This window comes from Chitinophaga ginsengisoli (assembly GCF_003014595.1).
Classification (GTDB): Bacteria; Bacteroidota; Bacteroidia; order Chitinophagales; family Chitinophagaceae; genus Chitinophaga; species Chitinophaga ginsengisoli.
Genome location: NZ_PYGK01000024.1, coordinates 1 through 57,671 on the forward strand (window position 1 = coordinate 1; position 57,671 = coordinate 57,671).

The 57,671-nt window shown below is 46.7% G+C and carries 44 protein-coding genes and 1 riboswitch (1 of these 45 running past the window's edge); of the genes, 18 read left to right on the forward strand and 26 right to left on the reverse strand.

What is annotated here, in order from left to right:
* Positions 1 to 557: 557 nt before the first annotated feature.
* The 4 genes from CLV42_RS32080 to CLV42_RS32095 all read right to left on the reverse strand — a co-directional run bounded on the left by CLV42_RS32080 (position 558) and on the right by CLV42_RS32095 (position 7,959).
* Positions 558 to 1,037, reverse strand: coding sequence for a nucleoside deaminase (locus CLV42_RS32080; protein WP_106606040.1), 480 nt, complete (start codon positions 1,035 to 1,037; stop codon positions 558 to 560).
* Positions 1,038 to 1,226: 189 nt separating this feature from the next.
* Entirely contained in the window at positions 1,227 to 3,851 is a 2,625-nt protein-coding gene (clpB, locus tag CLV42_RS32085) for an ATP-dependent chaperone ClpB (RefSeq protein ID WP_106606041.1), read from the reverse strand.
* A 155-nt stretch (positions 3,852 to 4,006) separates the two neighbouring features.
* Complete coding sequence (locus CLV42_RS32090; protein WP_106606042.1) at positions 4,007 to 5,935, reverse strand: DUF3857 domain-containing protein; 1,929 nt, start codon at positions 5,933 to 5,935, stop codon at positions 4,007 to 4,009.
* Positions 5,936 to 5,937: 2 nt separating this feature from the next.
* Positions 5,938 to 7,959: a DUF3858 domain-containing protein gene (locus CLV42_RS32095; protein ID WP_106606043.1), complete on the reverse strand. Its 2,022-nt coding sequence runs from the start codon at positions 7,957 to 7,959 to the stop codon at positions 5,938 to 5,940.
* Positions 7,960 to 8,059: 100 nt separating this feature from the next.
* On the opposite strand from CLV42_RS32095, the gene queG reads away from it, so the two are divergent.
* Both queG and CLV42_RS32105 read left to right on the forward strand, forming a co-directional pair.
* The gene (gene queG / locus CLV42_RS32100; protein ID WP_106606044.1) at positions 8,060 to 8,986 is read left to right on the forward strand and encodes a tRNA epoxyqueuosine(34) reductase QueG; all 927 of its coding nucleotides are present in this window, start codon (positions 8,060 to 8,062) and stop codon (positions 8,984 to 8,986) included.
* 105 nt (positions 8,987 to 9,091) lie between these two features.
* Positions 9,092 to 9,634, forward strand: a complete 543-nt coding sequence (locus CLV42_RS32105; RefSeq protein WP_106606045.1) for an RBBP9/YdeN family alpha/beta hydrolase — start codon at positions 9,092 to 9,094, stop codon at positions 9,632 to 9,634.
* An 80-nt stretch (positions 9,635 to 9,714) separates the two neighbouring features.
* Here the strand turns inward: CLV42_RS32105 and araA are convergent, their stop codons facing one another.
* The 6 genes from araA to ygiD all read right to left on the reverse strand — a co-directional run bounded on the left by araA (position 9,715) and on the right by ygiD (position 16,793).
* Entirely contained in the window at positions 9,715 to 11,220 is a 1,506-nt protein-coding gene (gene araA, locus CLV42_RS32110; RefSeq protein WP_106606046.1) for an L-arabinose isomerase, read from the reverse strand.
* A 31-nt stretch (positions 11,221 to 11,251) separates the two neighbouring features.
* A complete protein-coding gene (locus CLV42_RS32115) occupies positions 11,252 to 11,956 on the reverse strand; it encodes an L-ribulose-5-phosphate 4-epimerase (RefSeq protein WP_106606047.1) in 705 nt (234 codons plus the stop codon).
* Complete coding sequence (locus CLV42_RS32120; RefSeq protein WP_106606048.1) at positions 11,953 to 13,596, reverse strand: ribulokinase; 1,644 nt, start codon at positions 13,594 to 13,596, stop codon at positions 11,953 to 11,955. Before CLV42_RS32120 ends, CLV42_RS32115 begins: the two co-directional genes overlap by 4 nt.
* Before the next feature lie 170 nt (positions 13,597 to 13,766).
* Positions 13,767 to 14,471 carry an NUDIX hydrolase gene (locus tag CLV42_RS32125; protein WP_106606049.1) on the reverse strand — a complete coding sequence of 235 codons (705 nt, stop codon included), beginning with the start codon at positions 14,469 to 14,471 and terminating at the stop codon, positions 13,767 to 13,769.
* A 125-nt stretch (positions 14,472 to 14,596) separates the two neighbouring features.
* Positions 14,597 to 15,247: an HAD family hydrolase gene (locus tag CLV42_RS32130; RefSeq protein ID WP_106606050.1), complete on the reverse strand. Its 651-nt coding sequence runs from the start codon at positions 15,245 to 15,247 to the stop codon at positions 14,597 to 14,599.
* 664 nt (positions 15,248 to 15,911) lie between these two features.
* Positions 15,912 to 16,793: a 4,5-DOPA-extradiol-dioxygenase gene (gene ygiD, locus CLV42_RS32135; RefSeq protein ID WP_106606051.1), complete on the reverse strand. Its 882-nt coding sequence runs from the start codon at positions 16,791 to 16,793 to the stop codon at positions 15,912 to 15,914.
* 81 nt (positions 16,794 to 16,874) lie between these two features.
* Between ygiD and CLV42_RS32140 the strand changes: the two genes are divergently transcribed.
* A complete protein-coding gene (locus tag CLV42_RS32140; protein ID WP_106606052.1) occupies positions 16,875 to 18,137 on the forward strand; it encodes a dicarboxylate/amino acid:cation symporter in 1,263 nt (420 codons plus the stop codon).
* Here CLV42_RS32140 and CLV42_RS32145 read toward each other — a convergent pair.
* The 4 genes from CLV42_RS32145 to CLV42_RS32160 all read right to left on the reverse strand — a co-directional run bounded on the left by CLV42_RS32145 (position 18,079) and on the right by CLV42_RS32160 (position 23,242).
* A complete protein-coding gene (locus tag CLV42_RS32145; RefSeq protein ID WP_106606053.1) occupies positions 18,079 to 19,374 on the reverse strand; it encodes a YdcF family protein in 1,296 nt (431 codons plus the stop codon). The genes CLV42_RS32140 and CLV42_RS32145 overlap by 59 nt on opposite strands.
* Positions 19,375 to 19,412: 38 nt before the next feature.
* A complete protein-coding gene (locus tag CLV42_RS32150) occupies positions 19,413 to 20,723 on the reverse strand; it encodes an amidohydrolase family protein (protein ID WP_106606054.1) in 1,311 nt (436 codons plus the stop codon).
* 49 nt (positions 20,724 to 20,772) lie between these two features.
* A complete protein-coding gene (locus CLV42_RS32155; RefSeq protein WP_106606055.1) occupies positions 20,773 to 21,945 on the reverse strand; it encodes a trans-sulfuration enzyme family protein in 1,173 nt (390 codons plus the stop codon).
* A 165-nt stretch (positions 21,946 to 22,110) separates the two neighbouring features.
* Positions 22,111 to 22,223, reverse strand: a riboswitch (SAM riboswitch).
* 50 nt (positions 22,224 to 22,273) lie between these two features.
* Entirely contained in the window at positions 22,274 to 23,242 is a 969-nt protein-coding gene (locus CLV42_RS32160) for an NAD-dependent epimerase/dehydratase family protein (RefSeq protein ID WP_106606056.1), read from the reverse strand.
* A 98-nt stretch (positions 23,243 to 23,340) separates the two neighbouring features.
* On the opposite strand from CLV42_RS32160, the gene CLV42_RS32165 reads away from it, so the two are divergent.
* The 4 genes from CLV42_RS32165 to CLV42_RS32180 all read left to right on the forward strand — a co-directional run bounded on the left by CLV42_RS32165 (position 23,341) and on the right by CLV42_RS32180 (position 29,664).
* Positions 23,341 to 23,949 (forward strand): TetR/AcrR family transcriptional regulator, encoded by a 609-nt coding sequence (locus CLV42_RS32165; protein WP_106606057.1) that lies wholly within the window; start codon positions 23,341 to 23,343, stop codon positions 23,947 to 23,949.
* Positions 23,950 to 24,132: 183 nt separating this feature from the next.
* Complete coding sequence (locus CLV42_RS32170) at positions 24,133 to 25,485, forward strand: TolC family protein (RefSeq protein ID WP_106606058.1); 1,353 nt, start codon at positions 24,133 to 24,135, stop codon at positions 25,483 to 25,485.
* Between the two features lie 24 nt (positions 25,486 to 25,509).
* Entirely contained in the window at positions 25,510 to 26,577 is a 1,068-nt protein-coding gene (locus CLV42_RS32175) for an efflux RND transporter periplasmic adaptor subunit (RefSeq protein WP_106606059.1), read from the forward strand.
* A gap of 42 nt (positions 26,578 to 26,619) precedes the next feature.
* Positions 26,620 to 29,664, forward strand: coding sequence for an efflux RND transporter permease subunit (locus CLV42_RS32180; protein ID WP_106606060.1), 3,045 nt, complete (start codon positions 26,620 to 26,622; stop codon positions 29,662 to 29,664).
* A gap of 63 nt (positions 29,665 to 29,727) precedes the next feature.
* On the opposite strand, the gene CLV42_RS32185 is transcribed toward CLV42_RS32180, so the two are convergent.
* On the reverse strand, positions 29,728 to 30,498 hold the full coding sequence (locus CLV42_RS32185; RefSeq protein ID WP_106606061.1) for an SGNH/GDSL hydrolase family protein: 771 nt from the start codon (positions 30,496 to 30,498) through the stop codon (positions 29,728 to 29,730).
* 819 nt (positions 30,499 to 31,317) lie between these two features.
* Here CLV42_RS32185 and CLV42_RS32190 point away from each other — a divergent pair.
* Positions 31,318 to 31,983, forward strand: coding sequence for a response regulator transcription factor (locus CLV42_RS32190; RefSeq protein WP_106606062.1), 666 nt, complete (start codon positions 31,318 to 31,320; stop codon positions 31,981 to 31,983).
* Positions 31,984 to 31,987: 4 nt separating this feature from the next.
* On the opposite strand, the gene CLV42_RS32195 is transcribed toward CLV42_RS32190, so the two are convergent.
* Together CLV42_RS32195 and CLV42_RS32200 are read right to left on the reverse strand one after the other, a co-directional pair.
* A complete protein-coding gene (locus tag CLV42_RS32195; RefSeq protein ID WP_106606063.1) occupies positions 31,988 to 33,145 on the reverse strand; it encodes a FecR family protein in 1,158 nt (385 codons plus the stop codon).
* Positions 33,146 to 33,431: 286 nt separating this feature from the next.
* Complete coding sequence (locus CLV42_RS32200; RefSeq protein WP_106606064.1) at positions 33,432 to 35,714, reverse strand: GH92 family glycosyl hydrolase; 2,283 nt, start codon at positions 35,712 to 35,714, stop codon at positions 33,432 to 33,434.
* A gap of 472 nt (positions 35,715 to 36,186) precedes the next feature.
* Here CLV42_RS32200 and CLV42_RS32205 point away from each other — a divergent pair, with 472 nt between their 5' ends.
* The 3 genes from CLV42_RS32205 to CLV42_RS32215 are packed head-to-tail and all read left to right on the forward strand — an operon-like array spanning position 36,187 to position 40,259.
* Complete coding sequence (locus CLV42_RS32205) at positions 36,187 to 39,222, forward strand: OmpA family protein (RefSeq protein ID WP_106606065.1); 3,036 nt, start codon at positions 36,187 to 36,189, stop codon at positions 39,220 to 39,222.
* Positions 39,223 to 39,224: 2 nt separating this feature from the next.
* A complete protein-coding gene (locus tag CLV42_RS32210) occupies positions 39,225 to 39,785 on the forward strand; it encodes a T9SS type A sorting domain-containing protein (protein ID WP_106606066.1) in 561 nt (186 codons plus the stop codon).
* Between the two features lie 12 nt (positions 39,786 to 39,797).
* On the forward strand, positions 39,798 to 40,259 hold the full coding sequence (locus tag CLV42_RS32215; protein WP_245901794.1) for a VOC family protein: 462 nt from the start codon (positions 39,798 to 39,800) through the stop codon (positions 40,257 to 40,259).
* Here the strand turns inward: CLV42_RS32215 and CLV42_RS32220 are convergent.
* Complete coding sequence (locus CLV42_RS32220; protein WP_106606067.1) at positions 40,250 to 41,344, reverse strand: mechanosensitive ion channel family protein; 1,095 nt, start codon at positions 41,342 to 41,344, stop codon at positions 40,250 to 40,252. The genes CLV42_RS32215 and CLV42_RS32220 overlap by 10 nt on opposite strands.
* A 114-nt stretch (positions 41,345 to 41,458) precedes the next feature.
* Here CLV42_RS32220 and CLV42_RS32225 point away from each other — a divergent pair, with 114 nt between their 5' ends.
* From CLV42_RS32225 to CLV42_RS32250, 6 genes are all read left to right on the forward strand, one after another.
* Positions 41,459 to 42,793: a DEAD/DEAH box helicase gene (locus tag CLV42_RS32225; protein WP_106606068.1), complete on the forward strand. Its 1,335-nt coding sequence runs from the start codon at positions 41,459 to 41,461 to the stop codon at positions 42,791 to 42,793.
* A 239-nt stretch (positions 42,794 to 43,032) separates the two neighbouring features.
* Positions 43,033 to 43,521, forward strand: a complete 489-nt coding sequence (locus CLV42_RS32230; protein ID WP_170117727.1) for a response regulator — start codon at positions 43,033 to 43,035, stop codon at positions 43,519 to 43,521.
* Between the two features lie 90 nt (positions 43,522 to 43,611).
* Complete coding sequence (locus CLV42_RS32235; RefSeq protein ID WP_106606070.1) at positions 43,612 to 44,787, forward strand: glycosyltransferase family 4 protein; 1,176 nt, start codon at positions 43,612 to 43,614, stop codon at positions 44,785 to 44,787.
* Positions 44,788 to 44,864: 77 nt separating this feature from the next.
* Positions 44,865 to 45,068, forward strand: coding sequence for a hypothetical protein (locus CLV42_RS32240; protein ID WP_106606071.1), 204 nt, complete (start codon positions 44,865 to 44,867; stop codon positions 45,066 to 45,068).
* Between the two features lie 328 nt (positions 45,069 to 45,396).
* Positions 45,397 to 46,755 (forward strand): sigma-54-dependent transcriptional regulator, encoded by a 1,359-nt coding sequence (locus CLV42_RS32245; RefSeq protein WP_106606072.1) that lies wholly within the window; start codon positions 45,397 to 45,399, stop codon positions 46,753 to 46,755.
* Between the two features lie 102 nt (positions 46,756 to 46,857).
* Positions 46,858 to 47,136 carry a hypothetical protein gene (locus tag CLV42_RS32250; protein WP_146154543.1) on the forward strand — a complete coding sequence of 93 codons (279 nt, stop codon included), beginning with the start codon at positions 46,858 to 46,860 and terminating at the stop codon, positions 47,134 to 47,136.
* 71 nt (positions 47,137 to 47,207) lie between these two features.
* Here CLV42_RS32250 and CLV42_RS32255 read toward each other — a convergent pair whose 3' ends face one another.
* The 5 genes from CLV42_RS32255 to CLV42_RS32275 all read right to left on the reverse strand — a co-directional run bounded on the left by CLV42_RS32255 (position 47,208) and on the right by CLV42_RS32275 (position 50,157).
* On the reverse strand, positions 47,208 to 47,669 hold the full coding sequence (locus CLV42_RS32255) for a PA2169 family four-helix-bundle protein (protein ID WP_106606074.1): 462 nt from the start codon (positions 47,667 to 47,669) through the stop codon (positions 47,208 to 47,210).
* Between the two features lie 161 nt (positions 47,670 to 47,830).
* On the reverse strand, positions 47,831 to 48,262 hold the full coding sequence (locus tag CLV42_RS32260; RefSeq protein ID WP_170117728.1) for a nuclear transport factor 2 family protein: 432 nt from the start codon (positions 48,260 to 48,262) through the stop codon (positions 47,831 to 47,833).
* Positions 48,263 to 48,317: 55 nt separating this feature from the next.
* Positions 48,318 to 49,190: a class I SAM-dependent methyltransferase gene (locus tag CLV42_RS32265; RefSeq protein WP_106606075.1), complete on the reverse strand. Its 873-nt coding sequence runs from the start codon at positions 49,188 to 49,190 to the stop codon at positions 48,318 to 48,320.
* A gap of 114 nt (positions 49,191 to 49,304) precedes the next feature.
* Entirely contained in the window at positions 49,305 to 49,571 is a 267-nt protein-coding gene (locus CLV42_RS32270) for a hypothetical protein (RefSeq protein ID WP_106606076.1), read from the reverse strand.
* A gap of 82 nt (positions 49,572 to 49,653) precedes the next feature.
* The gene (locus tag CLV42_RS32275) at positions 49,654 to 50,157 is read right to left on the reverse strand and encodes a DUF4251 domain-containing protein (RefSeq protein ID WP_106606077.1); all 504 of its coding nucleotides are present in this window, start codon (positions 50,155 to 50,157) and stop codon (positions 49,654 to 49,656) included.
* A gap of 152 nt (positions 50,158 to 50,309) precedes the next feature.
* Here CLV42_RS32275 and CLV42_RS32280 point away from each other — a divergent pair, with 152 nt between their 5' ends.
* Positions 50,310 to 51,644, forward strand: a complete 1,335-nt coding sequence (locus CLV42_RS32280; protein ID WP_106606078.1) for a sensor histidine kinase — start codon at positions 50,310 to 50,312, stop codon at positions 51,642 to 51,644.
* 245 nt (positions 51,645 to 51,889) lie between these two features.
* Here the strand turns inward: CLV42_RS32280 and CLV42_RS32285 are convergent, their stop codons facing one another.
* The 3 genes from CLV42_RS32285 to CLV42_RS32295 all read right to left on the reverse strand — a co-directional run.
* The gene (locus CLV42_RS32285) at positions 51,890 to 53,314 is read right to left on the reverse strand and encodes a SusD/RagB family nutrient-binding outer membrane lipoprotein (protein ID WP_106606079.1); all 1,425 of its coding nucleotides are present in this window, start codon (positions 53,312 to 53,314) and stop codon (positions 51,890 to 51,892) included.
* A gap of 12 nt (positions 53,315 to 53,326) precedes the next feature.
* Positions 53,327 to 56,455 (reverse strand): SusC/RagA family TonB-linked outer membrane protein, encoded by a 3,129-nt coding sequence (locus CLV42_RS32290; protein ID WP_106606080.1) that lies wholly within the window; start codon positions 56,453 to 56,455, stop codon positions 53,327 to 53,329.
* 323 nt (positions 56,456 to 56,778) lie between these two features.
* Positions 56,779 to 57,671 carry the 3' portion of an OmpA family protein gene (locus CLV42_RS32295; RefSeq protein ID WP_170117729.1) on the reverse strand. The gene runs 568 nt beyond the window's last position, so the window shows 893 of its 1,461 coding nt (coding positions 569-1,461); its start codon lies off the right edge, out of view — the gene reads right to left on this strand; its stop codon occupies positions 56,779 to 56,781.

Consider the following 57,671-nt stretch of genomic DNA (forward strand, 5'->3'; position numbering starts at 1 on the left):
CAGTGATTGCCTTATATGCGGTTTCTGTTCGTCAGACCGGGATTTTGCCGCCGACTTCCTTCAGATTCCACCTCACGGTGGACACCCTTGTCTTGAGCTAGCGATTCCTACTATCAAGGCTCGCGGAGGACTTACACCTCCTAGTTTATGAACATGCCAGGCGCACAACAAAACGGCTCCTAATGGAGCCGATTGATGTTTTGTTAAATGTATTTATCGTGATTCATTCGCGTCAATAGGACTCCGGTAGGAGCACCCCGCGCTACAAACGAAACGGCTCCTAACGGAGCCGATTGATGTTTTGTTAAATATATTTATCGTGATTCATTCGCGTCAATAGGACTCCGGTAGGAGCACCCCGCGCTACAAACGAAACGGCTCCTAACGGAGCCGATTGATGTTTTGTTAAATATATTTATCGTGATTCATTCGCGTCAATAGGACTCCGGTAGGAGTCCCGTTGTTTGTAGCGCGGGTTTCAACCCCAAACCATTATTTGTAGCGCGGGTTTCAACCCCGAACCATTATTTGTAATACGGGTTCGCCCCGGCCCTATATCAATACAAGGTCCTATCCCCTTTTATCTGCCAATCCTTAAACACCGCCAACGCCGCATCAGACGGGAACGCAATAAACGGGATCTTTTTATCTTCGTGGGGTACACTTATCTCCTGGTAAATGAAGGAGTCATCAAAATCAATAGCGGCAGCATCCTCTTTGGTATTGGCAAAATAAACGCGCTGAGGCCTTGCCCAGTAAATAGCACCCAGGCACATCGGACAGGGTTCACAGGATGTATAGATCTCACAGTCATGCAGCTGGAAAGTACCTAATCGGGTGCAGGCATCCCGGATGGCCATCACTTCAGCATGGGCAGTAGGGTCATTGTGGGATAATACCTGATTCCAGCCCCTGCCAACAATCTCTTCCCCTCTCACGACGATAGCCCCGAAAGGTCCACCTTCGCCGTTCTCCATTCCCTGCCGGGAGAGGTCTACCGCTATCTGCATAAACCGCTTTTCTCGTTCTCCGATCATAAGATGCTTTTCATTGTTATTTTAAACAGTCCGCCAGCGTAATGGCATCTGGCGGAAAGATTTCGTGCCTCTCAAAAGTACGCAAAATTGACGCGCCTCCCTTACAGCATAAAAAAACCCGGATAAAGAATTATCCGGGTATTCGTAACTGTATATCGTCGTATTTGAATATAAAGTATTTCTATGCACTTATGCGTTCACAGCATGATGATTGTTATTGTTCCTTATCACCACCACTCCATCGAATACATCTATCAATACTGGTTTGCTTTTATCAATATCCCCTGCCAGGATCTTTTTACTCAGCAGGTTAATGATCTCTTTCTGTATTAACCGTTTCAGCGGTCTTGCCCCAAACTGTGGGTCGTAACCCTGGGTGGCAAGATACTCCATCGCATAGTCAGAGAATTCCAATATCATGCCATTTTGTGCAACCAGGTCCTTCAACTGCTGTAACTGGATGTTAATTATTCCCTTAATTTCATTGCGCAGCAATGGCTGGAACATAATCACTTCGTCTATGCGGTTCAGGAACTCCGGCCGGATGGTCTGCTTCAGAAGAGACATCACTTCGGCTTTGGTAGCGTCTACCACGTCCTCACGGTTCTTTTCATCTATCCTTTCAAAATTCTCCTGGATGATCTGGCTACCCATGTTGCTGGTCATGATGATAATGGTGTTCTTAAAGTTCACCACACGGCCCTTATTATCTGTCAGCCGTCCATCGTCCAGTACCTGTAATAAAATGTTAAAAGTATCCGGATGCGCTTTTTCTATCTCGTCCAGGAGCACTACGGAATAAGGTTTACGCCTTACTGCTTCTGTCAGCTGTCCACCCTCATCATAACCTACATATCCCGGAGGTGCACCTATGAGGCGACTCACTGCATGTTTCTCCTGGTATTCACTCATGTCGATACGCGTCATCATGGAATCGTCGTCAAACAGGTACTCTGCCAATGCTTTGGCCAGTTCTGTCTTACCAACACCGGTAGTACCCAGGAATATAAAGGAACCGATAGGACGTTTAGGGTCCTGTAATCCGGCCCTGCTTCTGCGGATGGCATCAGATACTGCGATAATCGCTTCTTCCTGTCCTACCACTCTTCTATGCAGTTCGTCTTCCAGGTGCAGCAGTTTATCCCTTTCGCTCTGCATCATTCTTGATACCGGAATACCGGTCGCCTTGGCCACGTTTTCCGCAATATCTTCCGCGTCTACTTCTTCTTTCAACAGTCGCTTATGGTCTGAGGATATATCATTCAGTTCTTTTGTATAGCGGGCGATCAGTTCTTCCTGTTCTTTTACCTTTCCGTAGCGGATCTCTGCTACCCTGCCATACTCCCCGTTACGTTCCGCCTGTTCAGCTTCCAGTTTCAGGTTTTCTATGGATGCTTTGGCATTCTGCAGTTTATCCACAATTTCCTTTTCTGCCTGCCATTTGGCTTTGAATGTGCTGCGTTGCTCACCCAGTCTGGCTATCTCTTCATTCAGTTCACGCAGTTTATCTTCGTCATTCTCACGTTTGATGGCCTCTCTTTCTATCTCAAGTTGTCTGATGCGGCGTTCCAGTTCATCCAGTTCTTCCGGCATGGAGTTCATTTCCAGGCGAAGTTTAGCTGCGCTTTCATCTATCAGGTCAATGGCCTTATCGGGCAGGAAACGGTCGGTAATGTATCGGTTAGACAGTTCTACCGCTGCAATGATCGCTTCATCTTTTATCAGCACATGGTGATGGCTTTCGTAACGTTCCTTCAGACCACGGAGGATGGATATAGCATCTTCCACAGTAGGCTCGTCTACCATTACCTTCTGGAAACGGCGTTCCAGTGCTTTATCTTTCTCAAAATATTTCTGGTATTCGTTCAGGGTGGTAGCACCGATAGCACGAAGCTCACCACGCGCCAGTGCAGGCTTCAGGATGTTCGCAGCGTCCATTGCTCCTTCCATAGCGCCCGCACCCACCAGGGTATGGATCTCGTCTATGAAGAGGATCAGTTGTCCTTCACTCTCGGTCACTTCCTTGATCACCGCTTTCAATCTTTCTTCGAATTCGCCCCTATACTTCGCACCTGCCATTAATGCACCCATATCGAGGGCATAGATGGTTTTGCTCCGCAGATTCTCAGGAACGTCACCATTGATAATACGGTGTGCCAGCCCTTCCACTATAGCTGTCTTACCTACACCCGGTTCACCCACGAGGATCGGGTTGTTTTTAGAACGGCGGGAAAGAATGTGCAGTGTTCTGCGGATCTCTTCATCACGGCCGATCACCGGGTCCAGTTTACCCGCTCTTGCCAGCTCATTTAGGTTCTTTGCGTACTTCTGCAGGGAATTATACTGGGTATCAGCTGTCTGTGAATTTACTGTGCTACCCTTGCGTAATTCCAGGATCGCGGCCTTTAAGCCTTTTTCTGTTACACCTGCATCTTTCAGCAGTTTGGCAGTATCATCACTACCACCGAGTAATCCCAGTAGCAGGTGTTCTACACTGACAAATTCATCTTTAAACTCTTTGATGCTGGCGCCAGCTCTCAGCATGGCATTGTTGGCATCCCGGCTTAACACCTGTCCGCCTTCCCCACCAGCAACACGGGGATATTTCTTTATTTGTTCTTCCAGTCTCGACGACAGGAAGTTGGTATTTACATTATTTTTCTTCAACAGATAGTCTATTGCACTTTCCTGATCGTCCAGCAACGCCTTCAGCAAATGCCCCGTTTCAATGGCCTGTTGCTGTCCATTGAAGGCTAATTGCTGCGCCTGTTGCAGTATCTCCTGTGATTTAATAGTGAAATTATTCAGATTCATATTCAGTTAGTTTTCTCCTTTTAACGCTATCTACTAAAACGTCTTTAAGAGAACAACAAAACATGCTCCAAGGTTAACAAAGGAGGCAATTTGGCAGAAATAACAGTACCGGACTGCTCTTTTTACAGCTTTTCCGGTACCGGACTGCAATTATTTCATTTTTTGACCAATACGATCCTGGCTCTGTCGGCTTTATACATGCCATTATAGAACTTCTCCAGTTCCGGAAAAGCGGAAGCCGGGTAAGATCCTCCTTTATGATCTATCGAACGGATATAGGTAATCACGTTGCCGTCTACTGCCACTTTCGAAGCGTAGCTGCCGAACATGCTTTGCAAGGTGACTGGCTGAGGCATGGCCTCCGGCGTATATCCTTCAGGGATCGTGATCTTTACTGTATCTACATCCCGGTAAGCATCGTTTAGGTATATCTCCGATTTACGGGCAGTATCCGCTGTCAGGCGCCTGCCTGTTTTAGTCAGCAGATTGGGTTCCAGGAACATACGTCTACCCGTAACAGTGGCATAGCTATGGGCAGCGATCTCCAGGTGTTCATCAACGGCGGGCAGCGACGCTTTCAGCTGCTTACATTCATAACCGCTCACGTCATAACTGGGGAAATAGCCGGCCTGTTTCAGGAGTTCCAGCATCCGCTCCCTGGTAAGTGTATTCAGCATGCCATGCAGATCGTCCTGCTGCAGACCTGTATAACGTGTATCGGCCTTCAGGGTCATATCGCCTGTTTCTACAATCGTGGCATTCACGTGGCGTATCTGTTGATTCTGTTCCATAGTGTACACCGGCGTGTGGACCAGCTTACTCCCGGTTTCATCCACAAACAGTACAGGCCTGTCGGCAGTAAAGCCACTTAGGTATCCGGCTGGCAGAGAGCTACTGGTACATTCCAGCCAGGTGCTGTCTTTTGTGCCAGGTACACAAACAATGACGTGGTTGAAACGGGGGGATGGAAAACTTGCCTCCGTCACATCTTTAGCATTGTCGCCGGCATACACAAGTACACAAGAGGCCTTTATGCCGGCTTCCTTCAGCAGGGCGCACATATAATTGGAGAGCGCTTTACAGTCCCCATATCCCTTCGTGGCCACATAATTGGCATCAAAGGTCTGCCACCCACCAATACCCAGCTGGACGCTGATATACCTGGTATGTTCCTGCAGATACTTATAAAGCTTTGTGATCTTCTCCTCCCGGCTCAGGCCATCTGTTAGCTGATGGACAATTTGCTTCACACTCTCTGGCAACTGATCCCTTCCCTGATTCAAGATGTAAGAAAAATTACCAAACTCCTCCCAGGTATTCATTGACCCTTTGTACTGCTGCATTTCGAAAATAGCAGGCGCCAGCAGTACGGTGGTAGTACGTTTGTACCATCTTGGAGCATAGGGCTCGTCCGCCATAGCGTGCATATTTTTTACCTCCCAGGTGTAAGTTTTGTTATCACCATCATTGGTCAGTACCGGCTCTCCCTTATAGTTGAAATTGCGGTAACGTACCACATAATCCTTCGGGGCAGTCACCACCAGCTTACTCTCCTGCACCGCATAAGATGCGGCTTCCTGCGGCACCCAGTAAGGCAGGTAATAGGAGTGGTTGTATCGTACCTCTGTTTCATACTCCACTGTATGCGGGTAGACCTTGTAGTAGAACGAATGCTGTTTATACCTGTCATCCGTCATCAGATCACTACCCACGCCGCTCATATCCTGTATCTCACTTTGTTTCAGCTTTTTTAGCGGCATTCCCGCTTCATCATACAGGGTTCCCTTAATATAGCGGAGATCTGTCAGTTTATCATACCCCTCCGTCACATGTGCATACTTCTCCCCCTCTGCATCCAAAACGGTAATGACTATATGCGTGGTCACCCTTACGTCCCGCGGATCATTGATCTTAACGCTCACCTCTTCCGCCCGCACCACAATATGTGCGTTCTTCTTCAGTGAATCAGGGATCATAGATGCCGGATAAACCGGGTCACCTGCAAATACGGGTGTCAGGAAGAACAGGAAACATACGCAGCAACAGATAGCGGCTGCATACTTCTTTATGATGTAGGTTAGCATGTTTAGCTTTTTCTTTTGAGGACGATTTGTTCTGATTGCTTCTTTACAATCATATCAAAGAATTCACGCAATGAATTGTATTCATCCGGCGCGAATACAGCCCTGTTCAGTTTTATTCTTGAACGGAACTGTATGGAACTCTCATTCTGTTGTATGAGATACTGGAATACACCTTCGTTTTCATTGAATTTCACCATGGCTGATTTAGGAATTTCTTCCACTACATATCCATCAGGGATCGTCAGGTTCAGCGTATAAGTCTCATCCATTACACATGGCATCTCAACCGGGTATCTGCGTTCCTGTGAACGGAAGGGATTTTTATGCATTGCCTCTGTAAATAAAGGATTGAGGTAGATCATGCCGGCATCATCTGCCTTCATTTCAAAATCATACTTCAATTTCAATACTTCTTCATTATCATCCAGGTTCTCCAGCTCTACACCGCTGATAACAGTTTCCGTGGCGAAGTCTTTTTCTTTTCCTTTAAAATAGGCGTCTTTACCCTTATCCTTTATAGAAGAACGCATCGCGCAGGATTCAAAATAGGTAGGATATTGCTGTATGCTTCCTTTCAGACTGCCGCCTTCTCCCCCCATCAGCATTACAAAAGTATTCTTCTGTTCCAGCAGATCATCGGGATTGAAATATACAGGCACTGATTCTGCCGTCAACATCCTTGCGTGACCGTTATAGCAGGAAATGTCTACTCTGCCAAAACCCAGATAAGGGCGGGAAGCATCCAGGAAATAAGTCAGTGTATCCACTGTAATGGCCGCCATCGTATAGTTAAAACGGGATCTGAGCGGGTATAGCTCATGCGTAAAGCCATGATTACGGGTACTGAGTACTACAGGATCGGCATTCAACTTTGCACGACGTAACATCGCTATCAGCAGCAGATTAATGTCTGCTACACTACCGTTATGAGAAGAAAAAACCGTTTTTAATGGTTTACTGAGATATAAGCCGTAATGATCTGTGCAGGTAAAGTTATTTCTCACATAGTTATAAATACGGCGCGCCTTGGCGGTATCATCTTTCAGGCCATCCGTCAGCTCGTCTACTATATCTCCCAGGTAACCGTTATTCTTACTCAGATCTGCACCGAAGTCCTCATCTTTGTTCAGCTCTTCTGAGAATTTCTGCCAGTTACCCATGATCGGTTTTACAGGCGACTCCGGATACTTGATGGCAGACAACTGGAATTCTATCCTCGTAATATGGTTCCTCAGGGAGGTGGTATAACTCTCTTCCCTCAGGGCTGGTATATCTTTGGCCGTCCATACGTTCTTTACCGTATTGGCAGAAAAACTGCCATGCTGGGAAGCGCTCGTCGGACCATTAGATTCATATGTTATATTATAGGTCTGTCTGTCAACAGTTGTTTTTACAGTCAGCATGCTGTTGATATCCTGTTTCAGGAAAACGTAGTCGTATATCTCCGGAATAGTAACGCTGTACTCACTGAGCAGACAGGGATACTCATCCTGGAAATTCCAGGGTTGCAGGTTAAAGTTAAACGGAGAAGTGACCGAATAGGTATACTCGATGATCGTTCCCTCTTTTACCCCAGGAACGGTAAACTTCTTCAAAATGTGGTTCTTGTCATACTTATCGGTAAAGACACTTTTACTCTCCATTTTTGTTTCTACCACCTGGCCGTTTTCCAGGTTGTAGGCCACTGCCTTGAGGTTCACCAGTTTCTCCTCCATCTGACCAGAGATATAAAGAGGAATTTCATCGGAAGCAGCGTCGTAACCGTTCTTATCCACGACCTTTATTCTCTTAAATCGCTTATAAGACAGCTCAAAATGATCTCTTTCCACCTGGAATTCTGAAGAGCCGATGTCAGCGAGAATCACCGCATGTGCAGAAGTATCTTTTTCAAATGATGTCGGAGCGAAATCCTCCGGACTGATTTTCCCGAATTTGACCTTGTCCCTGGTCTGAGAAAATGTTGTAAGTGCAAACAAGCATGCAGCCGCCAGCTGCAGGGGGAATACAATAGATCTGCTACGCATACAGGATATAAGGATTATTTTGGGGATGAAGGTAAGGGAAAAACCGTATTCCAACTCTTGCTATAGCAAACTTTTATTTTTGTGTAACTTGCACTCTCTCATGGAACTTGCAGCAAAATATACGGCATTTATCAAGCAGCACGCGGCTGATCTGGGCTTTGACCATTGTGGCATAGCGAAGGCGGTGCAGCTCGATGATGACGCCCGCCGGCTCGAACAGTGGCTGCATAAAGGGATGCATGGCTCTATGCATTACATGGAGAATCATTTTGATAAACGTATTGATCCCAGGAAGCTGGTGGATAATGCCCAATCGGTCATCACGCTGTTATTGAACTACTACCCCGACCAGCAGCAGCAGCCGGAAGCGCCGAAGATCTCCAAATATGCCTACGGACAGGACTATCACGAGGTCATCAAAGGTAAACTCAACACCCTGCTGGCCCGTATGCAGGAAGCATTCGGAGCCGTCAGCGGACGAGGCTTTGTAGACTCCGCCCCGGTACTGGAAAGAAGCTGGGCGCAGCGTAGTGGTCTGGGTTGGTTGGGTAAGAACGGTAACCTCATTCATAAACAGGCGGGTTCCTTCTTTTTTATCGCCACCCTCATTACCGATCTGGCCCTGGAATACGACAGCCCGGTGGGTGACTATTGCGGCTCCTGCACCCGTTGCCTGGATGCCTGCCCTACGGGTGCACTGGTGGCCCCCGGCGTCGTTGACGGTAGTCGCTGTATCTCCTATTTCACCATCGAACTAAAAGAATTGCTGATCCCTGAAAACATGCAGGGTCAGTTTGATAACTGGATGTTCGGCTGTGATGTGTGCCAGGATGTTTGTCCCTGGAACCGCTTTTCCAAACCTAATCAGACCGTTGAATTTACCCCGATCCCTGAGATCCTCAACTTCAGCACGAAGGATTGGGAAGAACTGACAGAAGAGGAATTTAAGAAGATCTTCCGCCGTTCTCCCATGAAACGATCAAAATATGCCGGCATCCGCAGAAATTTGCGTTTTATTAACGGATGAGGTTATTGGCTTTTTATTCTTTTTACGTACATTGTTACAACTCGAATTGCCAACTACTATTCCATCACCTATCTGCAAAAGGGAGTGCTATAAAGTTTCTGTTTTATGGAAGTTAAGGTATTAACCGCACCAGGTTTACACGGATCAGGTCCACTACACTGGCAAAGCATCTGGGAAAAAACATCCGGATACAAACGTATCGATCAGCAAAACTGGGATACCCCGGTCATGGCTGAATGGGTAAAAACAATAGAAGACGCTGTTGCTGAAGCAGGTCCCGACGTGGTCATTGCCGCACACAGCCTCGGCTGCATCGCGCTGGCCTACTGGGCACAGCAAACGAAGCTGAGTATTAAGGCGGCCCTGCTGGTGGCGCCTGCCGACACAGAACGTCCCGGTTTCCCATCGGAAGCAAGGGGATTTGCACCTATCCCACTGGCGCCCCTGCCTTTTAAAAGCATCGTGGTATCCAGTACGAACGACGAATATGCCAGCCTGGAACGGGCCAGATCTTTTGCTGATGCCTGGGGCAGCCGTTTCGTGAACGCCGGACCAAAAGGACATATCAATGCGGATTCCAACCTGGGCGAATGGCCCACAGGACAGGTATTGCTGGGGGAACTGGTCAGGAACTGGGAGACGCTGTAATAAAAAAAGCCATCCGCCAGAAGGCGGACGGCGATTTGATATTCCACGTCATGGCTTATTCAGCCGTATTTGATCTAGTCTTATTTGAATCCTTTCATCAGGTAGAATGCATCGTTCCAGCGTAATTCATTCCGGAACTGATACAGGTCTGTATTCTTGCCAATCTTCACATACTCAATACCCGCCATGTCTGCAAAGTCCTGCATATGCGCAGCACCCAGGTTCTGACTGTAACAGGTGTGGTGAGCGCCTCCCGCCTGTATCCAGGCAGCACAACCCGTACGCATGTCAGGCAGTGGCTTCCACAATACCCTCGCTACCGGCAGTTTAGGCAGGTCGTGTAACGGTTCTACCGCATCTACTTCATTCACCAGCAATCTGAAGCGATTACCCATGTCGATCACAGATGCATTGATAGCCGGACCGCCACCTACGTTGAACACCAGTCTTACCGGGTCAGCTTTGCCGCCGATACCCAGCGGATGGATCTCACAGGATGGTTTGCCGTTCGCAATAGACGAACAGATCTCCAGCATATGTGCCCCCAGTACCAGGCGATTAGCCGGATCAAAATGATAGGTATAATCTTCCATGAAGGAGTTACCACCCGGCAGTCCGCTACCCATTACTTTCATCGCTCTCACCAGGGCAGCTGTTTTCCAGTCGCCTTCACCACCAAAGCCATAACCGTCAGCCATCAGACGCTGTACCGCGATACCAGGCAGCTGTTCCATGCCATGCAGGTCTTCAAAGGTATCTGTGAAGCCTTTGAATTTACCTTCTTCCAGGAAGGCACGCAGACCTAATTCTATACGTGCCGCTTCCCGCAGGGAGGCGTGTTGTGCACCGCCTTTCAGCAAAGGAGCTGCAATCACATAACTCTGCTCATATTCCTGTACCAGCGTGCCGATAGCCGCATCACTGATGCCTTTGATATATTTTACGAGGTCTCCTACACCATAACCATTCACGGAATAACCGAACTGCAGCTCTGCTTCCACCTTATCACCCTCGGTCACAGCTACCTGGCGCATGTTATCGCCGATACGGGCAAAACGGGCGCCCTGCCAGTCAAACCAGCCAGCAGCTGCACGCAGCCAGGTACCTATTTCTGCAGTTACTTCAGGATCCTGCCAGTGGCCAGCTACAACTTTGCGGTCCATTCTCATTCTCGACATCATGAAACCAAACTCGCGGTCGCCGTGAGCAGACTGATTCAGGTTCATAAAGTCCATATCTATCTCACCCCAGGGGATGTCTCTGTTAAACTGTGTATGCAAATGCAATAATGGGCGTTGCAGGATCTTCAGTCCACCGATCCACATTTTGGCCGGAGAGAACGTATGCATCCAGGCGATCACGCCGATACAATCCGGCGCTGTATTGGCTTCCTGGCAAATGCGGTATATTTCGTCCGGCGTTTTTACCACCGGTTTAAATACGATGCGTACCGGTATGTTGGCGTCTGCACTGAGCGACTGTGCGATCTTTTCTGCGTGCGCCGCTACCTGCTTTAAAGTTTCTTCTCCGTAAAGATGTTGGCTGCCGGTGATGAACCAGGCTTCAAATTGCTTCAACTGTATCATGCTGTTGGAATTTTAGATATGACCTTCTCTATCACTGTTGACCATAATAGGAATCGGGCCCGTGTTTGCGTTCAAAATGTTTTTTGATCAGGGAATCTTTCAGTTTCGGACACTCCGGACGGATCGTTTCTGTGAGGTAAGCCATCCGCGCTACCTCTTCCAGTACTGCTGCATTGTACACAGCTTTGTCAGCCGTCTTCCCCCAGGTAAAAGGCGCATGGTTACCCACGAGCATCATCTCCACATCCTTATAAGACAATTGTCTTTCCTGCAGGCACTGCATAATCTGGAAGCCCGTTTCATGCTCATAGTTGCCCTTGATCATCTCATCGCTCATCGGCGCCGCACAGGGTACATCTGCTGTCAGATGATCAGCATGTGTAGTGCCATAGATGGGAATATCCCGCTGTGCCTGTGCCCAGGCAGTAGCATAGGTGGAGTGTGTATGTACAATACCTCCGATTTCTTCCCAGTGCTTATATAATACTGCATGGGTTTTGGTATCTGAGGATGGACGTCCGGTTCCTTCGACTGTCTGTGCATCAAAATCCACGATGACCATTTTATCCGGCGACAATAACGCATAAGGCACGCCGCTGGGTTTAATGGCAAAGACGCCCAGGCCGCGGTCTACCACACTCACATTGCCAAAAGTGAACAGCACCAGTCCTAATGCAGGCAATTGCATATTGGCTTCGTAAGCCTGTTCCTGGATGCTTTTATATCGGTTGCTCATACATACAATTTTTCGGTGAATGCACCCAGTTCCTGGAATTGACGGTAACGGGCCGCATAGTATGGAACATTCTCCTGGCGGGGCTGCCAGACAGTTTCAAATCCGGAGGTCATTGCTTTCTGCGCACTCTTAATATCAGTATAAACACCTGCAGCTACGGCTGCAAACATTGCTGCGCCCAGTGCACATGCATTCTCACTGTTCACGATCCTGATAGGTCTGTTCATCACATCTGCCAGTACCTGCATCGCGTAAGAAGATTTCTTAGCTACACCGCCCAGTGCTATCACTTCTTTAATAGGCACACCTTCTTTCGCGAAACGTTCTGCGATGCTCTGTGCACCGAAAGCGGTTGCTTCTACCAGTGCTTTGAACATTTGCACTGCATCTATCCCCAGGTGTAAGCCGGTAATAGTGCTTTTCACCGTATGATTGGCATCTGGCGTACGACGGCCATTGAACCAGTCCAGTGCCAGTGGATCGTTATCCTTTAAGGGCAGCTGCTGCGCCTGTTGCGACAGATAGCCTAATAATTTATCTTCTACAGCGGTAAGCTTCTCTTTATCTTCCGGTAGCAGAGCATATAATGGCCCCATGATCAGGCGGCGCAACCAGGCAAATACATCGCCATAGGCGGATTGTCCGGCTTCCAGTCCCAGCATGCCAGGTATTACAGAGCCATCTACCTGTCCGCAGATACCTTTTACAAACAGATGTCCGGCTTCTTCCATTGGCGCCACGAGGATGTCGCAGGTGCTGGTGCCGATCACCTTACAGAGTGAGTATGACTGAATACCGCCGCCCACAGCGCCCATGTGGGCATCGAAAGCACCGGTACCTATTACCACGTCTTTTGAAAGACCGAGGCGGGTCGCCCATTCTTCACTGATGGTGCCAGCCGGAACGGTCGCTTCTACAGTATCTGTATATGTCTGATCATATTTGCCCAGCAAGGGGTTTAATTTCTCCAGGAAATCCTTCGGTGGTAAACCACCCCATGAAGCATGCCACATGGCTTTATGGCCCGCCGCACAACGGCTACGCAGTAAGGTGCTCAGGCGCTTGTTGCCTGTCAGCAGCGCCGGGATCCAGTCGCAATGCTCCACCCAGGAGGCTGCTTTCTCTCTCACAGCTGCGTCTTCTGTGATGACATGCAGGATCTTTGCCCAGTACCATTCACTGCTGTAAATGCCACCACAATATTTTGTATAGTCTGTTTCATTGCTATGTGCGGTCTCATTGATCAATGCGGCTTCTTTATTGCCTGTATGATCTTTCCATAGCACGAACATCGCGTTAGGATTGTTCTCAAAACCAGGTAAGAGGGCCAGTGGAGTGCCCGTTTCATCTACCGGACCGGGGGTAGAACCCGTTGTATCCACCGCAATACCTTTCACCAGCGCAGCGGTACCTGCCGGGCATTGTTTCAATGCGCCGAGGATGCTTTGTTCCAGCCCTTCCAGATAATCCAGGGGATGCTGACGGTATTGCTGCACAGCAGGATCGCAATACAATCCTTTCTGCCAGCGGGGATAATAGTGCACGGCACTGCCAACTTCTTCTCCTGTCCGGGTATTCACTACGAGAGACCGTACTGAATCGGTGCCAAAGTCGACACCTATTACAAATGAATTTTCCATAACGTACCTACTTGAACTGTTTCCGGGCCTGTCGGCAGCGGAAGACAGCAGCTATTTTAAAATGAGTAAATGTTCCAGTCTACTTTATTGTCAAACCGACAATTATAAAACAAGGCAAAAAAATGCTGATATGACTATCACCATGACGGTGATTACCATATCAGTCTGCCTTATTTCAGATTTCCGGGATCGGAAACAAAATTGAGGAAGGCGTGGAATTTGGCGCTGTATTTTCTTTTATCCAGCTTGTAATAGAATGCTCCCCTTTTGGAAGTAGCCCTCTCTTTTTCTTTCTGTTTGACAAGTAAGCCGGTAGATAATACTTTCCTGCTGAAATTACGCTTGTCAAAGCCGGCATCGTATACTGCTTCAAACAGTATCTGCAATTGGGGGATGGTAAACCTGGTCGGTAACAGTTCAAATAACAGCGGGTGAATAGCTGCCTTGTAACGTAACCGGGCCTGGGCTTCTTCTACCATTTTAGCATGGTCAAAGATCAGTTTGGGTGCATCCTTGAGTGGGAACCACTCAGCTTTGTACTCATCCGTGATCTGTTGCTTGTACTGGTTGATGTCAATCAATGCAAAATAGGCTACAGAAAGCGTACGTTCCATCGGGTCCCTATTCGGGCTGCCGAAAGCCGTCAGCTGCTCCATATAGACCCCTTCCAGCCCCGTGAGCTTGGTTAAGGTGCGGGCTGCCGCCTGCTCCAGATCTTCATCAGTCTGCACGAAGCCTCCCATCAGGCTCCATTTTCCCTTTTCCGGCTCAAAACCACGCTTGATCAGCAAAAGCTTTAGATCCTGTCCGTCAAAACCGAAAATAATACAGTCTACTGCTACAAGCATCCGGGTTTGCCGGGAATAACGTGTCATACTATCCAGGAGTTTAATTCCGCTAATATAAAACTCCCTGTTGACATTGCCAGCTTTTTGACTCACAGACTGTTTATTTCTACACAAGATAGAACTTTAAATGTCAAATTTACAATTATTTTTTCTCAGAATAATTGACCGGGAATTAAGGTGTTATAATCAGATACGAAAGTGATGATATTATCGTAGTCGCTGAACTCTTCACGGGTGTGCATAGTAGTTAGCACCACCGCCTTCATACCTGCATTGGCAGCAGCTTCCACGCCTTTAGGTGCATCTTCGAAAACAATGCAGGAAGCAGGATCTGCGCCTAGTTCAGCGGCTGCTTTCAGAAATACTTCAGGATGCGGCTTGCTGGTACTTACATCATTGGCAGTAATGATACTTTTAAAGTAGTGGCGTATATGCAGATTGTCCAATGCAAAGTCAACGTTAAAAGGAATAGCCGCAGTACCTATACCCATAGGGATGCCCTCTTTTTCAGCTGCTTCCAGGAATGCCTGCAGGCCCGGTATCAGTCGCAGATGAGGCAGATAAGCCGCCTGATAACGTTTCTCCTTTTCCAGGGATAATGCGTCCATCTCTGCCGCTGTAAAACGGTCCTTCCCAAAAACACGCACCAGCAGCTCCTGGTTCTTGCCATACATTTCCTTTTTCACTGCCTCCCGGCTCAAACCTGCACCCAGCTCTAATAATGTGTTATACCAACCCTCCAGATGATACGCCATATCGTCGATCATAGTGCCGTTCATGTCAAATATAAATGCCTTTTTCATATGCCAGTTTTACAATTTTAGCGGGGCAAAGCTAATAAATTAAATAGCTGCAACGTAGTCCCAATTCCCGCCTTATTTGCTTAAGTTGGCTTGAAATTTAAACAGTCGGAGCTTTCTCCAGGAATTATTTGCTGAGATCGGACTCCGTGGGAGTCCTCTTGTTTGTAGCCCGGGGTTTCACCCCAGGGAATCGTGTTTATGGCGCCGGGTGCCCCCCGGGACTTTTTTTTCCGGGAACCGAAAAAAAAGAAGGTCGAATGAGTTCGACCTTCGCGATCTAGTTCACGTTATTGAATCGACCGCATGCGGCAAAAATTACTGGAATTTGCATGCAGTTCGCAGAAACATTTTCATGATTGAACCGGTGTACCACACTATCAACACACCACACCCCCGCAGACAGGAAACAGATCCCGCAGTTATAAAAGCAGCGCTATAAATGATCTGTCAGAGGACTCTTTGCCTGCCGGATAAATAGCATAACAGTGGAACATCCGGACGGGCAATTTTCGGTAAACGTAATTGCTACCTCGTGCAATTTAGTGATAAATGTCAAAACTACAATTATATTTTTTCCTTCTTTGGAGCATAAAAAAAGTCCAGGGATAACAGCCGTATGTACGACCCTTATCCCTGGACCTCTATATGTTTAAAATGGTACTATCTACTCCCCTACCTGGAAACACCGCATACTGATGCTGCCATTCTGGATCTCTTCATAGGTGAACCTGATCTCCTCATCCGCCCCAGCCAGGCCAAGACCGTAAATAAAAGGAAAATAGTGATCCGGCGTTGGGATGGACAGTTTTGCCGCCTCTCCCAGCCTTTCATAGTGCAGCAGATCGTCAAATGCACGCTGCTCTATCTTGGCTTTTGCGATAGCATCAAACTCTAACGCCCAGTCAAAAGGAGCGGCATTCTCTGAAAAACTGATTTGTCGCAGGTTATGGACAAGATTGCCACTGCCGATAATCAGCACTCCCCTCTTACGAAGCTCTCTCAGCTCCTGCGCCAGCTGGAAATGATATGCAGGCGGCTTGTAATAGTCAATGCTCAGTTGGTATACCGGTATATTGGCTTCAGGATACATGTGCTTTAACACCGTCCATGTGCCATGGTCCAGTCCCCACTGATCATCTTCCACCACCTCCGTGCTTTTGATCAGCTTTGCTGTTTCACGGGCCAGTTCCGGTGCTCCCGGAGCTGGATACTGCACTTCATGCAGTGCCTGCGGAAAGCCTCCGAAATCATGTATTGTAGCCGGCCTGCTGGCAGTCAGCACATGTGTGCCCCTTGTCAGCCAGTGCGCCGATACTACCAGTATAGCGTTAGGTAATTGTTTTACTGATTCTCCCATCTCTTTCAGCCGGCGGGTGAAAGCATTGTCGTAAAGAGCATTCATCGGGCTACCATGTCCGATAAACATTGCCGGCATCAACGTAGTACGCTGATATTCACGGGTGATCTTACCCAGTTCTTGTAATTGCATATATAATCCTCCTACAGGCAAAACGGCCATAGCGGCCAGAAAATCCTTCCTGTTCATAATATGTAAAGATAAACAACACCTATGCGCTATAAATGGACAAAACATCTGATAAAGTGGACTTTTCAATATATTTGAGGCATGCGGACCATACTCAAAAATTATAGCAGCCTGCTATTGCTGTTAGGCGGAATTATCGCCGGCAGCATCCTCGGACTGATCTTCGGCAAACAGGTAGAAGTGATTAAACCGATAGGCGATATATTCCTGAACCTTCTTTTTACGGCTGTTATACCGCTGGTGTTCTTTGCCATTGCTTCAGCCATCGCCAATGTTGATCCCAGTCAGAAGCTGGGCAAGGTGATCTCTGTTATGGGCCTGGTGTTCGTGGGTACTGTCCTGGTATCTGCCTTTCTTACGATCGTGGCTATCTGGTTCTTTCCTTTACAGGCAGTTACTACCGGCCCCACAGCGATGGAGGAAATGCATACTGCCGGACCCGGAGAACAGCTCACCCGACTGTTGACAGTAGGAGAATTTTATGAACTGCTGTCGCGAAAGAACATGTTACCCTTCATCATCTTCTCTGCCCTGGTAGGATTTGCAGCACTGAAGGCAGGCGAATCAGGTAAGGCTTTTCGTCGTTTCCTGGATTCGGGTAATGAGGTGATGAAACAACTGCTGAACATCATCATGGTACTGGGTCCTATTGGTCTTGGCGCCTATTTCGCATACCAGGTCGGTACACTGGGACCTGAGCTCTTTGGCACCTATGCCAGTTCCATGGCGCTGTACTATGGCTTCGGATTGTTTTATTTCATCGTAATGTTCAGCGTATATGCTTTCCTAGCCGGCGGAATGGCGGGTGTGAAGATCTACTGGAAAAACAACCTGGTGCCCACGTTTACTGCGCTTGGGTCCTGCAGCAGTATCGCTACTATACCGGCTAATCTGACTGCTGCGCAGCGTATGGGCATTCCGGAGCATATCGGCAATGTGGTTGTACCATTGGGTGGCACACTGCATAAAGACGGTTCCAGCATCTCTTCTATTGTGAAAATAGGCGTTGTATTTGCCATGTTCCACCGTCCGCTGACAGGTGTGGACACGGTATTGCTGGCATTAGGGGTAACGGTGATCGTCAGTATTGTAGAAGGAGGAATTCCGAATGGTGGTTATATCGGGGAACTGTTAGTGATGTCTGTATACGGCTTCCCTATAGAAGCGCTGCCGGCGGTAATGGTAATCGGGACCCTTGTGGATCCACTGGCCACCATCCTGAATGCTACCGGCGATACAGTAGCCGCCATGATGGTGACCAGGGTCATGAAAGGGCGCCGTTGGCTTAAGGATCGAGAGGATCTTCAGGGTCCTGCTGCCAGGCTTTCAGATCCGGTAGTATAATATTCTCCGTAGGTGCTTTTCTTTCCAGCCCTGTATAAGGCAGGTAGCCTATTTCATTGATAAAGCGTGGCGCCATCTTTTCAATAGCGAGCGACTGGAATGAATCTGATACGATCAGCATCGGTTTGGAGGCAGGCATATTGAAGAGGTATACCAGCCTTACCGCATTACGAATGTTGGTGGTCGTATGCCTTGCATGTGGCTCTATGATCACTGCACTATCCGGGATCCCTAACTTGCTCACCATATATTTTTTCATCTCGATCGCTTCGCAGAAAGGTGTTTTGTATGGATGCACATGCCCTCCGGACACAATAATAAAAGGCGCTACATTATCACGATACTGTTCTGCCGCCAGTTTACAACGGAACATACCCATACTGTCCATGGTTTGTCCTGCCTTTCCGGGACCGCTTCCCGGCACCAGAATAGTGCTGAAGTGATATGCATTCCAGTTGGTCCTTCTGGACTTTGCAAAGGCAGCTGCATTCTGACCTTTATATAAAGGCTCATAACGGGTAGCCTCATCCCTGCCATTGATTTCCAATACCTCCAGGGATCCCAGCAAAGGCTGTCTGTAGAAGGCATTACCTGTCCCCACTGACATGATCTGCTGTACCGCTGTTTTCACCTGTTTTACGAAGGCAGGATCTGAAGGCCGGAAAGAGATAGAATCGATCCTGGGATAGCGGGGCGGAATACCCTGCAAATATACCTGGCAGATATGATTGATACCTGCGGCTACATCCTGCCATGCCAGACGAATAAAGGTGGTATCGGCATGCTGTGTATATAACGGATAACGATCAACGAGCTTGAGACGCTGCACCATTTCTGCTACATCGGGATTGCTGACTGCCAGCTTTTTGAATTCATCACTTACTTCCTGTATTTCATCTGCCGTCCATTCCAGCGCTTTGCCAATACAGGCGGCATCTGCACACTGACTGTAAGCAGTAGTTAATCGTGCTTGTCTGTCTTTCGCTATCTGGTTAAATACAGCATCTTTTACAATAACGTTGTGTGCAGGACCACTCCTTTCCAGCAGGTATAACAGGTAGAATGATTTTCTCATCTGTAACTGCTGTGTTGCGGTGTAAGAAGGAGCAGCTACCTTCGCTGTTTTTGTGGTCCTTGCTTTGGATTTGCCCCTTGTTGTTTTTCTACGTTGTGATTGCGCGGTCAATGTTACCAGGCACAATAACAAACATAGGCTCATGTTTACTACTGATCTCATATTTTTTCTCCGGCGCGTTGGCTGCGCCAAGGCTTTGATTATTGTATCTGTTTTCCGTTCTTATAAATAGCTTTAATGCTGCGTGTAGCCCTGATATCCAGTAATGGATTGGCGTCCAATATCATAAAGTCAGCCTTCTTACCAGGCAGCAGGCTGCCTGTCTGGCCTTCTATCCCCAGCATGGCAGCGCCGTTATAAGTGGCATACTGGATCACCCTTAAAGGAGGAATGCCCGCTTCTGTCATCAGTTGCAGTTCCATGTGTTCAGAAAAACCTATAGCCCTCACTGGCTGCGCACCGGAGTCGGTACCCATGACGATCTTTACGCCTGCACTATCCATTTTGTGCAGGTTCCTGGAAGCGATCTGTAGTGATTGCATCTTGCGTTCCCGTTCTTCACTATTTTGTTTGCGATATTCTTCGCTTTTCAGCAGATCCGATACACCAGGTTCCAACGAACGGACAAAGAAAGGATCCGGAAACCATTCCGGCAGGGAGGCATAAGCAAAAGCGAATTCTTCGATGCAAAGGGTGGGAATATAACAGATATTCTTCTGTTTCATCATAATGATCAGGGAATCGTCGACCTCCTGATCCCTGATACTGTGTGCCAATACATCGATACCTGCATCTACCAGCTTGTGGGCATCTTCGAGGTAATATACATGTGCGGCTACTTTGATATTATGCGCATGTGCTTCTGTAATGATAGCATGATAAATTTCAGGAAGCATGCGGGGTGTTCCATCCACCCAGATCTTGATAAAATCAGGTTTCAATACTACCAGGCGGCGCATATCCTGCAAGGCCTGATCCGCGTTCACCGGACGCAGTATGCTAGGGCCGAATGCCACCGGCGGAACTCCTTTGGGTGTTCCAAAACCATAACCGGCAGTATAAAAGGAAGCACCGGGAAGCATACCCATTCGTGATGCATCTTTAAAAATGAAGGCCGCCGGCTGGTCAGTTCCCAGGCTCAATACTGTTCCCACGCCATATTCCAGATATTGCATCAGATGGCGGTTTACATTTTCCGGGGTATAATTGGCGGCGGCAATCGTTGTGCCCTGCAATAATCCTACGTGACCATGGCCGTTCACCAACAACGGCATCACCGTCATTCCCTGACCATCTATTTGTTCAGCGTCTTTAACAGGATAGTTTGTACCTGCCGGTAGTATAGCGGCAATGGTGTCGTCGGTAACGACCAGACTGACATGGGAACGGGCTTCAGCCCCGCTCCCATCAATCAGGGTAATGTCTTTGAGTATAAAAGAAGTGTTGTCCTGGGCATAAGTGTAGTAACATATAGCGGAAAGGCAAACACTGAGAAACACACGTCTTAGCATAGTTACGCAATTTGCAGTTTATCAATTCCAGAAACTGCAAACTACGAAACTATAGACTTAAAACGGACCGGGTCGCCTGTTGAATTTTATGAAAGGCAAGATCGAGGTCTGAAAGGAGGTCGGCCGGCTCCTCCAGTCCAACCGATAAACGGACCAGACTATCCGCCACCCCGGCGGCTCTCCGCTTTTCGTCAGGGATAGATTTGTGGGTCATACTGGCCGGATGACATAACAAACTTTTAACACCTCCCAGACTTTCCGCCAGCTTAAAATATTGGGTGCCAGTCACAAAAGCTTGTGCTGTCGCTTCGGTATCGTCCTTGAAAGTAAAGGAAACAATACCACCGAACCCTTTCGACTGTTTTTTCGCAATATCATGCCCCGGGTGACTGGCAAGACCGGGATAATATACTTTATCTACCAATGGATGTTGCGCCAGGTATTCCGCAATGGCCGCCGCATTGGCACAGTGTTGCCTTACACGCAGGTGTAATGTCTCGATACCGCGAATCAACAGGAAACTGTCAAATGGTGAGAGAATAGCGCCACAGGCGTTCTGATAGAATTTGATCTCCGCACCCAGTTCAGGCGTCTTTGTCACCACCAGTCCTGCTATCAGGTCACTATGTCCACCCAGGTATTTGGTGGCGCTATGCACCACGATATCGGCGCCGAGTGCCAGTGGCTGTTGTAATACGGGAGAAGCGAATGTATTGTCCACGCAGAACAGGCATTTACTGGCAGCCGCGATCTTCGCAATGGCAGCAATGTCGGATATCTTCAGGGTAGGATTGGTAGGTGTTTCCAGCCATATAAGCTTAGTAGCTGGTGTAATAGCATTAAAGACTGCCTGTACATCTGAAGTATCCACATAAGTAACCTTGATACCAAATTTATCATACACTTTGTTGAATAACCGGAAAGCCCCTCCGTAGATATCATCCACAGCCACAATTTCATCACCATATTGCAGTAGTTTTATAATAGCGTCAATGGCGGCCAGTCCGCTGGAAAAAGCAATGCCAGTGCTACCGCCTTCCAGTTGCGCAGCTATTTTTTCCAATGTTTCACGGGTAGGATTATTCGTCCTTGCATAGTCATACCCCTTGTTTACGCCTGGTGCCTCCTGTACGAAAGTAGAGGTCTGGTAAATAGGTACAGCAATGGCGCCTGTTTGTGGATCTACGGGAATAGAATGGATCAGTTCTGTGATTGTGCTCATCTCTTTTTTGTTTTTGAGTTTGATGATAATTGTTGATTAAACAGGTCCTTATGAGGAACTTATCAAAGAGAGGGCAGATAGTGGCAGGAAGTCATTAAAAACAAAAAACTCACCTGGTAGCCAGGTGAGTTTTGTATATTTTTAGTAAAATAGATCAAACCTACTGACTTATCTTTCCCGCTGTAAGCGGGATGGATGTAGCACCTTTCCGGTCTGGTGGAACCGGGTGGTTGCTAAGGCTTCGCAGGGCCATTTCCCTCTGCCTTTCTTGATAAGAAACTTAAAGAACTGGTGCAAAGATATAGGAGAACAAATTAAATCGCCAAATTTATTTTTTATCTGCTATACTTTTCACCGTTAGAGAAATGCCTTCTTCATAGGATGTAGGCTTAAAATTAAAATGCTTTTCAAATTTAGAACTGTCAAAAATATACGGGTGTGTAGTCTGGTACATCATCTCATGCAATTCTCCGATAGTCTTATTAAAAAGCCCTGCCAGGCGGATCATAAAGCCATTCAGTTTTGAATAACGGGGCTTCACATGTAAAGCTGCTGCTATCATTTCCACATATTCTTTTCCGTTAGGCGCCGGATTAGTTGTTGGTAGATGCCATACCTGGTTAAAAGACGATGCGTCAGATGCCAGCAGATATAACCCCTTTCCTGCATCGGGAGTAAAAGTGTAACTATGGGTTACCTGGTCATTTCCCATCCAGTTGGCAGCCTGCCCGTTTGCCAGTTTATTGATGACCATAATATTCAGTACACTGGTGCTGTCTGCCGAGGGACCATAAAAGTCCGCCGAGCGGGCAATACTCGCGGTAAGATTTCCCTGCTTCACATTTTGCATGATCTTATCTGCGATCATTGCCCTGATCTCTCCTTTTTTACTCCTTGGATTATAAGGTGTATCCTCGGTCATGGCGCCATTCACCAACCCATACATATATACATTGTCAAAAAAGATGAAAGGGATACCGCCCTCGCTGCAGGCTTCAATCACGTTCTGAATGATCTTTGGCCATTTTTCCTGCCAGACCTTGTGGTCATAGACCAGCCCCACACATAAAAACACGACGGCCGAACCGCTGACAGCCCTACGCGTCTCCAGGGGATCTGTAATGTCTGCCGCTATAATATCTGTTACCCCTCTTACCGGCTTAGCCTGCCTGCTTACCAATCTCACATGTTTTCCCTGCTCCAGTAAAACGGTTGTCAACTCCTTCGCTATACTCCCTCCTGCGCCTAAAATTGTGTAAACTCCTGATCCTGTTACATTTGAATGTGTGTTGGTCATAATAGGGTAGCTTTTTTTATAATTAATGACGTAAAGCTAAAAGAAATATTTCATTTTATGAACAGTGTTCAGTAAGTTTGTGCTGTAAAGTTAATTATATGGGCATCACAGACAGAAAAGAACGGGAAAAGCAGGAAATGAGGAAACTGATCATCGACGCCGCCATGGAGATGTTTATTAAAGAGGGGTTTGAAAGGACATCGATACGTAATATAGCTGATAAAATAGAATACAGTCCCGCCACTATTTATCTCTATTATAAGGACAAGGACGAGTTGTTATATGAAGTGCAGGGACAGGCTTTCCTGGAACTATATAACGCCTTCGTGAAGGAAGTAACAGCTACTGATCCCCTGGAAAGACTGGAACAGCTGCTCTTCAGTTACATCAACTTTGGTTTCGAACATCCGGATCTGTATGACCTGATGTTCATCCTTCGTGCTCCCATGAAGGCGGTAGACGATGAAAATGACTGGCCGAATTGCGATGAAGCTTATAATTACCTGGCCGATATAATAGACAAGTGTGGTGACCAGCTGCGTTTCGATAATCCACAGATCGCAGCACTCTCTATCTGGTCAATCGGGCATGGCCTGATCTCTCTTTATATCAGGGAGCGCATTAAGGTCATGCAACTACCTGACGATCAGATCCGTAACATCATAATAGCCACTGCCAAAGAACATCTGCGGCTGATGAAAAAGTAAGAGATGACGTCTGATAATTGACGTCATCAACTATCAATGGTTTTTATCACGCAGATATGTGCCTGTTATTTGACCTCGTCAACATAACGCACTTATCTGCCTGGTAACAGCCTGATTACGACACTTAAGGTGTCTTTTTTTATCCTTTACCACTAAACACTGTTCATAATTTCAACTACGATCATGAAAAGAAAAACGTTCATAATGCTGCTCGCCTTATCCGGAATGTTTGCCCGGTATGGCTATGGACAGGGAAAGGTCCTGGATGAGTATATCCAGAGCGCCTTTTCACAGAATCAGGGGCTGAAACAGCAGAACTTTCAGCTGGATAAGTCGCTCTATGCCCTGAAAGAGGCTAAGAGCTTATTCTATCCACAGATAGGCCTGGCGGGTAGCTATACAAAGACGGATGGCGGCCGTACCATCGACCTGCCTATCGGGGATATGCTGAACCCTGTGTACAGCACACTCAATCAGCTCACCAACAGTGAGAAATTTCCGCAGGTACAAAACCAATCGTTTTTGCTGAACCCGAATAACTTCTATGATGTGCACGTGCGTACTTCTCTTCCCTTAGTGAACACGGAAATATGGTACGCCAACAAGATCAGAAAAGAGAGCATTACGATGCAGCAGGCAGCAGTGAACGTGTATAAGCGCAAACTGGTAAAAGATATTAAAACAGCATACTATCAGTATTACCAGGCAGGGAAAGCAGTGGAGATCTACAATACTGCCCAGCTCCAGGTGCAGGAGAACATAAGGGTCAACACCAGCTTCCTCGCCAACGGCGTTACTAACAGTACCGCGCTGACCCGTGCCAAAGCAGAACAACAAAAGATCGCCGCTTCCATTACAGAAGCAGAAAATAAACAAAAGAATGCCCAGGCGTATTTCAATTTCCTGCTGAACCGTGATCTGAGCGCTGCTATTACCGTAGACAGCAGCATTTTCATGCCGGAAGAAATATTACCTCCTGCCACTCCTACCGGCAATACAAGGGATGAACTGCTGCAATTATCTCAACAGCAAAAGATCGCCTCACTCTTTTACCGTCAGTCAAAGTCCTACCTGGTGCCTAAACTAAGCACGTTCCTGGATCTTGGCTCACAAGGTTTCAACTGGAACGTCGACAATAAATCCCGTTACTATATGTGGGGCGTGAACCTGCAATGGGATCTTTTCGCCGCTGGTCAGCGCAAATACAAGGCACAACAGGCGGCCATCGACATCAGTAATCTACAGGCGGCTTATAACGAAAGCAATATCTCCTTCCAACTGGAACAACAGGTAGCGGAGAATAACTACCATACAGCCGTCGCCAACTTTAAAAGCGCCAGGGAACAACTCAAGCTATCTGAAAAATACTATACAGATCAATCGAAGGTTTACAAAGCAGGACAGCTACTGTATATCGAATTGCTGGATGCACAGAACCAGCTTACCAATGCAAAGCTGCAGCTGTCCGTTGCTTTTGCAGCCGTGCAAACCGCCATCGCCGACATCGAACGCACACAGGCTTCCTATAAACTTTAATCCACTTCCTTAAAAATATTCAACATGAAATCTATTCTCTCTTTATCGCTGCTGGCGTCTTTCTCCTGCCTGGTCATTTCCTGCGGAGCACCCAGCGCAGCAGAAAACAACAACAGCCAGTCTACCGAAATACCAGTAAAACTCCTGCCGCTGAACGGTGAGATGAACGCCAATCCGGCGATCTCTGTATCAGGCCAGTTCACTACAGACGATGAAGTATTGCTCTCCTTTAAAACCGGTGGTATCATTCAACGCATCATGGTGAAGGAAGGCGACGCTGTTAAAAAGGGACAACTACTCGCGGTATTGAACCCGATAGAGATCAATGCGCAGGTACAACAGGCGCAGCTGGGATTTGAAAAGGCACAACGGGATCATAAACGTGTAGAGAATCTTTACAAGGATAGTGTTGCCACCCTTGAACAGCTCCAGAACGCCAAAACCGCGCTGGATATGGCAGGTGAACAACTCAAGACCGCACAGTTCAACCGTACGCATTCCCAGATCCTGGCAACGGAGAGTGGTTATATACTGCGCAAATTAGCCAGCGAAGGACAACTGGTACAACCAGGCACTCCTGTACTGGAAACCAATGGCGCACAATCAGGCAACTGGATGCTGCGTGTAAATGTCAGCAATAAAGAGTGGGCTGCTATCCATCTCCAGGATAAAGCGAGTGTAGAAGTAGAAGCTGTTCCCGGTAAAGCCTTTCAGGGTGTTGTATCCCGCAAGTCAGAAGGTGTACAGCCACAAAGCGGTTCTTTTACTGCGGATATTAAGCTAACGGGAGAAAGGCCGTCCGCTATCGCTTTCGGTATGTTCGGCAAGGCAATTATCAAACCTGTAATAGTTACTTCTGCCAGTGACCAAGGCCCGTGGGCCATTCCCTATGATGCCTTACTGGAAGGTGATGGCAGCACAGGTTATGTATATGTGACCAACGATAGTAAAACCGCTCACAAAGTAGCTGTAACCATCGCCGGAATGGAAGCCGATAAAGTGATCATCAGCAAAGGACTGCAGGACGCAGGCGCCCTGATCATCTCAGGTAGTGCTTATCTGACAGAAGGCAGCACCATCACCGTAAAATAATACTCGCCCGGCAACGGAACTCCTCTAATAAATCAACGAATCATGAAAATTTCTTCATACGCGGTAAAGAACTATCAGTTTACACTGGTGATCTTTATTATGATCATCGTACTGGGTGTTACTACCATTCTTACCATGCCCCGGTCCGAAGATCCCGAAGTGAAATCTCCCTTCTTTAATGTAGTCGTCGTATATCCGGGCACCAGCCCGAAAGACATGGAAGACCTGGTGGTAGATCCATTGGAAAAGGAATTATCCTCGCAGGAAAATATCAAACGTGTGCGTACCAGTATAGGCGATGGCCTGGCAGTAATACGCGTGGAATACAAATACAGAAGTAACGTCGATGACAAATACCAGGAAGTACTGCGTGTGGTGAATGGCAAACGTAGTCAGCTGCCTGAGAACATCAGCATCGATGTCATGCGCCAGCAACCCAGTGATGTAAACATTATGCAGATAGCACTGGTGTCGGAAACAGCGTCCAAAGACAAACTACAGTATTATGCAGAGAAGCTGCAGGATGACCTGGAAACCATCAAAGCCCTGAAGAATGTGGAGATACATGGTCTTCCGGACAGGCAGGTGAGAATTGAGCTGAACCTCGAAAAGATCGCCCAGATGGGCCTACCGGTATACAAGGTCATTTCCAGCATACAGAACGAAATGAGCAATATCCCCGGAGGTAGCATTGAAGCCGGCAACCGCAGCTACAACATTAAAAGCAGTGGCAGTTATCAGCAGCTGGATGAAATAAAGAATACCGTTGTCTTTAACAGTAAAGGAAAAAACATCTTCCTGAAAGATGTTGCCGCTATCTATTACGGTCTGGCAGATGAACAGTATGAGACAAGGCTGAACGGACGCAGATGCGCCTTTGTGGTGGCTGCACAGAAAGAAGGTGAGAACATCAGCGCCACCAAAGAATTGTACCGCCCGGTATTGGCTCAGTTTAAGAAAACACTGCCCTCCAATATCGACATGGTCCAGCATTTTGACCAGGCAGATAACGTGAACAGGCGCCTGGGTGGACTGGGAAAAGACTTCATAATCGCCATTCTACTCGTGGCTGTTACCCTGTTGCCGCTTGGATTCCGGCCAGCATTGATCGTCATGATCTCCATCCCTTTATCACTGGCTATCGGGATTGTTTTGCTCAATATATTCGGTTATAATCTGAACCAGCTGAGCATCGTAGGACTGGTTGTAGCATTGGGATTACTGGTAGATGATAGTATCGTCGTAATAGAAAATATCGAGCGCTGGATACTGGAAGGTCATTCGAGAATGGACGCTACATTGAAAGCCACCAAACAGATCGGGCTTGCCGTGGTGGGATGTACAGCCGCATTAATCATTGCCTTCATGCCACTGGTCTTCCTGCCGGAAGGAGCCGGAGACTTTATCCGTGGACTGCCAATGGCTGTTATCCTGAGCGTATTTGCATCTATGTTCGTGTCGCTGACGATCATTCCTTTCCTGGCCAGCAAGCTGTTACCGGAACATACGGGTAATCCTGAGGGCAACATCTTCATGCGTGCCCTCAAAAGACTGATCCATGGCAGCTATTCACGCGTATTGGATAAAGCGCTGAAAAGACCAGTGCTTTCAATCATCATTACCCTGATCATTTTCGGTGGTTCCATCGTATTATTCCAGGTGGTAGGTTTCAGTCTCTTCCCTGCTTCCGAAAAGCCCCAGTTCCTGGTGAATATTACAACACCTCCGCAGTCAAGTCTTGCTTATACCAAGAGCATCGCAAGGCAGGTGGAACAGGCGTTGAAGAAGGAAAGGGCTGTTGCCTACTTCGCGACGAATGTGGGCAGGGGCAATCCCCGTATCTACTATAATGTGATACAGGAAAATGAAAGGAGTGACTTCGCCCAGATCTTCATACAGCTGGACAATCACACAACGCCGTACGACAAGCTCCAACTCATTGAAAAGTTGCGTAGACAGTGGACACCATATCCCGGGGCTAAAGTGGAGGTGGTTAACTTCGAACAGGGACCACCCGCCCCCGCCCCCGTGGAAGTACGCCTCTTCGGCGATAATCTCGATACCCTCCGCAGCCTGGCTGCACGGGTAGAAACGATGCTGCAGAAAGTACCGGGCGCTATTTATGTGAACAATCCGGTGAAGCTCCTGAAGACAGATATCCGGGTGGATATTGATAAAGAGAAAGCGCAGCTGCTGGGTATTCCGAGTATCAATATTGACAGAACAGTGAGACTGGCAGTAGCTGGACTGAACCTCGGACACTATGCCGATAAGAATGACAATGAATATGATGTGTTGCTGACACGTAATAAGGATGGCCGTCCTACCATGGATGTGTTCAACAACCTTTACGTCAACAACCAGGATGATAAACCTTATCCATTGTCGCAGGTGGCCAGTCTCAGGATGGAGGCATCTCCCCTGCGGATCAATCACCAGGAGAAAAGGCGTGTAGTGTCTGTAACAGCTTCCATACAGGAAGGCTTCCTGACAGACAGGGTGATCAACAGCACTATCGGGAAAATGAATGCCTTCCCCCTGCCTGCTGGCTACAGCTACGAAATGGGTGGTGAAGTGGAAACAAGGCAGGACTCTTTCGGCGGCTTTATGAGCATTATCATTGTTACCATGTTCCTGTTCGTAGCAGTGCTGGTACTGGAGTTCAAGACCTTCAAAAGCACCCTGATTGTACTCTCAGTAATACCACTGGGTGTGGTGGGCGCTGCCGTCGGACTATGGGTTACCGGTAATTCCCTGTCCTTTGTGGCCATCATTGGTATGATAGCCCTGGCGGGGATTGAGGTGAAGAATACCATCCTGCTGGTGGATTTTACGAACCAGCTCAGAGAACAGGGCAAGTCGCTCGATGAAGCGATCAGGGAGGCCGGGGAAATACGATTCCTGCCAATTGTACTGACTTCGCTGACCGCTATCGGGGGATTGATCCCCATTGCGATATCGACCAACCCATTGATAGCCCCCCTGGCGATAGTACTCATTGGCGGCTTGATCAGCTCCACCCTGTTGTCAAGGATTGTCACCCCGATTATTTATAAACTGATCCCTCCGAAGGTGGGGAATCATTGATAAACGAAAAAAGCCGCGGATCACTCTGGAATCACCGCGGCTTTTTTATGCTATTCAGTTGTATTATTTTTTGATCACGTCCATCCAGGAAGCTGCCATTAGCGATGCCCCTGCAATAGCAGGATGTACCCCATCTCCTGTCCAATAAGAACCCGGTGCAGACTGCTGGGCCTTGTCGTAAATACTTTGGTATGGAATGAAGGCTGCATTAAACTTTGTGGCAATTTCACGGGCTGCTGCGCGATATTCGTCGAATGCCGGGAACCATTTGTCAGTCACCGCCTTCACGCCATTCACAGCAAAAGGTTCACCAATGATCAGCTGTACGTCTGGTAACTGCTGCTTGGTACGTTCCAGCAAAGCGGTAAAATCATCGCGGTAGGTTTTAATAGTACCGTTGTAGTTGCCGTTCAGCATGTGCCAGTAGTCGTTTACCCCGATGAGGATACTGAGTACATCAGGTTTTATCTGCAGACAGTCCGCATCCCATCTTTCAGCCAGCTGGTATACCTTGTTGCCGCTGATTCCCTTGTTGTAGATCTTCAGATTTTTCTCCGGAAACTCCTTCAGCAAAGCTGCAGCTGTAAGGTAGGCATAACCATTTCCCAGTGCACTGGTGCTATTGGCTTCATTTTGGTCCCGCTTACGTCCTGCATCTGTGATAGAGTCTCCCTGAAAGAGGATGACCGCATCCTTTTTCAATGTTACTTTTTTGGCTTTCATTTCACCTGCAGCTGCCGTTGCAATGTTTGGAAGACTGATAGCGGCCAGACTGCCCAGTGACAGGTTCCGGATAAAAGCTCTCCGGTTGGAGGAATTAGGTTGTTGTTCCATGGAATTATGATAGTTAAGTATGCACGTTGCGGTTATACCACGCAAATGGTGAAACCTGTAGGGAATAAAGCTAATAAATTATGGGAACAAAATAAATATGCCGCCCAGGAATGAGCGGCAATTTAGTTATCTATCCTATGAAAACCTGTGTTTAAAAATCTTTCGTATTTGCCTTGGTATACAATCTCATAATCAGCATATCAGGCTTACGAAAGCATGTGGCTTTATTATGGATATGGATATGGCAGTTTAGTATGATCAGATATGTCGATTAAACATATAATTATTATAACCCATTGAAATTAATTTCTACTTCAAATGCTATTAAAGCTAAATGATTTATGCATTTCTTATGTAAAGATGTACAATTGTTGCTGCCAATTTCGTAAATTTCGGAAGCCAATATAGAAAATGAGTAAGGACACACATATTTCTAGGTGCTAACACTTATTTTAAAGAAGCACAGCGGTCTTGGCGGTAAAAGGCCCCAATATTTGACGCATATTTACGCCTAGCTTGCTGCTTGACTGTTTCTACCCACCAATCTTCCCTGGAAAACCTCATTAAAAGTAAATCCTGTATTGTCCGGTTTACATTGCTGCGGACTGTACGGATGTGAATTGTTCATCGATCAAAAAGACTTATTTGAACATAAAAACTAATACGCGACCTATAACTATGCGGATAGAATATTTGCCTACTGCCAATTTCAGCAGCAGTTATGCGTTTAATAGAAAAACTCATCCGAATGCCCGACAAACAGGTGTAATGACGATAGCACTAACGGGGACGAACAAACTACCTCAAACTAGTTAGCCAATGAAAGAGCCAATTTATAGAATACTGGTTATTGAAGAAGATGCTGCTTTAATAAAGAAAATTCAACAGTTATTAACCCTGCATCATTACGACATCTATACTTCCACTACTCCCGAAGAGGGCATTTATATCTGTCGGCAGTATAGACCTGATCTTGTTGTATGTGGTGTAAGATTGCGTGGTGGAAGCGGATATCATTTTCTGATGGAGCTGCGGAATGACCCTTCCCTCCAGCATATTCCTCTCATCTTCATCAGCGGGAAAGAAGGGAAAGAAGATATGCGTATGGGCATGAATCTCGGTGCTGACGACTTCCTGTCAAAACCTTTCAAGAGTAAGGAATTATTGTTGAGTGTAAAATCCAGGCTGAACCGGTTTACGATCTTTAATGTACAGCAGAGAGAAAAAAAGCACACTACCATCGTTTCTATGCCCGTTATCCCTCCTGAGGTCCATCATAAACTGAGCAAAACGGAATTCAGGGTGATGCAGATGATTGCAGAAGGAATGAGCACTAAAGAGATTGCACAGACGCTTAATATCAGTATTAAAACGGTCGAGAATCACAGGCATAATATCTCCAAAAAGCTAAACCTTACAGGGCATAATTCATTGATAAAATATGCTATAAAACACCTTACGCAGCAGTATAAAATATTATCGTAAGGAGTTATTTCAGATGTAGGGTACCATTTGCATCGTAGCTGTAATGGATGTCGCCGATCAACTCCAGGGTTTCCAGGAAGTAATCCAGGCGCTGTAGTTTCTCCAATCCACCAGTAAACTTTTTGCTGGCCAGCTCCTTATTGTCAAAAACGACCCTTACACCATACCAGCGTTCCAGCACCTCGGCAATCTCCTGCAGAGAGGTGTTATGGAACACATATACTCCTTTCATCCAGGCAAGTACTTCACTCTCATCAAATGAGTGTACATCATATCCCTTGTCTGTTTTGTAAGTGGCTTCCTGTCCTGGCCGCAGATGTATTTCTTTTCCATCTGCCCTGGCTATCACGGAGCCGCTTACCAGCGAGGTTCTTGTGATGCCATCGTTATAAGCATTGACGTTAAAGGAAGTACCCAGTACCTCGATATCTGTCTGCTCGGTATGTACAATAAATGGTTTGGCGTCATTTTTTGTTACCTGGAAATAAGCCTCTCCGTCCAGGTATACCTCCCGCTTGTTGCCAGTGAAGTTAAACGGGAAACGCAGTTTAGAGGTAGCGTTCAGCCACACCTCAGTACCGTCTGACAACAACAGCTTATAATCCATTTTAGGTGGTACGGTCAGCGTATTAAAGCCATTGCCCATGGCAGTACCACCGGTAAATTGCAGCTTCCTGGCGCCAGCGTTGAGCTGTACATCCCCGGCTTTAATATTTTGTTTTGCCTGGTTATAGGGTAGTGCAATGGTCTCACCTCCTGCCAGCTGCAACTGCAGACCGTTAGCCGGTGCAGGAGTTGCCGTTACTACTGCCGGCGTTTGTTCCACCTTGCGGTGGGTAGTTTTCCATATCAGGCTGATGCCGACCATAGCGACTATTACCACAGCGGCAGCAAACAGCCACTTTCTGATGCTAAGGATTCCCGTATGTTTAACAGACAATTCACTCCTTACGGAAGTCCAGGCGTTTGTCACATCTATCTGCTGCCAGAACTTCTCTTCTCCCGGCAATGAAAAACTATGCTTCAAAGCCCTCCACATTAATTCGACATCCTCATGACCGCTGATTAACGCTGATACATATTGATCGTCAGATTCGTTAATAGTGCCATTACGCTTTTTCAGCAACAACTGGTAAATGTGTTCATGATTTTCACTCATCATTCTTAACTGTTCATTTTATGATAGATGGCTCCGCACGTGGACGATGCAGGTTCATTCACTGCAATCTATTGCATGAAGCTACGCACATCCGTTCATTAAAACTGTTAATTGCCAGTTAACGCATTTGCTAACAAATTGTTATGAGGGCGTGAAGGTAAACGATTGCGTAGGAAACGGTACCGCAGCGCATTACATTTTTCTGGCATCTGTAAACAGAGTATAATATAAAGAAAAATGGCTGCCCTGTATTTCCCAGAGCAGCCATTTGCACCATATCATTATATGATCAATACTTTGAATCCGGACGGTTAGCCGCCAGTTTTCCGAAGTCGGAAGGTTTGTTACCCATTGTGATTTTTAACACACCACCTTTCAGGATGTCTGCATGGCGGATATAACTGTTGTTATACGGTTTGCCATTCAGTGTTACCTGCTGAATGTAGATATTCTCCGCACTGTTGTTGATGGTTTCTACAGTGAATGTCTTACCACCCTGCAGTTTCAGGCTGGCCTTTTCAAACAGCGGACTACCGAATACGTAAATACCTTTTGCAGGATTTACAGGATAGAAGCCCAGGGAAGAGAATACATACCAGGAAGACATCGCGCCAACATCTTCGTTACCCGCCAGACCTTCAGGACTCTTGGTATAGAAATCCTTCATTACCTGTCTTACCTTTTCAGAAGTCTTCCACTGATTGCCGGAATAAGCATACATGTAAGTCACGTGATGGCTTGGTTCATTGCCATGTGCATACATCCCGATCAGACCGGAAATATCGTTAGATGCCTGGGCGCCCATATCGCCTTTTGCTACAAACAGGCTATCCAGTTTCTTTGTGAACGCATCATCACCGCCCATCAGGCTGATTAAACCTTCCACATCCTGAGGCACCAACCAGGTGTACTGCCAGCCATTACCTTCAGTGAAGTCGCCTTTCTCATGGATAGAGTTGAACGGATCGTAGGGTGTTTTGAAGCTGCCGTCATCCATTCTCGGACGAACGAATTTAATAGTGCTGTCAAAGTAGTTCTTATAGTAACCAGCTCTTTTTGAATAATAGTCAAAATCAGCTGTACGGCCCAGCTTCTTTGCTACGGCAGCAATACACCAGTCGTCTATCGCATATTCCATGGCTTTAGATACAGACTCGTATTCCTTGTCAGCCGGAATGTATCCTTTTGCCTTGATATCTTTCATGCCCAGATCATCCCTGGTAGAAGAAGCCTTCATCGCTTCAAAGGCAGCATTGATATCAAAGCCCCTGTATCCTTTCAGATAAGCGTCTGCAATTACCGGTACTGCGTGATAACCCACCATACAGTTCGTTTCGCTACCCATCAGTGGCCAGATAGGCAGTTTCCCCTGTTGCTTATAAATAGTCAGCATCGAGTTCACAAAACTGTTTACCCTGTCAGGTTGTGTCAGCGTATACAGAGGTGCGCAGGAACGGTAAATGTCCCAGAGTGAGAAAACGGTGTAATTATCAAAACCCGGATTGCTGTACACTTTTTTATCAGTACCACGGTAAGCGCGGTTATGGTCATTGAAGAGTGCAGGTCCTATCATGGTATGATACAGCGCTGTATAGAAGATGCTCCTGTTGGTCACATCTTTGGTTTCCAGCTGTATTTTAGACAGTTCCTTATTCCATTTTCCCTGGGCAGTTTTAACTGTGCCTGCAAAGTCCCAGGATGGGATCTCGCTGTTGATATTCGCCAGGGCATTTTCACTGCTAACCGGGGAAATACCTACTTTCAGCATCGCCTGTGCCGGCGCTTTATCAAAAGAGATAACACCCTTGATATTCTTGCCTTTACCCTCGGTACCGCTCAGTTTTTCATCACCATTGAACACCTGGAAATCTTTCAGTGGCACACTGCTACGGATAGCAAACCAGAGGCGCTGGTCTTCTGCCCAACCTTTTGAAAGACGGTAGCCCACGAGGGTATAATCGTCTTTCTTCTGGATAAAGGTTTCTACGGGAGCATCCCAACCAATACCTTCTTTCAGGTCTATAATGATATGACCTTCTTCACCCTGCGGGAAAGTATATTTATGAAAACCAACCCTTTCGGAAGCGGTCAGCTCTACTTTAATATTATAATCTTCCAACTGTACGGAATAATATCCCGGTGTAGCTGTTTCATGTGCATGTGAATAATGTGAACCGTATCCACTGGTGGGGTTCTCCTGGCTGCCATGGTTTGTCCTGATCTTACCAGTATAAGGCATGATCAGCACATCTCCCAGATCGCCGATACCGGTACCGCTAAGGTGCGTCTGCGGAAAACCGATCACAACACTGTCCGAATAATGATATCCGGAACACCAGTCCCACCCTTTTACAATATTGGTAGGCCCAACCTGTACCGCACCAAATGGTACACTCGCTCCCACAAACACGTGACCATGACCACCCGAACCAATGTAGGGATCTACATACGCTGTCGGTTTAAAATCTTTTGCCGCAGTGAAAGCTGTTTTTTTCTCTTGTCCCTTTACCTGCATGCCCGCTAATAATAGTGAAGCAGCCAGCACAGGATAATGCTTAAGTCCCAATTGCATATCTCAATATTCCTTTAGACAGGCAATATACGGACGGGAACGCAAAAAACGAAAGACGAGCTGGAAGGTAGCTGTCCCATAAAAACAATTCGCAATGGATTACTTCTTGTAACTGGACAAATTACACGCTATAATGCTATCTTTTTAAATATGGTAACACGTTTTGGGGAAGTATCCGGAATTGAGTATAAGCACTGAAAAAGCAATGCACCCTTGCTAGTTGATAATCAAGTAATAACCTCTTGTTACTTCAAGTGTCCTGTCAATTCATATACCACGAAAGTTGTAAAAATAGACATCAAAATGAGTATAACACCTTCATTTCTACATCCAACGTGTAGCAGGTTTGTGTAGCTATTACATTAAAATAAGAATAAATAGAATATTAATCATATCTTTACTTTATTTATAATATAATATATAATGTAATATTATATACTTATAGCCTTATTACTGTTATAACTTGTATGAGATGAAAGCAATTTTACTCATTTTATTAGTTCCCATTTTCGTCTGTTCGAGCTTCATCGCGAAAGCGCAGCAAAGTGGCTTGTGGGGTATCAATTACCAGGCTATTGCCAGGGAAAACCCAAAAGGTGCTGTCATTGCTCTGCAGCAAGTACGGGTAAAATTCAGCATCCTCGATGGTGGTCCTGATGCCAATCCACTGTACACAGAAATGCATCAGACCAATACCAATAGTCAGGGTCTCTTCTCCCTGGTGATCGGTGCCGGTACTCCTGAAATCGGGGATTTCAAAAACATTCCCTGGAGCAGAGGTAACCAGTACCTGAAGGTAGAACTGGACATCAAGGGACAAAATGACTTCGTGCCTATCGGTGTAATGCCGTTCATGGCAGTGCCTTATGCACTCTATGCCGCGAACGGTGGTTCCGGCGGTAACGGAGGAAATGGTAGTACCAATGTCAGCATTGTATGGCTGGGTACACTGACCACGCCTCCGGCAACACCTTCGGTAGGACAGGCATATTATAACAGTACAGATAAACGCTCCTATATTTACGACAGCACTGGCGGCACAGGCAACTGGAATATTATGGCGCAGGATGGTTTACCAGGTGCTGCAATGTCCTGGCTGGGCTCATTTACAACAGCTCCTTCCAGCCCGGGTGTAAACCAGGCTTATTATAACCTGACCGACCGCAAAGCATATGTATATGATGGATCTGCCTGGCAGATCTTCTCCGAAAGTGGTCAGAACGGCGTTGGTACTGGTATCAGCTGGCTGGGTTCTTTAGCAACACCTCCCGCCAGTCCGGTGATCAATCAGGCTTATTATAATACAGTAGATAAGAAGTCATATATCTATGATACGACCGGCACCGGTAGCTGGCAGATCCTGACACAGGATGGTATTTCCGGCACCGCTATCAGCTGGCTGGGTTCTTTAGCAACACCTCCGGCCACTCCCACACTAAATCAGGCTTATTACAATACAGCAGATAAAAAATCCTACATCTACGATACTACCGGCACCGGAAGTTGGAATGTGCTGGCACAAGATGGCGCCACCGGCATCTCTATCAGCTGGCTGGGCACATTAGCAGCCGCTCCCGCTGATCCACTGGTAAATCAGGCCTATTACAACAGCGCTGACAGAAAAGCTTACATCTATGATAGTACCGGCACATGGCAGATCCTGGCACAGGACGGTACAGGATGGAACCTGTCAAATCTCGAATTCGAGGACAATGGTTCTTTAGGACTGACTACAACAGCAAGTACAGATACAGTAAAATCAGAAAATAGGGCCTGGCTGGTAAGAGGTAACACCGACACCAACCCTGCTCTTGATTTTATCGGTACAGTAGATGATAATCCATTTATTATAAAGGCTGGTGGTACCGGTCCTAACTTTGAAAGGCTCCGTACCTTCCCTGATAAACCAATGACCATCTTAAATGGTACTGACGATGCAGGTGCACAGGTAGGTAAAGCTGTATTAACCGTATTTTCAAGTGAAGTACCGACCGGTATCATTAACGGCGACCCGAATTACGCCAACGGTATCGTCGGATATGCCAACAGTAGCACCGGCGCTGGTGTTGCCGGATATAACTTTGGTAGTGGCCCTGGTATCAGAGGTGCTACCGCTTTCGGACCTGCTGTTCTCGGAACTGGTACTTCCCGCTATATACAAGGTGTAAAAGGAACTAACTCTTCCACCAACGGTGGTCTGGGTGTGGAAGGTACGACCAACTCTCCTTATAAACCTACTACAGAAGTAAGATCCGCTGGTGTGATGGGTTCTTCCACTCATGCCTCTGGTTATGGCGTGGTGGGTGTTGGTAATAACCTGAAACCAGACCTGTTCTCCAACCCGCCTACAATTGGTGGTGGTATGATGGGTATTGGTACCCGTGCAGGTGTGGTTGGTTTTGGAACAACTGCTTTCAACGGTATCGGTGTAGTTGGCGGTGGTAACAATGAAGTAGTGGTGTATCCGCTTGGTGGTGCAGGTTTAGCTGGTTCTGCAGGTGGATTGAACGCTGGCGTTGGCGTACATGGTTTTGCAAAAGGTAACCCTACTGATATTGATCGTTGGGGAGGTGTTTTCCAGTTTGGTACTAACATCAGCTCTATCCATGTATACACTTACCTGGCAGGTGCCAATGCAAGCGGCATCTACGGTCTCATTTCCAATGGTACCAAATCAACCGTTGTAAAAGACAATGCTGGTGAAAACCGCCTCCTGTTCTGTACAGAGGCGCCTGAAGTACTCTTCCAGGACTTCGGCACCGGTGAGCTTCAGAATGGTGCTGCTCACATCGATCTCGAAGGCCTGCTGACAAAAGTGATCCGTGTAGATGCTAAACACCCGATGAAGGTGTTCATTCAGCTGGAAGGCGAATGTAACGGTGTATATGTGACCAATAAATCAGCTAAAGGTTTCGATGTAAAAGAATTACAAGGTGGTAAATCAAACGTTCCTTTCACCTGGCAGATCGTTGCATCCCGTGCGGATGAAGTACTGCCTGACGGAACCGTGCTCCCTTACTCAGACAGACGTTTCCCTGTAGGTCCTGGTCCATTACCGGTACAGGAAGCTACTACAGCTGCTACGCCTGATGCACCTGTTACCACTGCTAAACCAGCCCTGAAAACAGTAGAGCTGAAAACAACAGAAAAAGAAGTTATCAATAAAGCGTTCTCCAACCTTCAGTTTGCCAGTGCAAAGGCGGATATCGCAACAACATCACTGCCTTCCCTGGACAAAATGGCCAGCCTGCTGCAGGCGCATCCCGAATGGCAGTTATCACTGAGCGGCCACACTGACAATGAAGGAACTGAAGCATTTAACCAGACTTTATCAGAAAAAAGAAGCGAAGCTGTCAAACAATACCTGGTGAGTAAAGGTGTTGCTGCAAACAGGATCGCTACCAAAGGGTACGGACAAACGAAACCACTCGCTGCCAACGACAGTAAAACTGCCAGAGGAATGAACAGAAGAGTGGAAATGGAAATCCTTACTGAAGAAAAACCTTAATGATGACTGTTATCAAAAAAATATTAACTGCTAATATTGTGGGTGCGTCCTTCCTCTTACCAGGAATGGCGCACGCGCAATATATTGAGAGACAGGTAATAACCAGCACCAGTAAAAACATCACTTATGAAGCCGGTGGTTCACTTGAATCGGGGCTTGATATGGATTGGTCCGTAGGTGAAATTGCGGTAAGCACCATCAAGTATCCGGATGTGGTCCTGCTCACACAGGGTTTCCTGCAACCCCCGCTGCAGAACCTGTTGAAGCTGAAAGATGGAGATATGGTCCTTTATCCGAATCCAATTGCCACGACGCCCAAATTGACGATCGTTTACATGAGGGAGGATACGGTTTCCGTGAAAAAGATAGATATCCGTATCATCAGCATCGGCGGAAATATGGTGTACTCCGAGCAGGGGATTGTTCCGAACAACGCTTTCGGTACCAGGTTTGAACGCCAGGTGGATGTCACCCGTTTCAACCCGGGCGTATACGTAGTAACGTTGATCTTGAATACTGGTATTAAGGTGAGCAGAAAATTCATAAAATTCGATTCCCAATGATTATATTGGAGCATGAAACAACGGATTCCACATTGTCTTTTACTGGTGGCTGTTATGATCATCTCCGGTATACCCACTTTTGCACAGCGGAAAAGCGCTATGTTAAATCATATAGCGCTTTATGTTTATAACCTGGAAAAGAGCACTGCTTTCTACAGGGATATCATCCAGATAGATACCATCCCCGAGCCATTCCACGACGGTCGTCACACATGGTTCAAAGTAGCTGAACACAGCCATCTGCACATTATATCCGGAGCAAAGGAGATTGTAACCCACGACAAAAACTCGCACCTTTGCTTCAGCGTTCCATCAATTGAAGAATTTATGACCCGCCTCCGCCAGCATCACATTCCTTTTGAGAGCTGGAAAGGTGAAGCCGATAAACCTACCCTCCGTGTAGATGGTGTGAAACAGATCTATTTTACGGATCCTGATGGTTACTGGGTAGAGATCAATGATGATCACTCCTGATTTCCGGCCAGCAGCCGCTCACCTCCATCTTCAAGAACAGCACGCTTCCTGGGCAAACAATACGCATGATGCTCCTGTATAAAAGCGAGCATTTTCTCCCTGAGATAACAACGCAGGTCAAAGGCCTTACCTGAACTGTTGGCACTGACCAGCATCCGGACTTCTATTGTCTGTTCGGTGATGTTGGTGACCTGCATGACCTGTACCCGCTTGTCCCATAGTGGCTGATCTTTCAGCAGCCGTTCAAATTCCTTCCGCAGGATATCAATAGGGGCTGTATAATCCAGGTACAGGAACGCCGTGCCCAATATGGCAGAACCGGTCCGGGTCCAGTTCTGGAAAGGTTTTTCGATGAAATAATTGATAGGCAGGATCAGTTTGCGCTGGTCCCAGATCCCTATCACCACATAGGTAAGGGTGATCTCTTCCACCCTGCCCCACTCTCCTTCCACTACCAGTACATCATCAATACGGATCGGCTGTGTAAAAGCAATCTGCATCCCCGCCAGGAAATTAGACAGGGAACGCTGTGCGGCAAAACCGACAATAATACCGCCCACTCCGACCCCCGTCAACAGTCCCGCGCCGATCTTACGCAGATTATCAAAACTGAGCAGCACCGCACACAAGGTGAGTATCATAATCATACTGATCGACAGTTTACGAATAAACTGCAGCTGGGTACGCATTTTCCTCTCCCGCAGATTATCCTCCTTTTTGAGATCATAAGTATGTGAGAGATAGTCTTCAAAAACTTTCACCAGTCCTACCAGCATAAAGCCAAAGGAGGCAATTAAGCTGATCTCCACTATCTTGCTCAGCAACGCCATGGGCTTTCTGTGCAGTTCCATAAACGGCAGTACCATATCCAGGATCAGCACTGGCAGGAAATAGTTGATGGGCTTTCCCAGGCGCTTCAGCACAGATCTGACGAAGGAATAATCGGTCACATTCCTGGCAGTGTATTTCAGGATGATGGCGACCAGGTATTTGATGATCAGGCCACTGATCAGGGCTGCACATCCGAGTAAAATGTTCCATAAAAAGGGAGGAAGCTGGAGATTGCGCTGCAGATTTTCGAGCATATCAGACGGGTTATTTGGTATCCGGCTTTGTTGCAAAGAACATACCGTATGTGTCTGGGTACAATTCCGTATCTTTAGCTAATATTTTTTTTTGAATCAAAACCATCTAAGATTTTGTATTTCGACGAATTTGACCTGGATGATCGGGTTTTGGACGGAATAGATGCAATGGGATACACCACCGCGACACCTGTTCAGGAACAAGTTATCCCCCCAATTATTGCCGGGAAGGACATTCTGGCCTGCGCACAGACAGGTACGGGTAAAACTGCGGCATTCCTGTTGCCTATATTGCACCGTTTAATTACCGAGCCCCATGAAACACATAAGATCAACTCACTGATTATAGTACCCACCCGTGAACTGGCAGTCCAGATTGCCCAGACACTGGAAGGTATGTCCTACTTTACGTCCGTCAGCTCTATTGCTGTATACGGCGGTAGTAATGGCGCATTGTTCTCAGCAGAAAAGAAGGCGCTGACCTCAGGAGTAGACATCGTGATCTGTACACCTGGCCGTATGATCGCCCACCTGAACATGGGTTATGTAAAACTGGATGCCGTAAAGTACCTGGTACTCGACGAGGCAGACCGGATGCTGGACATGGGTTTTAATGACGATATCATCAAGATTACGTCCTTCCTGCCCAAACAAAGGCAGAATCTCCTGTTTTCCGCTACTATGCCCGATAAGATCCGAAAACTGGCACTCAAGATCCTGCACCAGCCGGAAGAGATCAACATTGCCATTTCCAAACCACCGGAGAAGATCGTACAGGAAGCATTTGTAGTTTTTGAAGAGCAGAAGATCGCGCTGATGAAACACGTGCTGTCACAGAAACAGTTCGGCAGTATCATCATTTTCTGTTCCCGTAAGCAGAACGTAAAACAGCTCTGCCATGAGCTTAAAAAAGCGCGTTTTTCCGTGGAAGAGATCCACTCCGACCTGGAGCAGGAAAAAAGAGAACAGGTGCTCATGGACTTTAAGAACAAGAAACTGAAAATGCTGGTGGCTACGGATATTCTGAGCCGTGGTATCGACATCGAGGATATTGACCTGGTGATCAATTATGATGTGCCAAATGATGCGGAAGATTACATTCACCGTATCGGACGTACTGCCAGGGCAGCCACTGATGGCACCGCCTATACCATCGTCAGCGAGAAAGAACAACGGAAATTTGCCCGGATAGAAGAAGTACTGGGAAAACCTGTAGTCAAAGCTGCAGTTCCCGCTACATTGGGTCCCGTACCGGAATATACAGCCAAACCCGGCCGTTCCGGCGGAGGTAGTCGCCCGCATGGTAAAAAGCGCTCCGGCGGTAGCGGTGGCAACCGTAATCAAAAGCCATCCGGCCAGCATAACCGTGGTGGTGGCCATCAATCACAGCAGCATCGCAGTAAGAGTGGCAACAGCCAGCATAGCGGCAATAATCCGCCCAAACCGTAACAGGACGGCCCCTCTCTCTCGCCTGAAAAGTAATTATAGATCATACTATTTGAAACGTTCTGCCTATAGCGGAACGTTTTTTTTATGAGCCTGCCCTATTTTTCCATTTTTTGGAATTATTTCCTGCGAATGGACATTTCTTCTACTATGCCAATTTTAAAACTAGCCACCATAGCGGATTTGCCACGATTCCGTAATCTGGCACCCAAATGGATTCTACTATATCAAACAATGAAACAATGGCTAACAAATTCGACAGTAAGATATATGTGGTAGATGACGATCCGTTCTGTCTCGCCACATACGATAAGCACCTCAGGGCACAGGGATATGAAAATGTGACTTGCTTCTTATCGGGTACAGACTTTCTGTTGCAACTGTCAGATGAGCCCGACATTGTGCTATTAGACCATGACCTGGGAGATATGACCGGACTGGATTTATTAAAGGATATCAAACGATTCAATTCCGACATCTTCGTGATCTTCGCCAGTTCCCGTCAGCAACCGGAAATCGCAACAGAATCACTCAAGAACGGCGCTTTTGACTACATTATTAAAGACGACAGTGTATTGGAACATATAACAGCTACGCTCAATAAATTATTCGTAGTACAGGATTATCTGAAGAAAAAACGCAGAAACAACAGGTTCTTCTTTTTCGTAGGATTGATACTGGCGTCCTGTTCATTGTTCAGCTATCTGTACGACGTTTTGAGATCTTCATAACCTACGCTTGCCTGCTAGACCTACAACAGTTAAAGAAGTGTTCTGTTTATCCCTATACCTTTTATCACCACAACTTTAACAACGCATATCATGAAAAAGATCATAGCAGTACATCTGCAAAACGACAGGAGCGGTCACACACTGGTATTTCGCCAGTCACTGGAAACCTTGATAGAAAAGGGTTTGGATGTACATCTCATAACAAACCGTACAGGTGAGATGCCTGGGCTCCTTACAGGCGTCCCGGGTATACAATACCACTACATAAATTATTCTGAACGGGGGAACAAATGGCGTTTATTCTTCAGCTTCCTGCTGGCGCAGTGGCTGATCTTCTGGAAAGTATTGAGTTTGTATGAAGCGGAAGCGAAAGTGTATATCAATACTTTACTGCCTTTTGGAGCTGCATGGGCCGGCAGGCTGAAGAACGCGCCGATCACCTATCACATTCATGAAACGGCGGTGCCGCTACCTTTCCTTCGTGCAATGCTGTGCGAATCTGCAAAGAGACTGGCTACGCAGGTGGTGTTCGGCTCCCGCTACTTACAGTCACAGATGACATTCCCGAAAGCGGAGAAACACGTCATACACAGTTGCCTGCCGCAATCATTCGTACAGGAAGCAGTATTGCATTCCAATCACGGTTCCCGTAAAACAGTATTGATGGTGGCGCCACTGGACGAAGAAAGCGGACTGCGTGAACTACTTGAATTAGCTACACTCATGCCAGCCACAAAGTTTGAACTGGTGATCAACGCCCATAAGAAAGATATTGACGTATACTTTGAACACTGCCAGATGCCCGACAACCTCATGGTATACGGGACACAGCTGAACCTCCATCCTTTTTACCAGCGTGCAGCTGTGGTACTGAACCTCTCTCATGTGGAGCACCATAAGGATACATTCGACATCAGTATCCTGCAGGCAATGAGTTACGGCAGACCGGTGATCGTACCACTGAGCGGAGGAGCAAACGAACTGGTGGCGCACGGATGGAATGGCTATCGCATCAGCGGCCATTATATCGACAAAGTTCGCAAACACGTAGAACAACTGTTCCAGAACAAGCCATTATACGCTGATATGAGCTGCGCTGCACAACTGGTAGCCTCTCAGTTTAAATCAGAATTTTTCAAACAGCAGGTGGGAGATATCTTCTTAGATGGCAATTATTTTACCCCTACCAAAAAGAAAGAACAACTGGCAGAAGTACTGCTCTACCCCGCTGCTTTACAGGAATATATTGACAATTCAAGAAATTAATATGGATATGGTGCCGATGTAGACTGAGACTAGTTCAGGAGTTATTATTCAGGATACCAGTAGACGTTTTGTGTTGTTTGTGGACGTTCATCCCGGCCCCGGTGCAGGAGCAAACCGTGAAGCAGAGGGGCCAGGCGATGACTCAGAAGAAATTGAAAGTGATTACGGATGTGGATGTTTTGCTTGCCAGCTTGAGAATGCGTCATCCCGGCCCCGGTGAAAATGAAAAAGTGTCGCAGAGGGGCCAGGCGATGATAACAGAAAAGAAAAAAGATCTTTAAAATATTGTGTTGAGTATGTGGACTGTCATCCCGGCCCCTCGTGTTGTTGCTGTCAGTGAGTGTTGGAGGGGCCAGGCGATGATCGTGCATTGAAGTTATTAGAGTGTGATCCCTTACCGACTTTGAGAGTGCTTTATCAGGGCCCCGATGCAAATGGAATTGTGAGGCAGAGGGGCCTGATGAAGAAACCAACACAATAAAACTTGTTTTTTTGCTTGCCTACATAATCCCTACCAGGGCCTCCGGCGCGTACACTTTCGGAAAGTGTAGCAAAGGAGGCCTTTTTTGATGATGGGAAATTTTCCTAAATTAACAGAAAATTCCATGAATGCTCGATTTTAAGATTTTTATTGTAGAGGATGATAAGTGGTACGGAGGATTATTACAGCATTACCTTAGTCAAAACCCCGACTACGAAATAACCTTGATCGGCTCAGGCAAAGAATGCCTGGCACAGTTGCACCGGAAACCAGATCTTGTGACCATCGACTTTGGGCTTCCTGATATGAACGGGGAAGAATTGTACAAGAAAATTAAACAAGCCCAGCCAAACCTGCCTGTTATCATTATAAGTGCACAGGAAAGGATCACAACAGCGGTGGACCTGCTGAAAATGGGTGCGGAAGATTACCTGGTGAAAGATGATAATACGCAGCAGCTGCTGTGGAAAGCCATCATTCGCTTACGGGAAAAAATGTCCCTGAAAAATGAGATCTCCGAGCTCAAAGCTGAACTCAAAACCAGGTATGACTATTCCCGGTCTATTATAGGCAATAGTCCTGCCCTCCAAACCGTTTTTAAGTTAATAGATAAAGCCGCAGGTTCACTGATCAATGTGTCTGTATCGGGAGAGACCGGTACAGGTAAGGAATTAGTGGCACGGGCGGTGCATTATAATTCCGCCAGAAGTGGTCATCCTTTTGTACCGGTCAATATGGCCGCTATTCCGAAAGAATTGGTCGAGAGTGAATTATTCGGTTACGAGAAGGGCGCTTTCACCGGTGCAATGAATAAAAAGACCGGCCGTTTTGAAGAAGCCAATGGCGGTACTCTTTTCCTGGATGAGATCGGGGAAATGGACCTGAATATTCAAAGCAAACTGCTGCGCGTATTGCAGGAGAAGGAACTGACCCGCCTTGGAGGTACCAGTAAGATCAAACTGGACTTCAGACTGGTAGTGGCCACGCATAAGAACCTGGCAGAGGAAGTTAAAAAAGGGAATTTCCGCGAAGACCTTTATTATCGTATTGTCGGACTTCCCATTACCCTCCCGCCCCTGCGTGAGCGCAAGGAAGATATCCTGCTGCTGACGCAGCATTTTCTGACTGGTTATTGTAAAGAAAATAAAGTACCGGAAATAAAAGTGTCTCCCAGTGCAAGGGAAAAACTACTGACTTACAGCTATCCCGGAAACGTGCGTGAACTTAAATCAGTAGTAGAACTGGCAGCCGTAATGTCAGAAAATAATCTCATAGAACCCGAAGATATTACCTTCCTCTCTGGTAATAATCACGATGTGGATACGGTATTGAATACGGAACTGACCTTAAGAGAATATACAAGGCTCATCATCCGCAATTACCTGAAAAGGTACGATGATAATGTGCTCTTAGTTGCGGAGAAACTGGATATTGGCAAATCCACTATTTATAAAATGTTACAGACAGGTGAAATAGAGGGCGCCTGACGATACTATCAACCCATTATGCGACCGGAACACCAATTGTATACTTATACGTACTTGTACAAGATAAGTAATACCAGCACGGCTTTCATTCAAAAAATGATCATGCTTTTCATCTCTTCACTGGATGAATATATTATCGACCTGGCTACACTGCAAGAGCAGAAAAATCTTTCCGAGCTTAAAAAAGTGGTTCATAAAATGAAGCCCAGTGTGATGAACCTGGAGGTGAAAGGAGCAGCAGAGATTATTAAGTCACTTAATAGTACTGCTTCCTGGAATAATGACACCGATCGTCGTGTCAGTCAGTTACGTGAAATATTTGCAGCGATCAAACCGATGATGGAAAAAGATCTTGCCCTGCTGGATACTAAAGAGTTATAAAAGTAAGAGGCTGCTTCGGTATATTGAGCAGCCTCTTGCAATTTTTTAATCCCGTCTTACTGATGCTTTACTTATCTGCCTTTATTGGCATCGCGCAGTGCCTTGATCTGATCATGAGACGCTCTCAGCGTAGTCTGTTGTTCAGTGATCATTTCACGCAGATAAGCAGGTAGATCTTCATCTTCCAGTGCTGTTCTGTATGCACGCTGTGCAGCATCTTCACCAGCTTCACAATTAGCAAGTACCGTATGACGGTCATGGCCTGTAAACACCGCCTTTACATCCATCCATGCGCGATAGATCTTTCCACTTGTAGTCGTAGAGCTATCCATATCACCGCCCAGCACATTTACTTCTGTACCCAATGCAAGGCGGATCTCATGGCTTTCGCTGATCATGGAAGAAAACAATGCTTTCAGATCTGAGTCTTCAGCTCTTAATTCCCTCAACGCCTTTTCATATCCTTCTATACGGTCATTATTGATCTGGATCAGATCATTCAGTACCTCAATAGTTTCAACTGTAGCTTGCATAAAATATGTTTTATTGGTTAACAGATAAGGCTGTTATTGCCTCTGTATTACGCAATAATTCTAACAAAATTATGCCACAGGAAATTGTCTCCTCACAAGCGCTGTGTCCCGTAGAAGTTGGAGTAATGTTCTCATCACTATGGGTAAATTAAAGGACGACCTCAGGCGGGCACTTTTACTGCCTGCCTGGCCAGCAGTTTCCACTGATTGCCTTCTTTACTCCACACGAGTAATACATACAGCTTCACATGCCCCACCACTCCGTTGTCATTGGTGTCTGCAACAAGTGTATGCCTTACAATAGCAGTATTACCACTGATAGTGATTGTCTGATCAGAGAGATCGATGGAAGTAAAATCAGATTTACCACTTACTATATTGGACACAAAAGTGGTCTTGTCTTCTATTTTACCACCGGAGTGTCCATAAGATAATTTTTCGTCGGATATTTTTTCCAGTGCGGCCTTATCTGCATCCACCATAGCCTTTCTCAATATTTCCACCTGCGAAGCGACGGTTTTTTCTTCTTTAGATTGTGCAAAGGAAACTGTTGACATCATGCAAAGTGCTAGTAGTATGGAGTAAATTTTCATATGGATCAGTTATATAATAAAAATATAGAATAGCGATTAAAAAGTATCGGCTTTATTATCTTTTTACCGCAAATGCAACACGGTAGAATTCATATCCCTTTTCACTACGCTCGGGGAGATAATGGTTGCGGTATTCCCCCGCGCTGTAATCTTCCAGCAGGTCCATATCGAAACTGTCGAGGTAACGTCTGGTCAGGAACGGCTCCAGTCCGAAGGTCCAGTGTTCTTCGATCTGCTTCAGGTCTTCCAGCAGTTTTTCACCTCCGAAAAAGGCGGCAGGATACCTGATGATCTTCTCATCTACATAGGTAAAGATCACATAACTGCCACGGGCAAACTGTTGCATGAATGCAAAAGTAGCGGCAACAGCATCTGCGGTGAGATAATTCGTGACACCCTCCCATATAAAAACAGTGGCTTGTGTCTTATCTATCTGTTGTTCAGCGGCCAGTTGATCAAGACTGCGTTCATTAAAGTCGGTCTGAATGTAGCGTACATTCTCGGGTAATCTTCCCAGACTTCTCTTTACCCGCTCCTGTTTTAACCTGGCGGTATCGGGATGATCTATTTCAATCACGGGCAATGCACGCAGGAAGCCAAGTCGCAGGGCACGGGTATCATATCCTGCTCCTAATATGATCACCTGTTTAACGCCGTTACGCACAGCCTGTTGCAACAGTTCATCAATATAGCGGGTACGTGCCACACCTGACGACAGCGCTCCCGGAATTCTTTTCCGGATAATGCCATAGACCAGGTTCCTGATAAAAGGGATAACAGATAATTGGGTAACGAATTTAAATCCTGCAGTAAGAAAAGAAACAGCATATGGGTCAGTAAACAGTCTTTTTCCGGATGGACGGTTCGTTTCCAGTGCCCGGAACAGCGCCATATATTGGGCCGTACGACTGGCGGTATTTGCTTTCATAACGGGTGGACTTGCGGTTTTTCTAAAGATAATAAAAAAAACTGCGGATAAAACTATCATTGATAGTATTATCCGCAGTCGGTAAAATGTTTCTCGTAATAAGGGTGCTATCCGTTAACTTAAAGAATACTCATGATTCTTCATGAATGTTACAAACGCCTCCTGTGTCCATTGTTTATAATCCTCCAGGTGAATGCCCAGTTTCTCATCGCGCTGTATCTCCTTGATCTCCCGGCTGTCCCAATATCCTTTGGCCAAAGACTGCACATTGACAGCTGTATCCTGTACCTGCACACCATATTCTTCCGGGTAGCTTTTGTAGTTCCCTATTGCCAACTCCTGGATTGCATGCTTAACGCCTTCTCTACTGTTCTTTGACATAGTTAAAATTTTTGGTTCGGTTGGTATAAAACAAGAACTATTCCTCTATGCCAGAATCGGAGAACGTTAGCGGAACTTTAACTTATTTTTTAGTTTTCTTTTCGGTGATATAGCCGTTGAACATAATAGGTTGCCTGTTGTTGCTGATTACCTGCAATGAAGCATAGCCGCTCTCGGAAATACTGAAGGACATTAATCTTGTGTCCTGGGTATCATGCGGTTTGATCACAATATCCCATCCCCCTTTTTTCCTCTCTGTCTGTGTATAATCAAACTTTGTCGAAGTAAACTGAATGCCTCCCTTGGTCGGATCCATTGGCGCGTTGTAAGCACGCCCGAAATAAGGCAGATAGGTAATGATGGTATCAGGAGAAATTCTCACGTCATAATCGGACGTCAGCTGCCTGTTAGCCGTTGGGCTGGTAGGTAGGACCGTTTGGGCCTTAAAAACATAATTACGGGCTGTGACCAGCTTTTCGATGGCCAGTTCTTTATTCTCCTGTTTCTTTTGTGCATATAATTCATTGGAAAACAACGCTATGAGTAATGTTATTACTGCTATACCCTTACATTGTACATTTCTCATAAAAAAGTAGTTTATTGTAGAAGATGCTAAGATCATTCCATATTTTGTTATATAAAAGTTATAACATGTATGTGTTATAAATATTCGCTTTTAAACTATGAACTTTGCGTAACTTATCTATTATCAGCATTTAGACTATTAAAGCCAGGCATTTGTATAAAATTGTACGTAAACTAGCCAACGTATGGGAAGAACTGGTAGGAAACCCTGCATCATTCTCACTTGAGAATAGGGCTTTTAATTCCATAAGCGTCGTGACAATGGCATTGCTCATTGTATTGCTGCCCTTTAATATGTGGCTGGGCCTCACGGCTGTATGGGTGATGGTAGCCACTTTGCTGGTATTACAGGTTTTCTTTTTCTATCTTTCCCGTTACAGGCGTATTTACTATGCTAGTATGCTGGCTTACGTGATGGTGAGTTATATCACCCTGACCGCTACTTTCTACCTCAATTCCGGTAGCCACGGTCCTGCCCTGCTGCTGTTTTTCCTGACGTTTAACCTGCTGATCGCATTCAGTCCCCGTAGCAGGCATTGGCTCTGGGCCTTATTGCATTTACTGATCCCGGTAATCCTGCTTACGAAAGAATACTTTGATCCTGCATGGATAGAAGATAGTTATAAGGACGCCTCCAACAGGTATATTGACATTCTTTCCAGTTATATTGTCACACTGACATGTATCTATCTGATAACCAACTACCTGAGAAAGAACTACGAAAGAGAAAAACATACTGCAGAAGAACGTGCGAACAAAATAGATACCCAGAATATCAATCTTGAACAGCTGAACCAGAAAAAGGATAAACTGTTTTCCATCATTGCTCATGATCTTCAGAGTCCCCTCAATTCCATCATTACTACCCTGCACCTTATTGCAGAATATGACCTGGAGGAAGAGGAAAAGAAAATGCTGGGCGATGAACTCCTGACCCTCACCAAGAATACCTCCAACTTACTGACCAACCTGCTGACATGGTCAAAACTGCAGATGGATGGGAAAGGCGTCAGATTGTCATCAGAAAATGTGCACGAAGCCGTAGAAAGAGTGCTGTCCATCCAGCGGATGCTGGCAGATAAAAAGTCGGTCAACATCATTTCTCACGTAGATCCTGCCATCCACATCACTGCTGATCATAACATGCTGGAACTGGTAATCCGCAACCTGATCAATAACGCTATCAAGTTCACTCCCACCGGTGGCCAGGTAAGCATCGGTCTGCAAATGAATAAAGATACCTGCAATCTCACGATAGCTGACAACGGGATTGGTATTGATCCCAGTCAGCAGGAAGAACTCTTCTCTCTTAAAACCCAATCCACTTTCGGTACGAACAATGAAAAAGGCATCGGTTTAGGCCTTGTACTCTGCAAAGAACTGCTGGCTCTACAGCAGGGAGAATTGTGGTTTGACAGCGTACCGGGTAAAGGAACTACTTTTTACGCCAGTTTTCCGCTTAGCCGGGTAAATAGCAACGGTAATTAACCACTCTCACAATGCACCAGGCTGACCCTATCAGGCATATCGTCCCGTATTGGTCAGGGACAAACCTCGTTCTGACATCGTCTTAACAATGAATCACCTATGTTCATCTTACGTTCATCCTACGTTCAAAGACGTAGGATGAACGTAAGATGAACATAGGTGATTCATTGTTTGTACCTGATTAATACGAAGTTACACACTTATCAAGTACAATATTGAAGTAAAACAGCATAATCCTGATCTGTTTACTTATCCCACCACAGATGATCTGCCAGTGAGCCAACTGCTGGTACGTTTTCCGCATTCCGGCTGGTTTCGGATGTAGGATACCCGACTCTCCTGACAAAAGTATTCAGCAAGGCATTCCTGGGTAAGTTGAAATCCTTGTATTTGTAATCAAAGCGGCGGGCGTCTGTCCATGTCTCAGGCTGCAGGAAGGTAGCCACATATTTTTCCTTGAAGATCAGATCTTTGGTAAAGGCCGCTACACCTACTGCTACTACCGGATTGGTCAGATAAGCCTGTTTCCTGGCAGCGGCAACCCCAACCTTATCCATATTGGCGGCAATACCATCCAGGTATGCCTGATAAGATCTGGCCTTATCTGAGCCAAAAGAGGCTTCTGCTTCGATGAATTTCATCTCGGCATAGGTCAACATCAACAAGGGTGCTCCGCCCCGGGAATAGTACCCATTTGGCGATAAAGCGCAGGCAGAGTTGTCTGTACCGGAACCGGTACGTCCAACACCGTTGGCAGTACCCCTGTAATCCCCGAAACGGGTAGTATCTGTAATCAGGGGAAGGCGGGGATCAAACACCCCGTAGGTGGTTCCATTGAGGGCATTTACGAAGTTGGCGCTCAGCCATCCATCCAGGGTACCACTGGCGTTATTCTTGGCCACACCATTCCAAAGGCTCAAACTTTCAAAACGGGTTACCTGTGCGTCATCAGCATTACTTGCGTAAGCGTTCCCCAACGCTGCCAGGATGGCTGCCGGATCGTAATTCGCCTGTTTGCTCATCCGGTTCAGCAAACGGGCCTTCAGGGCATACGCCGTTTTCACCCAGGCGGCTTTGTTACCACCATGTATCAGGTCATTGCTGGCATCAAGCGTCACCTGCGGATCGGGGAGATTCAGTGCCGCTACTCCCTGGTCTATGAGGGACAAACAACTATCATAGATAGCTTTCGCTGAGTCATATCCTGGTTTCAGATTCTCTCCTTCACTCCATGCTTCACGGTAGGGTGCATCACCGAAAAGATCTGTCAGCATGCTCATATTGAATGCCTCCAGGATGTCGGCTACTCCCAGATGTTCATATGCCTTACGTTGCAGTGCCAGTTTCTTCATCTGGCGGATATCTGTGACATTCAGGTAAATATATCTCCAGGTGGTGCTCCTGTCTACATCATCATAGATGTCTGAACCACTACCGGTATTCGGAGATGCCAGTTGTTGTACATAGTAGGACGTGATATTTCCTGCGGAAAAAACATTCACCGCCGACTTATACGTCACTCCTGCCAGCAGGCCGTTAATCGGTGGATGTTCTGTCAGATTAGGATTGGTCTGGTTTACATCCAGGTATCCTTTCTTACAGGTTGCCAGCGAGAACAGGAGTCCTGCAGCCAGTGCCAGGGTATATATTTTATGATGTGTGCTTTTCATTGATAGGCTGTTTTAGAATTGAAGGTTTACGCTGAAAAGGAAACTGCGTGTAGCCGGATAAGTGAATCCGGAGAAGGCATCCGATGCGTTATTCCCTGCAGAAGAGGAACTTGTTTCAGGATCGAAGCCGGTGTACTTTGTATGCAGCCAGAGATTATTCCCGGTGAATGATACAGTAGCTCCACTGATCGTTTTTGTACCACTCAGCCATTGCGCTGGTAATGTATACGACAATGATGCAGACCGCAATCTCACCCAGGAGGCATCTTCAATAAAGTTCTCACTCGCCCCCCTGTAGTAGTTCCTGTAAAAACCAGCGCCATAATCTACCCCATCCGGACCTTTGGCCTGACCCAGGTAAACAGGTTTGGTATTCGGTGTTCCGTCGGCATGTACACCGCTGAAAACGATCGTCTGATCACGGTTCTCCGTCCGTTTGGACTCGCCAAAAGCAGCCAGGAAGTTGGAGAGCTGGTTGTATTTGTAATTGCCATGACGCACATCCAGCAGCAATGACAACGACAGCTGTTTATATCGTAAGGTCTGCGTGGTACTACCAATCCATTTAGGTAAACTATTACCCAGGTAACGCTGGTTGGAGGCATCATCCAGCACAGGGAAACCGTTAGCACCGATCAGCAGGGGCAGATCTTTACGAACCGTGATCTTATCATCCACTTCATTACCGTAATAGCGTTTGTAAGTTCTGCCGTACAGAGCACCGTAAGATTTACCTGGCACCAGTTTGGTAGTAACACTGGAACTGAGGTAACCATACTGCGTGGAGATAACGATCTGTCCCAGGTTGTCATTCAGCTTCTCGACCCTGTTCCTGTTCGTTGAAAAGTTCACCCGGAAATCCCAGCTGAAATCCTTTGTGCGAACAGGCATGGCAGACAATGTTACCTCCAGCCCTTTGTTATTGATCTCACCGGCATTGACATAAGCCTTGTCAAAACCTGTGGTAGGAGAAACATCTACAGGTACCAGCAGGTCTTTACTCTTCTGCTGATAGGCGGTGACTTCCAATCCCAGCCTGTTTTCCAGGAATCGTAACTCCGCGCCTGCTTCCAGTGTCTGGGTGAATTCAGGGCGAAGATTGGGATTGCCTAAAGTCCTGCTCTGGTAGAAAGGAATGGTTGATCCCAGGGGCAGCCCTGTTTCGAACCCATTGGTGATCGCGTAAGCGTCACCATCCTTACCGATCTTTGCATAAGACAGTTTTGCCTTGCCATAGCTCCACCATTCGGGCAGTTTGAACTGATCGCTGAAGATGTAGGCAAGACTCACGGAAGGATAAAAGTAGCTGCGGTTACTCCTGGATAAAGTGGTGGTCAGGTCATTCCTGCCAGTCAGTTCCAGAAACAGGTAGTTATTCAGTCCCAGGGTCAGGTCAGCAAAGTAGCCATAGTTCCTGTAGTCCATGATGTAAGAATCAGCCGTTACACGTTTGGCATTCCCCAAGAGGAAAAGATCTGGTACCACCAGTGTGTCTCCCATCACACTGTTCCTTCTTACCCGTTGATCACGGAGGTCATGGCCCAGCTTCAGGTCGATAGAGTATTTTTTATTGAAAGTATGCGTGATGTTTGCCAGCAAGGTAGATGTCAGGTTACGGCTGCGCAGATTATACTCATAAATGAAGCCGTATTCATTGTCGTCCAGATTCGGTGCTTCCCCTACGAGTCCCATTGGACCCGGCGCCTGATGCGTTCTGCCATCTGTATAGAAATCATTACCGATACGGTAAGAGAAGTTCAGCCATTGCGTGGGCTTATAGGTGACGAAAGTACTGGCGATAGTACGGTTCACATTATCCCTGAACTTGTTGGTTGACAAGGTATAGATAGGATTGTTCGTACCACTGCTGTAGGTCTGTTGTGTACCATCAGGTTTCACGTAGTCTTTCATATTCCAGCGGGGCGACCAGTAAATGATCTGCTCACCATAACGGTCTGAATTTATCCGGTTACCGCCAGAGTTGATATAGTTGAGTGAAGCCCCTGCACTGATCTTATCGCTGATCTTAAACTGCGCATTCAGGCGTGCATTATAGCTGGTATAATCACTGAAAGGGATTACACCATCCTGGTTGAAGTACGACATAGATCCCATCAGCTGCGCTCTTTCAGAACCACCGGTCAGGTTCACCGTATGACGTGTTTGCGTACCGGTTTCAAAGGCCTGTTTATAATTGTTATATAGCTGTGCCGGGTGAGTGTTATCCAGCTTTCTGGCCTCTTCCACAGTAGGACCAAACGTAGGCCAGAAACTGGTAGGATCGTATACGCCCAGGTATCCCTGCGAGAACCGGGATTGTACATCCGGGGTCTTGTTCACCTTATCGAGTCCATACATACCGCTGTAACTCACCTGCAGCTTACCGGCCTTGCCGGATTTAGTAGTAATAAGAATGGCGCCATTCGCTGCGCGGATACCATATAGCGCTGTCGCAGCTCCGCCTCTGAGAACGGATACACTTTCAATGTCATCAGGATTGATATCACTGGCACGGTTACTCATGCCCCTGGTTTCAGAACTACCGGTAGTATAAGTACTGTTGTCTATTTCCACACCGTCTACAATAAACAAAGGCTGACTATTCCTGTCGCTCGCTATGGAATTAATCCCCCTGATAATGATACGGGAACCCTGGCCGGGGCCACCGCCGGCACTGGAGATCTGTACACCGACTACCTTACCCTGCAGCGCGTTCACTACGTTCGGCTGATGGTTGACGTTCAGGTCTTTGCTTTCCACCTGTTGAATAGTGTAACCCAGTGCACGTTTTTCCTTCTTTACGCCAAAAGCAGTCACCACTACCTCGCTCAGGTCTTTCTGAGAGGACTGCATGGTCACGTTGAGCGTTTCGCCATTTCCGACAACCAGTTGTTGGGTGGCATATCCCACGTAAGAGAAGATCAAGGTGGCATTGTCGCCGGTGAGAGTGATGGCATATTCACCGCTTGCGCCTGTAAAGACATGGTTTTGTGTGCCTTTTTCCAGTACGGCCACTCTTTCAAGTGCCTGCCTGTTATCTCCGGCAACTACCTGTCCGCGCACAAGCCTCCCTTTCTGGGCAAATGCGGCAGAACAGAGGGCCAATAGCATGACCAGTGTCAGCCCTGTAGAAATTTTCATAAGCTGTAAGTTTAGAATAAGTGATGTGAAATGCATGAGAAATCAGGGCCGTCCATTAAGACGACATGGTTTTGTCCGATAGTGCAATAATGTTAACTTCCTTTGATAGGTTACGAATCAACGTCTCATCGACATAAGCAATTTCCTTATCAGATTTTGGTTAATACAAGCAGTGTTATATTCCTATATTGGACAAAATATAAAAACAATCATTCTTTTACAAGAATTTCCTATATCATTTTAATTATAATCTGATGGTCGGTAAACGTGAGTACAGCGGCAGACAGCAGGTCAACACATCAACCGGGTGTTCAATGGGAATATTAATCAGGACTATAAAAAATGATGATCTCCACCCTGCGGTTCCTTCTTCTTCCTTCAGCAGACTGATTGGTAGCAACAGGCTGACTTTCACCTGCTCCATTGATCTGCCTGATATCGTTTCCAAGACCATGCGCCTGCATATAGTGGGCTACGGCATTCGCGCGTTTAATAGAAAGTGTGTTGTTATATGCAGTAGTACCTGCATTATCGGTATGGCCGCTTACCTGCAATTGTATACTGCCATCACGGGGTATCTTTTTCATGAGGCTGTCCAGTGAACTGTAAAACTCCGTATTCAGTTCGCTGCTGTTGAATTTAAAAAGGATATCGGGAATAACGAGGGTATCAGGATGTTGAGTCTCCTTATGGGGGCGGCTGGTATCTAACGCGACAGGCGGACGGCAAATGATCATCTCTACGCGGTTATTGTTACCGGCAGCATTGCCTGTTGTATCATAACGGGGGCATTTCTTACCCACACCCTGTATCTCAAAATCATCAAAGCTATAGCCTTCGTTATAAACCAGATAATTGGCTACCGCATTCGCTTTGTCTACAGACATGATCTTATTGAATTCGTCAGAGGCGCTCTGCCATGCATGGCCTATCAGCAGGATATGGGCACGTTTGCCGCTCCGGTAATTCTTCAGTGCCTCATCGATCTGCTCCTTATAGCGGGTATTCAGACTACTCTTATCGGCGGTGAACAGGTCATCTTTCAGGATGATGGTATCGCAGCCGGAAGGGCTATCCAGGTGGCGGATAAGACTACCAGCAGCGACGAGCTTTTCAGGAATAGTATGCCGGTGACGTTCTGCATAAAGGTCCCGGGAGGTATTGTCCTGGCTGGAACAGGTTACCTGGCCATCCACAGGTGTTACACTGACACTAT

Excerpts from the sequence above, each read along its gene's own strand:
- CLV42_RS32120 (WP_106606048.1), bottom strand. The coding sequence starts at position 13,596 with ATGGAAAATTCATTTGTAATAGGTGTCGACTTTGGCACCGATTCAGTA.
- CLV42_RS32270 (WP_106606076.1), bottom strand. The coding sequence starts at position 49,571 with ATGTCAAAGAACAGTAGAGAAGGCGTTAAGCATGCAATCCAGGAGTTG.
- CLV42_RS32160 (WP_106606056.1), bottom strand. The coding sequence starts at position 23,242 with ATGACCAACACACATTCAAATGTAACAGGATCAGGAGTTTACACAATT.
- CLV42_RS32180 (WP_106606060.1), top strand. The coding sequence starts at position 26,620 with ATGAAAATTTCTTCATACGCGGTAAAGAACTATCAGTTTACACTGGTG.
- CLV42_RS32170 (WP_106606058.1), top strand. The coding sequence starts at position 24,133 with ATGAAAAGAAAAACGTTCATAATGCTGCTCGCCTTATCCGGAATGTTT.
- CLV42_RS32195 (WP_106606063.1), bottom strand. The coding sequence starts at position 33,145 with ATGATGAGTGAAAATCATGAACACATTTACCAGTTGTTGCTGAAAAAG.
- CLV42_RS32105 (WP_106606045.1), top strand. The coding sequence starts at position 9,092 with ATGGAAGTTAAGGTATTAACCGCACCAGGTTTACACGGATCAGGTCCA.
- CLV42_RS32205 (WP_106606065.1), top strand. The coding sequence starts at position 36,187 with ATGAAAGCAATTTTACTCATTTTATTAGTTCCCATTTTCGTCTGTTCG.
- ygiD (WP_106606051.1), bottom strand. The coding sequence starts at position 16,793 with ATGAACAGGAAGGATTTTCTGGCCGCTATGGCCGTTTTGCCTGTAGGA.
- CLV42_RS32230 (WP_170117727.1), top strand. The coding sequence starts at position 43,033 with ATGGCTAACAAATTCGACAGTAAGATATATGTGGTAGATGACGATCCG.
- CLV42_RS32190 (WP_106606062.1), top strand. The coding sequence starts at position 31,318 with ATGAAAGAGCCAATTTATAGAATACTGGTTATTGAAGAAGATGCTGCT.
- CLV42_RS32245 (WP_106606072.1), top strand. The coding sequence starts at position 45,397 with ATGCTCGATTTTAAGATTTTTATTGTAGAGGATGATAAGTGGTACGGA.
- CLV42_RS32285 (WP_106606079.1), bottom strand. The coding sequence starts at position 53,314 with ATGAAAAGCACACATCATAAAATATATACCCTGGCACTGGCTGCAGGA.
- CLV42_RS32185 (WP_106606061.1), bottom strand. The coding sequence starts at position 30,498 with ATGGAACAACAACCTAATTCCTCCAACCGGAGAGCTTTTATCCGGAAC.
- CLV42_RS32265 (WP_106606075.1), bottom strand. The coding sequence starts at position 49,190 with ATGAAAGCAAATACCGCCAGTCGTACGGCCCAATATATGGCGCTGTTC.
- CLV42_RS32220 (WP_106606067.1), bottom strand. The coding sequence starts at position 41,344 with ATGCTCGAAAATCTGCAGCGCAATCTCCAGCTTCCTCCCTTTTTATGG.
- CLV42_RS32080 (WP_106606040.1), bottom strand. The coding sequence starts at position 1,037 with ATGATCGGAGAACGAGAAAAGCGGTTTATGCAGATAGCGGTAGACCTC.
- CLV42_RS32255 (WP_106606074.1), bottom strand. The coding sequence starts at position 47,669 with ATGCAAGCTACAGTTGAAACTATTGAGGTACTGAATGATCTGATCCAG.
- CLV42_RS32145 (WP_106606053.1), bottom strand. The coding sequence starts at position 19,374 with ATGAGATCAGTAGTAAACATGAGCCTATGTTTGTTATTGTGCCTGGTA.
- clpB (WP_106606041.1), bottom strand. The coding sequence starts at position 3,851 with ATGAATCTGAATAATTTCACTATTAAATCACAGGAGATACTGCAACAG.
- queG (WP_106606044.1), top strand. The coding sequence starts at position 8,060 with ATGGAACTTGCAGCAAAATATACGGCATTTATCAAGCAGCACGCGGCT.
- CLV42_RS32130 (WP_106606050.1), bottom strand. The coding sequence starts at position 15,247 with ATGAAAAAGGCATTTATATTTGACATGAACGGCACTATGATCGACGAT.
- CLV42_RS32095 (WP_106606043.1), bottom strand. The coding sequence starts at position 7,959 with ATGCGTAGCAGATCTATTGTATTCCCCCTGCAGCTGGCGGCTGCATGC.
- CLV42_RS32155 (WP_106606055.1), bottom strand. The coding sequence starts at position 21,945 with ATGAGCACAATCACAGAACTGATCCATTCTATTCCCGTAGATCCACAA.
- CLV42_RS32175 (WP_106606059.1), top strand. The coding sequence starts at position 25,510 with ATGAAATCTATTCTCTCTTTATCGCTGCTGGCGTCTTTCTCCTGCCTG.
- CLV42_RS32250 (WP_146154543.1), top strand. The coding sequence starts at position 46,858 with ATGCTTTTCATCTCTTCACTGGATGAATATATTATCGACCTGGCTACA.
- CLV42_RS32115 (WP_106606047.1), bottom strand. The coding sequence starts at position 11,956 with ATGAGCAACCGATATAAAAGCATCCAGGAACAGGCTTACGAAGCCAAT.
- CLV42_RS32165 (WP_106606057.1), top strand. The coding sequence starts at position 23,341 with ATGGGCATCACAGACAGAAAAGAACGGGAAAAGCAGGAAATGAGGAAA.
- CLV42_RS32125 (WP_106606049.1), bottom strand. The coding sequence starts at position 14,471 with ATGACACGTTATTCCCGGCAAACCCGGATGCTTGTAGCAGTAGACTGT.
- CLV42_RS32090 (WP_106606042.1), bottom strand. The coding sequence starts at position 5,935 with ATGCTAACCTACATCATAAAGAAGTATGCAGCCGCTATCTGTTGCTGC.
- CLV42_RS32215 (WP_245901794.1), top strand. The coding sequence starts at position 39,798 with ATGAAACAACGGATTCCACATTGTCTTTTACTGGTGGCTGTTATGATC.
- CLV42_RS32235 (WP_106606070.1), top strand. The coding sequence starts at position 43,612 with ATGAAAAAGATCATAGCAGTACATCTGCAAAACGACAGGAGCGGTCAC.
- CLV42_RS32290 (WP_106606080.1), bottom strand. The coding sequence starts at position 56,455 with ATGAAAATTTCTACAGGGCTGACACTGGTCATGCTATTGGCCCTCTGT.
- CLV42_RS32275 (WP_106606077.1), bottom strand. The coding sequence starts at position 50,157 with ATGAGAAATGTACAATGTAAGGGTATAGCAGTAATAACATTACTCATA.
- CLV42_RS32210 (WP_106606066.1), top strand. The coding sequence starts at position 39,225 with ATGACTGTTATCAAAAAAATATTAACTGCTAATATTGTGGGTGCGTCC.
- CLV42_RS32150 (WP_106606054.1), bottom strand. The coding sequence starts at position 20,723 with ATGCTAAGACGTGTGTTTCTCAGTGTTTGCCTTTCCGCTATATGTTAC.
- CLV42_RS32200 (WP_106606064.1), bottom strand. The coding sequence starts at position 35,714 with ATGCAATTGGGACTTAAGCATTATCCTGTGCTGGCTGCTTCACTATTA.
- CLV42_RS32260 (WP_170117728.1), bottom strand. The coding sequence starts at position 48,262 with ATGAAAATTTACTCCATACTACTAGCACTTTGCATGATGTCAACAGTT.
- araA (WP_106606046.1), bottom strand. The coding sequence starts at position 11,220 with ATGATACAGTTGAAGCAATTTGAAGCCTGGTTCATCACCGGCAGCCAA.
- CLV42_RS32140 (WP_106606052.1), top strand. The coding sequence starts at position 16,875 with ATGCGGACCATACTCAAAAATTATAGCAGCCTGCTATTGCTGTTAGGC.